The 54,927-nt window shown below is 54.2% G+C and carries 58 protein-coding genes (2 of these 58 running past the window's edge); 25 read left to right on the top strand and 33 right to left on the bottom strand.

Features of this window, described 5'->3' with window-relative positions:
- The 8 genes from ACP7BO_RS20915 to ACP7BO_RS20880 form a co-directional block, all read right to left on the bottom strand.
- Positions 1–201: the 5' portion of a hypothetical protein gene (locus tag ACP7BO_RS20915; RefSeq protein WP_426212509.1), read on the bottom strand. It extends 576 nt beyond the left edge of the window; only the first 201 of its 777 coding nucleotides appear in the window; its start codon is at positions 199–201; its stop codon lies beyond the left edge, outside the window.
- Between the two features lie 36 nt (positions 202–237).
- Positions 238–681 carry a hypothetical protein gene (locus tag ACP7BO_RS20910; RefSeq protein WP_426212508.1) on the bottom strand — a complete coding sequence of 148 codons (444 nt, stop codon included), beginning with the start codon at positions 679–681 and terminating at the stop codon, positions 238–240.
- Positions 678–1,160, bottom strand: a complete 483-nt coding sequence (locus tag ACP7BO_RS20905; protein ID WP_426212506.1) for a phage virion morphogenesis protein — start codon at positions 1,158–1,160, stop codon at positions 678–680. Before ACP7BO_RS20905 ends, ACP7BO_RS20910 begins: the two co-directional genes overlap by 4 nt.
- Before the next feature lie 3 nt (positions 1,161–1,163).
- Complete coding sequence (locus ACP7BO_RS20900; RefSeq protein ID WP_426212576.1) at positions 1,164–1,538, bottom strand: phage protein Gp36 family protein; 375 nt, start codon at positions 1,536–1,538, stop codon at positions 1,164–1,166.
- Between the two features lie 157 nt (positions 1,539–1,695).
- Complete coding sequence (locus tag ACP7BO_RS20895) at positions 1,696–2,652, bottom strand: minor capsid protein (RefSeq protein ID WP_426212504.1); 957 nt, start codon at positions 2,650–2,652, stop codon at positions 1,696–1,698.
- Complete coding sequence (locus ACP7BO_RS20890; protein ID WP_426212502.1) at positions 2,652–3,107, bottom strand: lysis protein; 456 nt, start codon at positions 3,105–3,107, stop codon at positions 2,652–2,654. The genes ACP7BO_RS20895 and ACP7BO_RS20890 overlap by 1 nt, the downstream gene beginning before the upstream one ends.
- Positions 3,104–3,568: a lysozyme gene (locus ACP7BO_RS20885; protein ID WP_426212500.1), complete on the bottom strand. Its 465-nt coding sequence runs from the start codon at positions 3,566–3,568 to the stop codon at positions 3,104–3,106. The genes ACP7BO_RS20890 and ACP7BO_RS20885 overlap by 4 nt, the downstream gene beginning before the upstream one ends.
- The gene (locus ACP7BO_RS20880) at positions 3,558–3,773 is read right to left on the bottom strand and encodes a hypothetical protein (RefSeq protein WP_095021472.1); all 216 of its coding nucleotides are present in this window, start codon (positions 3,771–3,773) and stop codon (positions 3,558–3,560) included. The genes ACP7BO_RS20885 and ACP7BO_RS20880 overlap by 11 nt, the downstream gene beginning before the upstream one ends.
- 64 nt (positions 3,774–3,837) lie before the next feature.
- Between ACP7BO_RS20880 and ACP7BO_RS20875 the strand changes: the two genes are divergently transcribed.
- On the top strand, positions 3,838–4,053 hold the full coding sequence (locus tag ACP7BO_RS20875) for a hypothetical protein (protein ID WP_095021473.1): 216 nt from the start codon (positions 3,838–3,840) through the stop codon (positions 4,051–4,053).
- Positions 4,050–4,280, top strand: coding sequence for a hypothetical protein (locus tag ACP7BO_RS20870; protein WP_426212498.1), 231 nt, complete (start codon positions 4,050–4,052; stop codon positions 4,278–4,280). The genes ACP7BO_RS20875 and ACP7BO_RS20870 overlap by 4 nt, the downstream gene beginning before the upstream one ends.
- A gap of 156 nt (positions 4,281–4,436) precedes the next feature.
- Here the strand turns inward: ACP7BO_RS20870 and ACP7BO_RS20865 are convergent, their stop codons facing one another.
- From ACP7BO_RS20865 to ACP7BO_RS20830, 8 genes are all read right to left on the bottom strand, one after another.
- Entirely contained in the window at positions 4,437–4,823 is a 387-nt protein-coding gene (locus ACP7BO_RS20865) for a phage tail assembly chaperone (protein ID WP_426212496.1), read from the bottom strand.
- Positions 4,810–6,114 (bottom strand): hypothetical protein, encoded by a 1,305-nt coding sequence (locus tag ACP7BO_RS20860; protein WP_426212494.1) that lies wholly within the window; start codon positions 6,112–6,114, stop codon positions 4,810–4,812. Before ACP7BO_RS20860 ends, ACP7BO_RS20865 begins: the two co-directional genes overlap by 14 nt.
- A 40-nt stretch (positions 6,115–6,154) precedes the next feature.
- Positions 6,155–8,137, bottom strand: a complete 1,983-nt coding sequence (locus ACP7BO_RS20855) for a hypothetical protein (protein ID WP_426212492.1) — start codon at positions 8,135–8,137, stop codon at positions 6,155–6,157.
- Complete coding sequence (locus tag ACP7BO_RS20850; RefSeq protein WP_426212490.1) at positions 8,137–8,451, bottom strand: hypothetical protein; 315 nt, start codon at positions 8,449–8,451, stop codon at positions 8,137–8,139. Before ACP7BO_RS20850 ends, ACP7BO_RS20855 begins: the two co-directional genes overlap by 1 nt.
- Positions 8,452–8,503: 52 nt before the next feature.
- The gene (locus tag ACP7BO_RS20845; protein WP_426212488.1) at positions 8,504–9,664 is read right to left on the bottom strand and encodes a P22 phage major capsid protein family protein; all 1,161 of its coding nucleotides are present in this window, start codon (positions 9,662–9,664) and stop codon (positions 8,504–8,506) included.
- Positions 9,665–9,789: 125 nt separating this feature from the next.
- On the bottom strand, positions 9,790–10,584 hold the full coding sequence (locus tag ACP7BO_RS20840) for a hypothetical protein (protein WP_426212486.1): 795 nt from the start codon (positions 10,582–10,584) through the stop codon (positions 9,790–9,792).
- A gap of 80 nt (positions 10,585–10,664) precedes the next feature.
- Entirely contained in the window at positions 10,665–11,312 is a 648-nt protein-coding gene (locus ACP7BO_RS20835; protein WP_426212484.1) for a hypothetical protein, read from the bottom strand.
- Positions 11,313–11,336: 24 nt separating this feature from the next.
- Positions 11,337–11,684 carry a hypothetical protein gene (locus ACP7BO_RS20830; RefSeq protein WP_426212482.1) on the bottom strand — a complete coding sequence of 116 codons (348 nt, stop codon included), beginning with the start codon at positions 11,682–11,684 and terminating at the stop codon, positions 11,337–11,339.
- A 458-nt stretch (positions 11,685–12,142) separates the two neighbouring features.
- On the opposite strand from ACP7BO_RS20830, the gene ACP7BO_RS20825 reads away from it, so the two are divergent.
- Together ACP7BO_RS20825 and ACP7BO_RS20820 are read left to right on the top strand one after the other, a co-directional pair.
- A complete protein-coding gene (locus tag ACP7BO_RS20825; protein ID WP_143518822.1) occupies positions 12,143–12,415 on the top strand; it encodes a hypothetical protein in 273 nt (90 codons plus the stop codon).
- Positions 12,416–12,549: 134 nt separating this feature from the next.
- Positions 12,550–12,852, top strand: coding sequence for a hypothetical protein (locus tag ACP7BO_RS20820; RefSeq protein WP_426212480.1), 303 nt, complete (start codon positions 12,550–12,552; stop codon positions 12,850–12,852).
- Between the two features lies 1 nt (position 12,853).
- Here the strand turns inward: ACP7BO_RS20820 and ACP7BO_RS20815 are convergent, their stop codons facing one another.
- The gene (locus tag ACP7BO_RS20815) at positions 12,854–13,327 is read right to left on the bottom strand and encodes a hypothetical protein (protein ID WP_426212478.1); all 474 of its coding nucleotides are present in this window, start codon (positions 13,325–13,327) and stop codon (positions 12,854–12,856) included.
- A 258-nt stretch (positions 13,328–13,585) separates the two neighbouring features.
- Here ACP7BO_RS20815 and ACP7BO_RS20810 point away from each other — a divergent pair, with 258 nt between their 5' ends.
- The gene (locus ACP7BO_RS20810) at positions 13,586–14,629 is read left to right on the top strand and encodes a DUF5677 domain-containing protein (protein ID WP_426212476.1); all 1,044 of its coding nucleotides are present in this window, start codon (positions 13,586–13,588) and stop codon (positions 14,627–14,629) included.
- A gap of 99 nt (positions 14,630–14,728) precedes the next feature.
- Here the strand turns inward: ACP7BO_RS20810 and ACP7BO_RS20805 are convergent, their stop codons facing one another.
- Together ACP7BO_RS20805 and ACP7BO_RS20800 are read right to left on the bottom strand one after the other, a co-directional pair.
- Positions 14,729–15,373, bottom strand: a complete 645-nt coding sequence (locus ACP7BO_RS20805; protein ID WP_426212474.1) for an exonuclease domain-containing protein — start codon at positions 15,371–15,373, stop codon at positions 14,729–14,731.
- Between the two features lie 61 nt (positions 15,374–15,434).
- Complete coding sequence (locus ACP7BO_RS20800; RefSeq protein WP_426212471.1) at positions 15,435–15,806, bottom strand: histone-like nucleoid-structuring protein, MvaT/MvaU family; 372 nt, start codon at positions 15,804–15,806, stop codon at positions 15,435–15,437.
- 153 nt (positions 15,807–15,959) lie between these two features.
- On the opposite strand from ACP7BO_RS20800, the gene ACP7BO_RS20795 reads away from it, so the two are divergent.
- From ACP7BO_RS20795 to ACP7BO_RS20785, 3 genes are read left to right on the top strand one after another with little or no spacing between them, the layout of a single operon-like run.
- Positions 15,960–16,346, top strand: coding sequence for an outer membrane protein assembly factor BamE (locus tag ACP7BO_RS20795; protein WP_426212469.1), 387 nt, complete (start codon positions 15,960–15,962; stop codon positions 16,344–16,346).
- 20 nt (positions 16,347–16,366) lie between these two features.
- Positions 16,367–16,726, top strand: a complete 360-nt coding sequence (locus ACP7BO_RS20790; RefSeq protein WP_426212467.1) for a hypothetical protein — start codon at positions 16,367–16,369, stop codon at positions 16,724–16,726.
- The gene (locus ACP7BO_RS20785) at positions 16,723–17,367 is read left to right on the top strand and encodes a hypothetical protein (RefSeq protein ID WP_426212465.1); all 645 of its coding nucleotides are present in this window, start codon (positions 16,723–16,725) and stop codon (positions 17,365–17,367) included. The genes ACP7BO_RS20790 and ACP7BO_RS20785 overlap by 4 nt, the downstream gene beginning before the upstream one ends.
- A gap of 56 nt (positions 17,368–17,423) precedes the next feature.
- Here the strand turns inward: ACP7BO_RS20785 and ACP7BO_RS20780 are convergent, their stop codons facing one another.
- The 7 genes from ACP7BO_RS20780 to ACP7BO_RS20750 form a co-directional block, all read right to left on the bottom strand.
- Positions 17,424–18,740 (bottom strand): DUF4055 domain-containing protein, encoded by a 1,317-nt coding sequence (locus ACP7BO_RS20780; protein ID WP_426212463.1) that lies wholly within the window; start codon positions 18,738–18,740, stop codon positions 17,424–17,426.
- 54 nt (positions 18,741–18,794) lie between these two features.
- Complete coding sequence (locus ACP7BO_RS20775; protein ID WP_257012038.1) at positions 18,795–20,228, bottom strand: terminase large subunit domain-containing protein; 1,434 nt, start codon at positions 20,226–20,228, stop codon at positions 18,795–18,797.
- Positions 20,229–20,323: 95 nt separating this feature from the next.
- The gene (locus ACP7BO_RS20770; RefSeq protein ID WP_426212461.1) at positions 20,324–20,821 is read right to left on the bottom strand and encodes a hypothetical protein; all 498 of its coding nucleotides are present in this window, start codon (positions 20,819–20,821) and stop codon (positions 20,324–20,326) included.
- The gene (locus tag ACP7BO_RS20765) at positions 20,821–21,327 is read right to left on the bottom strand and encodes a hypothetical protein (protein ID WP_426212459.1); all 507 of its coding nucleotides are present in this window, start codon (positions 21,325–21,327) and stop codon (positions 20,821–20,823) included. The genes ACP7BO_RS20770 and ACP7BO_RS20765 overlap by 1 nt, the downstream gene beginning before the upstream one ends.
- A gap of 3 nt (positions 21,328–21,330) precedes the next feature.
- Positions 21,331–21,819 (bottom strand): hypothetical protein, encoded by a 489-nt coding sequence (locus tag ACP7BO_RS20760; RefSeq protein WP_426212457.1) that lies wholly within the window; start codon positions 21,817–21,819, stop codon positions 21,331–21,333.
- A 45-nt stretch (positions 21,820–21,864) separates the two neighbouring features.
- Positions 21,865–22,557 carry a hypothetical protein gene (locus tag ACP7BO_RS20755; protein ID WP_426212455.1) on the bottom strand — a complete coding sequence of 231 codons (693 nt, stop codon included), beginning with the start codon at positions 22,555–22,557 and terminating at the stop codon, positions 21,865–21,867.
- Between the two features lie 161 nt (positions 22,558–22,718).
- Positions 22,719–24,986: a DEAD/DEAH box helicase family protein gene (locus ACP7BO_RS20750; RefSeq protein ID WP_426212453.1), complete on the bottom strand. Its 2,268-nt coding sequence runs from the start codon at positions 24,984–24,986 to the stop codon at positions 22,719–22,721.
- A 573-nt stretch (positions 24,987–25,559) separates the two neighbouring features.
- Between ACP7BO_RS20750 and ACP7BO_RS20745 the strand changes: the two genes are divergently transcribed.
- The 3 genes from ACP7BO_RS20745 to ACP7BO_RS20735 all read left to right on the top strand — a co-directional run bounded on the left by ACP7BO_RS20745 (position 25,560) and on the right by ACP7BO_RS20735 (position 27,587).
- Positions 25,560–26,852 (top strand): hypothetical protein, encoded by a 1,293-nt coding sequence (locus ACP7BO_RS20745; protein ID WP_426212451.1) that lies wholly within the window; start codon positions 25,560–25,562, stop codon positions 26,850–26,852.
- A gap of 223 nt (positions 26,853–27,075) precedes the next feature.
- Positions 27,076–27,282 carry a helix-turn-helix domain-containing protein gene (locus ACP7BO_RS20740; protein ID WP_426212449.1) on the top strand — a complete coding sequence of 69 codons (207 nt, stop codon included), beginning with the start codon at positions 27,076–27,078 and terminating at the stop codon, positions 27,280–27,282.
- A 74-nt stretch (positions 27,283–27,356) separates the two neighbouring features.
- Positions 27,357–27,587 carry a hypothetical protein gene (locus tag ACP7BO_RS20735; RefSeq protein WP_426212447.1) on the top strand — a complete coding sequence of 77 codons (231 nt, stop codon included), beginning with the start codon at positions 27,357–27,359 and terminating at the stop codon, positions 27,585–27,587.
- Between the two features lie 59 nt (positions 27,588–27,646).
- On the opposite strand, the gene ACP7BO_RS20730 is transcribed toward ACP7BO_RS20735, so the two are convergent.
- Complete coding sequence (locus ACP7BO_RS20730) at positions 27,647–28,744, bottom strand: tyrosine-type recombinase/integrase (RefSeq protein WP_426212445.1); 1,098 nt, start codon at positions 28,742–28,744, stop codon at positions 27,647–27,649.
- Positions 28,745–28,872: 128 nt separating this feature from the next.
- On the opposite strand from ACP7BO_RS20730, the gene dusA reads away from it, so the two are divergent.
- Complete coding sequence (gene dusA, locus ACP7BO_RS20725; protein ID WP_426212574.1) at positions 28,873–29,853, top strand: tRNA dihydrouridine(20/20a) synthase DusA; 981 nt, start codon at positions 28,873–28,875, stop codon at positions 29,851–29,853.
- Positions 29,854–29,925: 72 nt separating this feature from the next.
- Here the strand turns inward: dusA and rssC are convergent, their stop codons facing one another.
- The 3 genes from rssC to ACP7BO_RS20710 form a co-directional block, all read right to left on the bottom strand.
- Positions 29,926–30,408 (bottom strand): anti-sigma factor antagonist RssC, encoded by a 483-nt coding sequence (gene rssC, locus ACP7BO_RS20720; RefSeq protein ID WP_010657349.1) that lies wholly within the window; start codon positions 30,406–30,408, stop codon positions 29,926–29,928.
- Positions 30,405–31,589, bottom strand: a complete 1,185-nt coding sequence (rssB, locus tag ACP7BO_RS20715; protein WP_060691925.1) for a two-component system response regulator RssB — start codon at positions 31,587–31,589, stop codon at positions 30,405–30,407. The genes rssC and rssB overlap by 4 nt, the downstream gene beginning before the upstream one ends.
- A gap of 343 nt (positions 31,590–31,932) precedes the next feature.
- Positions 31,933–32,622 (bottom strand): MlaA family lipoprotein, encoded by a 690-nt coding sequence (locus ACP7BO_RS20710; RefSeq protein ID WP_426212442.1) that lies wholly within the window; start codon positions 32,620–32,622, stop codon positions 31,933–31,935.
- Positions 32,623–32,927: 305 nt separating this feature from the next.
- On the opposite strand from ACP7BO_RS20710, the gene ACP7BO_RS20705 reads away from it, so the two are divergent.
- Positions 32,928–33,191: a DUF4404 family protein gene (locus ACP7BO_RS20705; RefSeq protein WP_060691921.1), complete on the top strand. Its 264-nt coding sequence runs from the start codon at positions 32,928–32,930 to the stop codon at positions 33,189–33,191.
- A gap of 74 nt (positions 33,192–33,265) precedes the next feature.
- On the opposite strand, the gene ACP7BO_RS20700 is transcribed toward ACP7BO_RS20705, so the two are convergent.
- The gene (locus ACP7BO_RS20700) at positions 33,266–38,122 is read right to left on the bottom strand and encodes an NAD-glutamate dehydrogenase (protein WP_060691919.1); all 4,857 of its coding nucleotides are present in this window, start codon (positions 38,120–38,122) and stop codon (positions 33,266–33,268) included.
- 513 nt (positions 38,123–38,635) lie between these two features.
- On the opposite strand from ACP7BO_RS20700, the gene ACP7BO_RS20695 reads away from it, so the two are divergent.
- From ACP7BO_RS20695 to ACP7BO_RS20640, 12 genes are all read left to right on the top strand, one after another.
- On the top strand, positions 38,636–38,998 hold the full coding sequence (locus ACP7BO_RS20695; RefSeq protein WP_397456561.1) for a hypothetical protein: 363 nt from the start codon (positions 38,636–38,638) through the stop codon (positions 38,996–38,998).
- Positions 38,999–39,041: 43 nt separating this feature from the next.
- Entirely contained in the window at positions 39,042–39,791 is a 750-nt protein-coding gene (locus ACP7BO_RS20690; protein ID WP_397456560.1) for an amidohydrolase family protein, read from the top strand.
- 32 nt (positions 39,792–39,823) lie between these two features.
- Positions 39,824–40,999: an MFS transporter gene (locus ACP7BO_RS20685; RefSeq protein WP_426212439.1), complete on the top strand. Its 1,176-nt coding sequence runs from the start codon at positions 39,824–39,826 to the stop codon at positions 40,997–40,999.
- 280 nt (positions 41,000–41,279) lie between these two features.
- The gene (locus ACP7BO_RS20680; RefSeq protein WP_003444726.1) at positions 41,280–42,239 is read left to right on the top strand and encodes an AAA family ATPase; all 960 of its coding nucleotides are present in this window, start codon (positions 41,280–41,282) and stop codon (positions 42,237–42,239) included.
- Positions 42,240–42,241: 2 nt separating this feature from the next.
- The gene (locus ACP7BO_RS20675) at positions 42,242–43,186 is read left to right on the top strand and encodes a DUF58 domain-containing protein (protein WP_060691911.1); all 945 of its coding nucleotides are present in this window, start codon (positions 42,242–42,244) and stop codon (positions 43,184–43,186) included.
- Positions 43,183–43,677: a DUF4381 domain-containing protein gene (locus ACP7BO_RS20670; RefSeq protein ID WP_397456557.1), complete on the top strand. Its 495-nt coding sequence runs from the start codon at positions 43,183–43,185 to the stop codon at positions 43,675–43,677. The genes ACP7BO_RS20675 and ACP7BO_RS20670 overlap by 4 nt, the downstream gene beginning before the upstream one ends.
- A complete protein-coding gene (locus ACP7BO_RS20665; protein WP_397456556.1) occupies positions 43,670–44,746 on the top strand; it encodes a vWA domain-containing protein in 1,077 nt (358 codons plus the stop codon). The genes ACP7BO_RS20670 and ACP7BO_RS20665 overlap by 8 nt, the downstream gene beginning before the upstream one ends.
- On the top strand, positions 44,743–46,485 hold the full coding sequence (locus ACP7BO_RS20660; RefSeq protein WP_426212435.1) for a tetratricopeptide repeat protein: 1,743 nt from the start codon (positions 44,743–44,745) through the stop codon (positions 46,483–46,485). Before ACP7BO_RS20665 ends, ACP7BO_RS20660 begins: the two co-directional genes overlap by 4 nt.
- Positions 46,482–48,116 carry a BatD family protein gene (locus tag ACP7BO_RS20655; protein ID WP_426212433.1) on the top strand — a complete coding sequence of 545 codons (1,635 nt, stop codon included), beginning with the start codon at positions 46,482–46,484 and terminating at the stop codon, positions 48,114–48,116. Before ACP7BO_RS20660 ends, ACP7BO_RS20655 begins: the two co-directional genes overlap by 4 nt.
- Before the next feature lie 96 nt (positions 48,117–48,212).
- Positions 48,213–49,457, top strand: a complete 1,245-nt coding sequence (locus ACP7BO_RS20650) for an exonuclease SbcCD subunit D C-terminal domain-containing protein (RefSeq protein WP_426212431.1) — start codon at positions 48,213–48,215, stop codon at positions 49,455–49,457.
- On the top strand, positions 49,454–53,095 hold the full coding sequence (locus tag ACP7BO_RS20645; protein WP_426212429.1) for an AAA family ATPase: 3,642 nt from the start codon (positions 49,454–49,456) through the stop codon (positions 53,093–53,095). The genes ACP7BO_RS20650 and ACP7BO_RS20645 overlap by 4 nt, the downstream gene beginning before the upstream one ends.
- Entirely contained in the window at positions 53,092–53,673 is a 582-nt protein-coding gene (locus ACP7BO_RS20640; protein ID WP_426212427.1) for a glutathione S-transferase, read from the top strand. Before ACP7BO_RS20645 ends, ACP7BO_RS20640 begins: the two co-directional genes overlap by 4 nt.
- 98 nt (positions 53,674–53,771) lie before the next feature.
- On the opposite strand, the gene ACP7BO_RS20635 is transcribed toward ACP7BO_RS20640, so the two are convergent.
- On the bottom strand, positions 53,772–54,311 hold the full coding sequence (locus ACP7BO_RS20635; RefSeq protein WP_426212425.1) for a cytochrome b: 540 nt from the start codon (positions 54,309–54,311) through the stop codon (positions 53,772–53,774).
- Positions 54,308–54,927: the 3' portion of a catalase family peroxidase gene (locus tag ACP7BO_RS20630; protein WP_426212423.1), read on the bottom strand. 463 nt of this gene lie beyond the right edge of the window; only the last 620 of its 1,083 coding nucleotides appear in the window; its start codon lies beyond the right edge, outside the window — the gene reads right to left on this strand; the stop codon is at positions 54,308–54,310. The genes ACP7BO_RS20635 and ACP7BO_RS20630 overlap by 4 nt, the downstream gene beginning before the upstream one ends.

The following is a 54,927-nucleotide window of genomic DNA, read 5'->3' as shown; positions in this document are numbered from 1 at the left end:
CTTAGCCACGCCGAGAGTCCCGTAAACCATATCCTGCATCTCGACCTTGTCACTAGACAAAGCAAGGACAGCAGACGAGGCCTGGCCAACGTTAAAATAACCGCCAACCGGGTTATCATTGGCATCAAGCTTAGTAATGAGCAGACCGCCGTTTGCGATCCAGCCGATGGTAGTGTCAGGAGCATTAAATCCAAGTGACATTTTGTAGCCTCTTATTATTATTTTGTTTGAGGTGTTTTACCCAAGGACTATTCTTTGAGTCCAGAGCACACTCCATGCAGAAAAGTTAGTTCCACTCTTCTCGCCAGAAAATAGTTCTTCGATTGATTGTAACTCAGGGAGCTTGCTATTAGTCGCCTGATCTCCTCTATATTTTTCAATCAGGTTAGCGACATCAACAGCTGTATCAGATGCAACCCTCGAAACTCCACGTGTTTCAGGATCCGTTTTGCCAATCACGAACGCACCGAAAACTGCATCAACTTCCAGCTTAACTCGCTTTGATTTTTCCGGTATTGGCCCACCGGCACATGCAAGCAAGATATATGGACGCTGTCCATCGAGCTGAAGATTTTTAAGATCAGTATCTGCGAAGGTGCCAGAGAATAGTTTGATAATTGGATTTGATGGCAAACTCTCAAGCAAAGTCTTGATATTTTCTAGGTGCGACGTAATTTTCACTGCAGTGCCCTTTGTACATGCTCTAGCAGTATTCTCTCATACTCCTGCTGCCATTTGTCTGGAAGTTTTCGATGTGCGTCTGGCAAGTATTGACGCTTTTTAACACGAATACCTTCGTTGTGCAGATAACCGTATCGCATATTACTACCGAGGGCGATCTGCAGTCCGCGAACTTCGGCTTTAATACTATTTCTTAGAGCACCAGTGTCGATTAATGGCTGGCCCTGGCGGTGATGAATTGGATCCCAGGGGTTACCGTAGGGATCTACAGAGCGTCTAAAGTTTGACTTTATGCGGTTGACCCAGTTATTTCCAATTATTGTAAGGCCTTGGCGAACATGAGGATTGTTTGGGCCTAGGCGCTTAACTTTTTCGGCTAGGGCGCGAAGTTGAGCTGTGTTAACAGTTAGCTCTATATCCTGATCGCCAGCACTGTTACGACCAAACGATGCAAGTGCGCGTGCAATAATCGGCAGCATGTGTTAAGCCCTGACTAGTCTTATGTTAGTAAAGCCGTTTTTTACTACTTGTTGACCCTCGACTACCAACTTGATCTTTCCAGTGCTTACCAATTCTAAGAATTTGATGGCATCTTCATATCGCGTGCGAATTTCTTCGGATGGCTGGTCGGGCCAAGAAAAGTACCGCGCTATGTCTAAGACTGGGCCTTTGACGTCACGGAGCGTTACAGGGTCAGCCAGGGGTACTGTAATCCCGGTCGATCGTACGTATGTGTCTACGAGGCGAGAAGCACGCTGCAAGCTCCTGGGAATGCGCGTGGCGCTGTCGGAGTGAACAGTATCACCGCTAAATTCCTGGAGATACTCCTCTTGTGTTGCATAAGCTTCGATGATCATTGTTTTTCTTATCCAAAAAAGGGAAACAAGCTGCATGCTTGGATTCCACCCCCCATGCCCCCCTTACTCTTCTTCTTTATTTATATAAGGGAATGGATAGCATCGGGGGTGGCGTTTTACTACCTAAAGCGGCTCGGCTGGCAGATGTTTTTTCTGGCTAAGAAAGACTATCAATTTCGCGGAGTCTGGAAAGAGGGATGACATTGTCGTTATCGAGATCCACAAAGCTCTCAAGCGCCGCGCCGGCTTTCCACATCTTGTACCTTGCCGTTCCCAGCACCTTGAGCTGAGACGCTTCGCTCTGCTTGCTCAGCCAGGTCTCATACGTATCGCCGAAAGGCTCATCACCATCGAACACTGCGATCATCGTCGTCCGGCACCCAGGATGGAACGGTGGAACTTTTTTAGCCGGGTCAGACATCCTGTAGACCTTCCCATCGAGCGCGGCGCAAAGTTTGGTAGTCCTGGTGTCGAGCACGGCTGACAGCTGGTACGTCTCATACCCGGCCTGCTTAAAAGACCTGATATCCGCTTGCGATGACACATGTGCCGCAGCCGTGCGTACGAGGATCTCAGCGTTGCGCTTAGTTCCTATAAACGGGCTACTCGGATCATTTAGCAGTGCATCGACGATATCCTTCGCCGGCAAGCCGTTAATGACACCTACCCGCACTGCCTGCTTGATCTTTGTCTGCGTCCCGAGCTGCTGCTCCGCGACCCACTCCGAAAGGATTTTGCCATCAAAGGGATCATTCTCGATCAGCGCGCGCACCGTGTTTTCGGTCAGCACTGCATACCCAAAATCAGCACCCAGAAGTTTTGTTGTCCACTCCGACTGGTAGTAAAAAAGGTCGGACAGCTCCTTTTTTAGATCATCGGACATGATGCTGTACTGAGCCTCGACGAGCTTGTCGAGGTTATGCATCGTCTTCCGCAGCTTCGCCGCAGCGTTCCAGTTCTTTGCTTTTGACGCTTCATCTAGCTCAGCTTTGATAAGTCCCTTGAGCGTGCTCAGGTGCGCTACAGCTTGCTTGGCGATCCTTGTGTACTGTCCACGCAACTTAATCTGATGATGGATCGTGTCGTCTGCCAGCCGGTTGGTTTTGCTCGCCATTACTTACGCACCTGGCAAACCTGTCCGACATACTCTTGCAGTCCGGCCAGTTGCTTTTCAGTTGTTATTATTTGGGCCCGGAGATCGAAATAATCTTGTCGAGCATCGGCTGTAAGCTCGGCGCTGGCTCCATCATCCAAGCCGGAGGTGCCGGCAGTGTTTGGCAACTTTGGACAAGTGGCGCGGACGAGCAACCGGCTAGCACCAGCGTTGACAGCAGCGCGCAGGCTGTCATTTTCATTTTTAGCATCTGCGATATCCCTCACGTATTTGCGATCCAAAGCATCCCTCGCGGCCAGGGTCTGGATCGCAAACTCAACATCCGCTTGCAGCTGCATAACCTCCGCGCGCGAGGTACTGAGCTCGTCAGCCAAGCGATCACGGTCGTTAATCAACCAACCACCGAACAGCAGAGCCGCTAGCGCGAACAAGGCGATTACAACGTACTTGCTCATAGCCCCACCTCACACAACGACCTTTCTTCCGCTCGTCGCGCCACTAACCCGTTAAGCTTCACACCGCCCGCATATACCCAGCGATCAAACTCCTCACACGCACCGGCGACGTCGCCATCATTGAGCTTTCGCAGCAGCGTCGAACCAGCCAGCTTCCCTTGCCCGACGTTGTAAACAAACGAAACCAGCGCCGCGCGCCGCTCAACCGTCAGTGGAACCTTGACCAAGGTGTCGACGGCGTTGATGGCAACCGTGAGATCTGCATCAAGGAGCGCTTGGCACTCACCAGTACTTCTTACCTGGCCTACAACAGCAGTCGCGGTATGGCCATAGCAGATAGTTGGAATACCAACAGGATCCAGGTACGTCTTAGATCGCAAGCCTTCAAAGTGCGTAACTACTGCCGAAGCAACACACAACGTGGCGGTAAAAGATGCGGCGACCAGGCGTTTACTTATCATCTGGCTTTACCGGCTTAGCATGTTCTTTTTTTGATTCTTTTTTTGGCTGATTTCGAATAAGAAAAAAAGCTTGGAGACAGACGTAGCACAGGGTTGCAGCAGCAGCCCACTCATTAATCGTCATACCCATGATGATTGCGCTAGTTACAGCAACTGGTGGAGCGGATTTAACAACTTCGTTAGTAACATCTTGAACTATTGACATATGCTATTCTTATTATTATTCTAGCTTGTATATAATTGTATCACTGCTAAAAAGGAGTTTGAGCATGAAACTCGAAAACTTTACCACAGAACACAAAAAATTCGGAATCGATGTCTGTCGTAGAGTTATCTTCGCAGCCATCGAAATACACAAGGACGATTTTAACACCACCACAAAACCCGCAATGGTGTTAGCCGCTATAAATAAAACCGCACAACAAATATTCGGCGATGAGTTACAGATGCGACGCTATCGCTTTGAAGAGGAATTAGGGATATGAACAACCCTGTTCCCTACCGATTTTACACCGAAAACTACATGTTCGAAAAAGAAAGAGATGAGCATGGTGAAGAGTTTTTCAAGGATTTGATAGACAGGATCGTATTTAAACTCGCTGGAGAGCTTGGCGCATACAACCGCGACAAATTAACAGCCGAACTCATCGAATTATACAGCTGCGAGTTACGGATAAGAGCTATTAAATTTGAGTGTGAACTCGGTCTTTAACTCGCCGCTTCGGCTTCACCTTATCTTCAACGCCCTCAGCAACCTCCCCCCTAACTATATATTCCAGCGCCACAAAGTGCTGATGCGCCCTGGAACTAATCTCGACAATAACAAAATCGTCGCCCTTAGCGAGCTCAACGGTCTCAACTACCTTTCTCATATTTGACTCCAAACCGGCCATTTGATATTAAATGGATCTGACTGCAAGGTGATATCCCTGAGTGCTTGTCGATATCCCGCGAGCTCCTGATGCTGCTGACTCACAACACCGCTAATCACTTCGCTATCTCTAATCTTCATAATCTCAACATCAGACTCCGATAGCAGCATGTCGCGAGATTGTCGTATAAAAAGCCACTGTGCTGCCCTGCTCTCTTGAATCTTAAATTCACCATCCAGGTAAATTACGCATCGACCACTGTTCAACGCTTCGATAATCTTTGTGCAGTCTTCCACTTCAACATGCTGCGCTCCAGGGATTTCGCCGAGATCACCGACCCCAATCACAAATCCCTGCCTGTGATAAACCTTATTTTTTGACATAAAACCTGTACCCTTCAGAGATCGTTCGAATTTTGGGTGTTGCGAACTGGTCGCCAGCGCGCACAGTTAGTAAGTTGGTTTGTAGATTGCCAGAAGCCCCCTTAACTGAACCGGTACTACCCAGGCTTCCGACAGTGATAAGCTTAGCTGTATCAACATCCAAGTAAACATACATCAACTTCGGATTAAACTCTGGCGGTGAGCTCCAAGACTTACCACCGTCGAACGAAATATATGATTTACTGCCTACAGTTGTTGGGGTATGGAAGATAAAGTCGTCGCAAGCATAACCTTTTGTCAAAGTAGCACTGTACGAGTTGTGAATATAATTAATTTGAGTTACCACCCCAGACTCCACATCGAGTCTAAACTGCGGATAAGACACACCAAAATACACCGTAGAACTATCTTTACCCCCAAAAATTATGTTGTACGGTGTGTTTGCATACTGCACAAGAGATATACTGATCGAGCCAACTTCTTGATCATACTCAAGTTCGTACAGCCCAGCTGACGCATTTAACGTTCCAGACAGGTAAAATTTTCCACTTTTTGAACCGCATCCGGCTATATAACTCCCTGACGGTGATACACCACCGACCCACGAAACCCCTGCCGTAGCTTTAAGCGCAGGATCGTATAATGTAGAGGGTGCGTTTGTATATAAAAAAAGATCCCATTTATCTGTAATGGCGACGACATTTTTCATATCCACAACAGACTGACCGGTATATCCGGAAGAAAACACGCCATCGGACAGCGTCAAAGCATAAACGCTGTTACTTGTAGACCAATAGACCGCTTTATCAGTGACAAAAAGATCCGTAGAAACAGTTCCGGTTGCTGTATAAACCACAGCTCCAGAGCTATCAGCAACTATCAGCTGCATTCCCGCCGTGCTCGTCCTATAAACGTAATACCCCTTAAACTTCAGGACTTGTAGTACATCTACAGCAGCGCCCAAAGTCGATCTAACCTCGGAATCTGCGTTAAATCCAGAGAATTGTGGCCCTAAAGCTCCAGACTTCAGAACTTGAGCAAGCTCTGGAGCCTCGGAATCAAAGTGTATAGCGCCGTTACACTCGATATAATCAGCGTATATTCCAACTGGCAGCATCAAAGCGGATCCGGTTTCAACACCCGAAGCGGCTTCCGGAAACTTAATAGCTCCAACAATTTGATCGACGCTAATGCCCATTGACTTGCCGGGCTTGTGAATATGCATCTTTGCATTCAAGTCACCATCCCACGGCTCTGGGAGTTCGCTCGGGCGTATTTTATTAGTGCTCATATTTATTGCTCTTGCCGGCAATTTAGAATGAGTTATTATATCACTCTTTCAATAGTAGGTACGTTACGACGCTATCTACACCGTCATCAGTGCTCATAGTCAGCAACAATTCGTCATCTTCGACATCACTAAAAATATGTCTGTCATTTGCCGGATCGAGGAAAAAGCTTTTCCATGTACTCCCTTTATCAGCAGATAAACTTATTTGCGAGCCACCCACCACCGAATCTGTAGAGTAGCTTATTACAGTGTCATCTACTGCAAATGCACCACGCAACCCGAGATTTGCAGGAACATCGGTTACCACGGTTGATTCGTACGATTTAAGATCTACGCGAGTTAATTTATTACCACCCATGCGATAGAGATAACTATCTGTCGCAGCAAGATTATTATAACCAACACCAAGAATACTTTTTGCAACTCCGCCTGAGTCAAACTCTACGACAGTATTACTTACACCCTGAAAAAAAGCACTGCGGATGTTGAAAGCATAACACCCAGCTTCCCCATTGCACGCCATGGAAAACTCATACAAAGGGCCTAGCGTAGTCTCCATTGTCACTGGATCGATTAAAACAGAGATTGAGAAGGTGTTGTTGACCACCCAATCCTTATCTCCCAGGCTGACAATCATCGGCAGATCATTACCACCAAATTCAGAGATATTCACAACAATATCTGAATCCACTCCGTCATACCGGGTGAGGCGGTCAAAATCACCATCTTTCTTCCAGTAATAAGCCGTGTGATTGGTTTTGTGAACGTTACAATCCTTGCCAAAAATGTAGTTCTTTTCGGCCACACGCTCCGTGCCGCTGACTAAATCTTGCGCGGTATAAATGACGTACTTGTAGTCATAAACACTTATGTAAGTCGAACCAATCCTGATGGTCTTTTTGGGGAAGCCGTTGTAGTCGGGTAAAGAGAACTTGGCGATTGGCGCTGTTAGGATTGAAACGAAATTTTTGACAACACCGAAGAACGACTCCCAACTGATGTAGCGACCATCATCCACGCACTCGACCATCCCCCTACCTTCCACATCCGCGTACACAGCATCTGCAGCAGATACGAAACCATCAAGATCCTTGGGACTGACGATAATCTCTACGTCACTGATATCGACATGACGCGTGTACACAATAGTCACAGACCAGGCGTTATCAGTTTCGATTGTCGCTTCAAAAGACTGCTCATCAATAGTGATCGTGATCCTATCGCCTGCTCGCCCGCCACCCCCTGTGATCGTGTACGTACCATCCTGGTTGTTGGTTACAGAAATGATGTACGGAGCAACGTAAGAATCTTCTACTTCAACATCCGGAGGCGTGACCGGCCCGATGTCTTTGACTCCAACAATCGCTGTCCAGCCGTTGTCGCTGCGCACGGTAACCGGATACGAAACGGCGTTGGCAATCACGTTCAGGGTGTCGCCGATCTTGCCGCCACCACCAACAACGGTATATGTGCCGTCACCCACGGGGGTGATGCTGATGACGTATGGAGGCACATAGTCCGAGCCGACTTCACCGTCACCAGGCCCAATATCTGGAGGGATTACTGAGGGAGTGACAGTGAAGTGCCAGGTTTCGGCACCGGCCAAGTGGAGCTCAAAATCTTCAACGGCAATCGTCACGGTCAGTACATCACCAGCTCGACCACCATGGCCATTGATTAGGTAGGAACCGTCAGGCGTGATCTCGATGCTATCGATAACACCTACGGACGTTGGGTCACCAGTGACAATCTCCAGATCCCCGGCTAAAGGGCACGAGTCCAAGATGCCAGAGACCACTTGCCAGGCCCCGGAAGCCCTGACAGTCGTTGAAGCTGTTGAGCCATTTGGGAAAGTGACGGTCAGGTAAGTACCTGGCTCCGCGCCGCTGCCGCCAACCGTGGCTGTACCATCAGCATGGCAAGTGACCCAGGTACCTCCTGGCTCACCCGGAGCAACACCACCCACCTTCTTCAAAGCACGACGCAACTTCAGCGATAGCAGTACGCGCTGGATGATGTTCATCACTTGACCTCGGCGACCCAGACAGTTGCAGGGTCTTCACCCTCCATGAGCTTCACGGAGATCTTTGCTCCACGATTTGAACGCAAATAGATGCCAGAGCGCGCGTCAACAGGAGCATCGGCATCAGTCACTACAGAGCCCTCGGCGACGTGGATCACCGAGTTGCAGTAAATGTATACAGCCTCAGTTCCCGTAGACTCACTTGTAAAGCTTGTGTTTGCAGCCAGTAGCTCACCGCGACCAAGGCTTCTCCCAGGCGCAACGATCTGCAGAGTTTCTCCGTCCCTATCTTTTACAGCGGTAATATCGCTCATATGTATCCCCCGAAAAGTAAAAGAGCCAGGCTCTCGCCCGGCCCCGTTTTACTTAGTGACCACCAACGCGGATGGCACGCTCAGGAGCAACAGCTTTGACGCCAAACAGCGTTTCCAGCTTCCAATGAGTACTTTCGGTTGAGGCGTTGTACCAGCTGAGCAGGCGGAGAGTGATCCCGGTTTCCGGGTCAGTCATGCTGCCGATAGTCACGCCTGGTGCATGACCTGGGGTTTCCAGCTGGCGGAATGCGATCAGGAAAGCGGATTTCGAGAAGGCGAGGTCGACCGGGTGATCACCGACAACGGAGACCGAGGTGTTTGCGGCCAGTGACGCGCCGACAGCAGGGGTTACCTGGACAGCGGCATTCCCGCCTTCGGCAACTACGTCAGCTACTATAGCGAAGACTTGATCCGAACCCGCGACGGTCAGGATGTCACCCTTAACCAGAGTTGCACCGTCGGTAGCTCCTTTAAGCACAAGGAACGTCGAGCCGGCAGAAGCTGGGGCGCTCAGGGTGATACCCGCATCTGCAGAGGCGGTGCCGGAGAAGTGGTACGGGGCCTGCACATCGGAGTAAACGTCAAAGCCAAATCGACGACCGATGTTACCTTCGACTTCAGATTTTTGATCATGTCCGGAAGTGAAGATGCCAAGCAGATCCGCCTCGGTGTCGGAAGTCAAAACGAGTGTTTTGTCGCCGAGAACTTTGGCGTTGTTAAGCACTTTGCGAGCTGCGATAACGTCTTTTTTGTCGCGGTCATTTTCTGAAGTCAATTTGCCGGAGTGATACGGCACCTCACCAGAGAGGTCGAAAATTGCGGTGTTTACCGAGCGCGCCAGTACGTCGACAGCGGCAGCCAGAGCATCAGGGATGACACCAGGTTGCATGCCCGTAAACTCGCGGTCGGACATCTTGAATTCTTTGTAGATGTGTCGATCCAGGATAACCGTAACTTTGTCGACATTCAGATCCGTAGCTACGGAACCATCTTTTCCGTGCTCATCGGCCTTGTCAAACTCGACCGGCTTGTTAACACGGATGCTTTCGCCGACCTGTTTGCTCTCGTCGCTAGTGTTAACCGAGATCAAACGAGGCATTGTCAGCTGGCCACGCAGGCGACTCATCGCAACAGGCAAAATAGTGTCGTTAATGAGCGCGCCAAAATCGTTACCAAAGGCCGACAGGACGACTAATTTATTACCAGTGTTCATGCTTTACCTACTTTTATTTTTATTATTATTTGAGGTGTTCCGCGTCTGCAGCTCACAAAGCTTACAGTTCGCCGGCCCTGCCAGCTATTTAGGAGGCCCTTGCAAGCCTCCATAGAACTTTACATTTAAGCTACAACGATCTCGCCGCGTTCTTTTTTTGCAAAAAGATCAGTCTGCTCTTTACCGGACGCCATCATTACAGCGTTTTGCCAATCTGCTCGACTCATTGTCTTAGCGTTACCACCACTACCCTGCTTACCACCACTGCCAGGCATCGACTTGAAGTAATGCGGGCGGGTGCCGGCAAGATCTTCGATCCATTCCTTTGGCGTCAAGGCTTTACCAGTCTTACCTACTCGGATATTTCCGTGCTGATCTCGGCTTACAAGCTCTCCGGATTCGCTAAGATCCCAAGAATTACCAGCTAGATTGATCAAATCTTCTACAGCGGTAGGCTGGAAGAACTCATTCTTGAGCGCCTCATTACCAATGAGCTGTTTGATTTGAAAAGACTTGAGGCGGGTTTTCTCACCTTCGACTGCCTTGCGCAGCTCTTCTTTCTCGGCGACCTCAGTAGCCAGGCGCTCTTGCCAAGTTGCATTGGCCGCATTAACCCGCTTATCCATCAAAGCTTGGAAGTCAATCTTGCCAGACTTCAAAGCCGCTTGATCTTCTGCATCCTCAGCTTGCGCGAGAATGGCATTGAGCTGATCTTGGACTTTCTTCTTCTCTGCCAAGATTTCAGCGTTCTTAGACTTTAATCCCCCAGTTTCGGCAGCAAGAGCTTTTGCCAGTTCGGTTTTAAGAGTCTCTTGGAATTCCGGAGTAGAAGTGATGTTAGGCGTTTCGATAGGATCGGTTACCGGATCATCTTCGCCAAAAGCTTTGAATACAACCAGGTTTTGCACTTGCTGTTGCATGGATCCCCCAAGGATCTTCTTATTGTTATGGCTCCATTATAACAACTAAAAGATCAAAGTGGGCTTGACAGGGGATATTTTTAGATTCTTTGAGGTCTTTTTCTGAAGACTGCGGTTAGTACCTGGAGCTTTTCCAGATCGTTCAGTGCATCGACATTATCTAGTAGGGTTGGGAGGACACCTATCTTTCCCCTAAGCGCAGCGTTTAGCACTGTAACTAATAGTCCGGTTTCGTACATGCGCCTGAAAATCCAAGGATCACTACTGGACTCGTAAATTTGGTAGATGTCTTCTGCAAGATCCTTTTTACCAAGATTTTCTATCATCCAGTCGACGATAGCGTGCACTACCTCAGTTTGGCTACCAACAGCTGCGGAGATTGCGAGGCTTTTGAGGTCAGGGGTGGAAAACTTGGTAAATCCGCCATTACTAAGGAAGTACTCAACAAGTGCTTTGTCGTTTGGTAGCGGGAAGTTGCTCACACCCTTTAAGACTTGCACGGTGCCGAAAACCCTGGCCAACTCGATCATGGTTTTGCGATGTGCGTCAGTGTATGCGTAGTCAAGTGTGTCACGCCTCAGCATCGTCTCCGCAGCACGCAGGTCGCGAGAGAGCGACATATAAATGCAGGCCAGGACATCGCCTCCCTGAGTCTTGAGACTAGCCAGCGCGTTGTAGTCGGACTGGACAACGCAATCGACGATAAAATCTTTGATAACCTTGCTCATCTCTCTCACCCTTTATTATTGTTTTTATTGTGTGTTGACTTGAGCCATGACTTCATTCATCAGAAAAGACAAGGCATCGATATCAAATGAGTTGATATTAAATGTGTATTCTTTGTTGTCAAACCGGAACCACTTTGCGCGCTGGAGCTCTATTTTGATCACATTGTGCAGTGCGCTGATAGCTTTTGAGTCACCAGCTTCCGCGTCTGCACACATCGTTACAAGCGGGCTCAGGTATTGAGTGCGGAAGATGTCGATAGGCTTTGTGTAACGTCTTGTGCCTATCTCCCTACGTCCGCTCCACCCCCCTACAAGGTAAGTTGCACAGATATCAACGTTCAGGGTTGTAACAGTGGTGATTTCGGTGTTCATCTTGATGCCTTATATGACATTCTTTTTATTATGTTTTCATTGTATCCATCGCACCTTATCCAAGTCCACAACTTTCGCACGCATACTTGAAACTATTAATCCGTCAACCCGCACTGAAATTAACCAACCTTGTTAAGTTAGTGTTTCTTAGCCAAACAGGATACGACAACAGCCCTCATCAGCGTAGTTCGGTATAGCTATCCCCTTTTTGGCTAAGAAGAACGCCCTTGACCCCGCGCGTAGCAACACAAACTTCGCGCGCCGACCGAATATATTCTCCGCGCGCCAGCATCCATAAATTCGATTGAGCCAGCACCCGCAAGGGTTTAATTATAGTTTGCTGATTACATAGTAAAATGCCATACAACAAAGCTTAGCGAAAGTTCTTGATTTATCCAAAACCACACCGGTAACATTTAATTAGTCGAGTTAAAGACAACAGTCATATGGGAATACAAATGTCCAAGTTCAATACGTTCTACGAACCTTTTTGCGCATATGGTGGTCACGAGTACTTTGCTACGACCGATGGCGTGACTGTACATATCAACGAGCGCAAGCCCGCATCCATTCACTTTTATATCGTTCAGCGCCTCACTAAGTCAGCTTGGGATCGCTTTGCGGATGATTATGATCTGTACGACGGCAACCGGACTAACCCTGCACTTATCTCTGGCTTAGCAAGTGCAACTGCTGACAACGATAGTCCTTACTACGATTACATCGCTTAACCTCATTCGATACCGCAGCCACATGAACTCCAGGCCCCACGGGGCCTTTTGCGCACAAACCTTTTGACGACAAACAACCGCAAAGCTATAAACACCGTCGCCCACCCGATTTGACAACAACCTACGAGCCACACATGTTTGACTCACCCGAATACAAGGCTTGGCTTTACAGCGGGACGGTTAAATTTTCGCTGCGGGAGCACTTGTGCCACGTATTGTTGAGCCATGAACCAGGCATCAGCTTCGACGAGTGCGTGCACGACTTCACGGATGACGAACTGGCCCAGGTAATCAATGTCGACGAGCTCGGCTACTCACTAAATCTCAACGATAAACTGGTTCACACAAAGCATCTCTGGTCGCCCATGCGCGTCTACGTTGTGTGCGATGACGACGGCAGGTGCCACGTCCAGTCTGCTCCTCGAAACCCTGGCTGATTCACTGGTAACGCAGCCAGCACTCGACCTTCTCACGCTTTCCAATCTCCTGCAGCCTGGTACTCCCTGTAGCCAGGAGATCAAGGAACCTCTCACGATCAGGCTCAGCCGGAAACCAGTTCGCAATCTCAACGTTGCAGTGCTTCGAATTGCTCAAGGCCCACTTGGCCACCATATCCGCCGCTGCCCGGTAGTGATCGGCCATAAACACTGCGCGCCCACCAGTCGACCATCCTCGTCTTTCCAGCTCTGGGCTCATGTCGCATATCCCGGCACCACTAAAGAACACAGTGGTATCTGGGTAGTGAATACCCGCTAGCGACAGCTTCATCACTCCGGAGTCACGATCAAAATAGGCAAGTGAGTGCCATCCGCCAGTCGCCCCCATCGAAGGGAAATTTATGGCTGACTTTCCGGTTATGTAGTGCTCACGGCTTACGCGCAAAAAATCATGATCGAACGCTGGCTTTTTCATCATCGCACGCTATCACCGCCCGCCATTCACTCGCAACGCCGTCTGGCTACGCAAAGGTTTGACGGCAAACACCCCGACAGCTATAAGGAGGCCAATCGCCATCAAAAGTAATAGGGATTGGTATGAGTCGTGGGATGAAAATGATGGTAATAGGATTTGCAATAATGGTTATTGGCGCAGGACTGACTCTCCTTGCCAAATCCGTTTCAGATACCACCCAAATAGCCTCTCATACACTTGAAAAAAATTAGGTAATCCATGCAAATTCTTCAGGACGAGTTTAATAAATCGATCGCAGAACTTGCCGCATCTGCTAAAACTGAGGCTGAACTTGAAGCTATAGCAGCATCAGTACCAGAAATGCTTAATGAAATCCTAAACCGCCTTCCAAAAACCATTCTTGAGTCTATTAAACGTGATGCTTATCAGGGTGGGCTTGACGAGATAAGGCAGAGCCACCTTGACTTTAAAGCACGAAATTACCAACGGTGGAAAGATGGATTCGACGCCCTGGAATTGTTTATCGGTATCTGTACCGAAGCAGGTGATAACTTTAATAAAAGGTTACGCCCGACTGCAACCAAAAATGGGGACATTCTATTCGATACAATAACCAGACTACACGCCAAGGGATGTTTAGTCGCCAAAGAAATAGCCTGCTTGTTGACCAATGGTTTTGCAGATGGCGCTCACTCTCGATGGCGAGCACTGCATGAGATAACTGTAACCTCAAAGTTCCTAACAGAAAAAGGAACTGACACAGTTGAAAGATATCTTGCCCATGAGTATGTAGATTCATACAAAGGTGCTTGCCAACACAAAAAATATGAAGAACGATTGCAAGCTGCCCCACTAAGTGATAACGCCATTGCTAGCTTGAAAGTCAAATATGATGAGGCAATTTCTCGCTACGGAAATGATTTTTCAAATTCATACGGATGGGCAGAAGATGCCCTGGGGAAAAAAAGAGCGAACTTCGCCGATCTCGAAAAATCGGTCGACCTTGATCACTGGAGGCCTTACTACAAGTGGTCGAGCCAAAATATCCATGCGAGCGCAAAAACTATTAGATCTTCGTTAGGCATGACAGAGACCAGCGCTGATCTTCTGCTCGTTGGCTCTAGTGACTCTGGGATGACAGACCCAGCACACTCGATGGCAATTTCGCTTTCTCAGGTCACCGTAAACCTATTGCAACTATCACCAAACTTAGACAACGCCGTTGCGATGAAAATAATATTAGAGATGACGAATGAGATTGGAGATTTGTTTTTAAAAGTACACAAACAAAAGTCTACATAAGACGCTTTGATCTTCATACTCTCCCACATGACAGCAAAAGGGCCACGCAGGGCCCTTAGTTTGCACTCAAACCGCCATCATACTGCCGTCTCACCAGACTCATCCAGCATGCAGGATCTCACTAACCAATGAGCCAAGGTTGCGAGCGTCATCGATCCCACGGTGGTACTGACCTCTCCATTCTAACCCGGCTTCTTCCACGGCGGGCCTCAAGCTCATCGCCCGGCAATCAAGCACCTTCCAGTGCCACCTCTTCAAGTTCGTGTGAACGACATCAGCGAGCATGGGAACACATGAGTTCCTGACAGCGTCAGCCTCGAGTTGCTTTGCGTCGTAGCCACCCCAGGAGCACCACATGAGCCCGTCCGCTTTGAACGGAGCAAGGTACTCATCAAGCCTTTGACGAACCAGGTCATACGTCCCGGCGCTGTCGACATCGACCTGGTCGATTGTGGTCAAGCGCTTGCAGAAAAGGGTCAGAACCGGATTCAACACAGGCCGCACAAAACAGCAGAACTCACTAACAATGGTCGCCCCCTGATGCAGATCAAGAACTACCGCGCCTACCTCGATGGTTTCCATCTCGTCACGTTGCACTAAAAGCCTATGCTCAAGCTTTTGCTCATCAGTAAGCCCATCTGGGTATTCATCACAGGTCGCTTCGAGATCGACGCACAAGAGATACCTCGTATTTCCCAAGAGCTCCCGGAACGCCTGAAGGTGCTGAGGCTTGTTGATCTGCATACTCTCCTCCATGACAGCAAAAAGGGCCCTGCGTGGGCCCTTTGTTTGTACTCAAACAGTCTTACTTAGCCAGCCAGGACTCAACTACATCGGATCCGTACTCAGCTTTCCACTCTTTCAGCGTCTTGTGGTTGCCGCCCTTAGTCTCAACGACTTCGCCGCTGTGCGGGTTTTTGTAGATCTTTACCTGTCGTGGCTTACGGGTTCCAAGTTTAGATTCGGTAGCGGTGGCTGGAGCTCGGCGTGCGGCTTGCGGGTCAAGCAGCGCGATGATGTTGCTGAGGCTGTAGCCGTACTCGTCCAGCAAAGCGCGAAGTTTGGTCTCAAACTCGATTTCCTTCTTCAGGCCTGAATCGTTTTTCAGTGCCTCGAGTTCGGCCATCTGTGCGGCAAGCTGTTGTTCAAGTTGACGGAATTCCGCGAGTTTCGACATTTGTATTTCTCCATTTTGGTTTAGATTAGTATAGATAAAAAGGCTCTAGCTCGCACTTCCTAGGTGACATCCACTTAAAAAGTCTTTACGATCCTCAGACGAAGGTATCATTTCGCCACTATGGAATGACCAGTAACCGAAGGGAACTCAGTTTTGAACAAAGTACGTATTTTTGCAGTAGCAGCCTTGTCAGTAGCACTATTGAGCGGCTGTGCTGCAGCCAAAAAAGTAACTTCAGGATTAGATTACAGTACCGGAACGTATGTTACGCAGCAACAGATCGATGCGTTCAAAAAAGGGAAAACGCGTCAAGCTGATGTCATCGCGGTCATTGGAAATCCACCCCAAAAAGCAGAAATCATGGGTAAAGAAGTGTGGACTTATACATACACTTTGATACCGGCTCTGCCCTTCCAGCCGAACAAATTTGAGAACACCGTCGTTGAGTTTAACAAAAACGGCGTGCTTGTTAACGCTTACAAAACCGGTGGGACGCCAGGTCAGACAGGCAACCCACTGTTAAACGCGGCTGGAATGTAAGCTAAGACCAGGAGGTCAAAATGGGCATTCTCTACCGCATTGTATGGTTCCTGGCGATGGTTTTGGTGATGGCTCCAGCCTTCATCTTTGCTTCGAATGTCGAAGGGATCAGTTACCGAGAAGCAACTGCAGTCGTTCTCGGTTATCTGCAGTCTGTAATCCACCTGCCTTATGCAGTAGCCCTACCTCTAAGCCCTGTGGTGGCCTTCGTTGGCCAACTTCTTCCAGCGTCCAGCTCCATGGTCGTGATGGCTGGTGAGATGCTTTGGGAGCACATCGGAGTGATCCTTACATTCCTTTTCTTCGCTTTTGTCAGCCCGCCATTTGTCGACAAAGTGGATGCTCGCTCCAACCGCCAGGCAAGGACTCAGACCCAATGATTAAAAAACGAACCTTCACACAGGCCGCTTCAGCAGTGGTAGTTTTTTGGGTCATTGCGGAAGTTGTGATGGGATTCGTCCGCAATCCGCTAGACGACCAATTCAAGGGTAGTGTTGCGATCATTAATGGTGCGAAAGCCAACCACATCGACGCGACCATGACCCTCGATATGCTGGATTCTGGTTTTCTAATCAACAAGCGACCTGGAATCGCCGAAACAGGTGTCCGCTTAACTTTTGACGGCAAAGACGTTCCTACTCTGAATGCTCTTGGCCTGCCTGATAATTTTGTCGAAACTGAAAAACGCTGGCAGTATAAAAGCGGTTTTTGTCAGTTGACTGGAGTTAGAACCGACCCCATGTCTAATGGACTTAACCCTGAAAATCTGCATACTCAAAGGGCTAAACTCACTTTTGTGAGCAAAGGCGATGGCTGCATGGCTTTTAACGTCGCTATCTCCGACTTTGATCATGTTGAATTCACGATTTACAAGCCTGGGCTTTACCCAAATGGTGTGATCTACGCCAGTCTTGACCGTGATAGCCGATTGAGTTTAATTCAACGGACGATCATGCGCATGAGGTTCAACTCCTGGGCAAGTGAAAGGCCCGTGTTCGGGGAATTAGCACCAAGGACTTGATATCTAGTACGGATTGAAGAACCCCGGCATGGTGGCCGGGGGTTTCTTTGGTTAAGTTAAACCATTTCTGTAGCGATCCTATCCTCGTTGTCGGCAAGGCTGAATTCATTACGCAAGATTCCACGACGCTTCATTTCTTGAAGATAATCTTCCCTAGAAAGGTCACCCATAGTGCGCGCACTGGCCAACGCCGTGAGTTCCTCAGGATTACTCGTGATGCCGTAGTCGGTATTGATATCAACAATGAAGTCCGGGTTCGCAATCTTCAAAAAGTAAGCATATGCAGCCAACGCTGGCTCCAACGCTGCCGCCTCGTTCGTGGCGATGATGGCGACCTTGTTGTTTGTTTGCCCGGCTTCAAGTGCTCTGCCAGTTGCAGTCTCTGTAGCACCTGTATTCTCCAAGAAGCCCGCGCCTCGGCTTTTCATCTTACGTTCCAGATCCTGGATAGCTTCGCGGCCAGCGCCAGTTGCTGATCCATTGGACTCAACGTAGGCCATCGTTGCTCCGACCTGCCCTATAACAGCCGCAGAAGCCCCGATTACGATCTGCTGATCAGACTCGATACCAGTGATAAAAATGGACGGGCAGCTAGTCAAATGCAGGATGTTTGAGTAGTCGGAAAGCTTGCGATAGTGCTCTAGGTTTTCTCGCACCAGATCCCTCACTGGTGATGGAACGAACAGCTCGCCGCTTGGCACAACCGCTGACGAGTGGACGGGGAAGACAGGAATCACTTTGAGAGCAAACGGCTGGTCAGCTACGACCTGACGATACCCTGAGTCACCGTTCTCCCAGAGTGACCAGGTAACAATATCGCCAGTACGTTTGAATACCCTCACGCGACCGACTTCTTTTTCCCCCCACTCACCGTCAGGGACAATGGCAGTCTCGGCGATCCGGATCTCTGTGAGTCTGTCGTCTTCGTCTAGCTTGAACCCAAGGATCTTGTCAGCGCTGAGGTGGTAAATGTAAGGAAGGCCACCATTTACCGCGCAATCGACCGCGAAAAAGGAAGTGCCATTCCAGACAGCATCCTCAAAGACTGCCGAACAAAGCCCAGCCAGACTCGTACCCCGGCCATCAACACGCTTCACAATGTCGTCCGCTATTGATTGATGCAGCTTGCTACGGATAACGATGGGACGAACAAAGGGTTTTGCCGATAAGTCTTTAACCATGTCCTCAGTGAAGTTTATGAAGAGAGAACGTGCTAAGCGCCTTTTGTAATCTTCTGGATGTTCGCGAGGTTCAAGTGGAAGGTATTTCACACCAAGGCTTCTAACAACATCCGCCCCACCCCGCACGTCCCTGATTGTTTCGCGATCAGAATAAAACTTCTGACAACGAGGTGTTTTAATATCTACTGACATGCATGGCCTGTTATTGTTATTGTTGGCTGATCACATTATATATGTATTACGAAGCTAGTTTCCGCCCAATCCATATTGAACTGAAGACACAGGCCGCTTCCACGTCAATCTGTAAGCCAAAGCATCCCACGCGTGGTCATCCCCGCACTTAGATACGCTATCCAACTGGTCTTCATCACGCTGGAGTTCAGGCAGTGACGAGTTCAGGAAGCGACAGTTAGTGAAGAAGTAGATGTGTGGCTTGCCAGAATCTTGCTCTATTGTTGCTTGCAAACGCCCAAACATTAACTGGGCGCTTGTTACCCTTGACCCAGGGGACTTGTCTGAGTGAACGAAAGTCATGCCTTCAGCGGCCATGTCTTTTGCAACAGTTGGAGCGCTCCCTTGGTCAACCTTCGACCCGTTATAAATCTGGTTGTCCGCTGGCCCTGGTGTTACTTTCTGGTGATTTTTGAGGATCGTCTCCTGCAGCCTCACTTCTCTAGCCTTCAGGCGCTTGCCGATGTTGCCGGCACTCAGGAACAACCCCAGGTCGCGCTTCTGTTGAGTTCCATCTGCATTCAACGGTGTACCGTAGTCTTCACCAACAACAATGATCGATCCTTTCGGTGGGCAAAAAAGCCTGCCATTGATTAAGACAGACTCGCCGTTCGCTTCCGCAGTCCAGAGGCAGCAAAAAGGAGTCGACTGACCATAGTCAAACGACCGCTCCACCTTCCAGCGCGCCGGAATCTCAAACGGTGCCATTAGCAGTAGGTCTTTTTTCCAGAGCGGCGCAAACATCGCAGTGTCATCAACGGCCTCCCAGTCGCCCAAGAGCCAGCTAGCACGCTTCGCAGGATCGGAAATCGTCTTGAGCCATTGCTTGTATTCGTCATTCAGGTGCGGATTTTCGAAAACAGTGCCGAAGATTGCGCACTTATCCCGCTGGCCGTTTTTATACTCAATCTGGCCGCTGATTTTGCCGTCAATGAACCGCGCCTTTACCCAGCGTTTCCCTACGCCCCACGGGTTGGTGGTACTCCTGACCTGTAAGGGCGGCATGAGTGGCTGAGCTTTAGTCGGCTGATACGACGTCCTGAGTGTCGACATCATCGATTCATAGATGTCATCCGTCGCCCACGTGGTCAGTTCGTCCCATCCGATGAAGCTGTATTCCTGACCGTGGAATTTAGCTTCGTATTGTTCCTTTTTTTCGATGTAGTCGAAGATCAGGACTTCACCCGTGGGGAATGTCCACTCGCGCATGCTCTTGTTGTACGTGGCGCCAGGGAACAGTCTTGGGAAAAGACGATGGCTCTTAACGATCAAGTCTTTAAGCGACGAAAACTGGCGCCTGAGGATCACCCCGCGCCAATAACTGCCCCACCCCTTTCCAATGTGTTGTCCAAACGCCATCAGCAGGCACTCGGACTTGCCGTTGCCCCTGGAGCCGTGGAACAGCACCTCTTTTACAAGGTTGCGAGGTTGGCCGGTGATAAGGAGCATGCCTTGCGAGCTCAGCCCACCGCCTGCACCTGGGATCGGCTCCCATACGACATTCCTTACGGCCTTTGTAATCGCTCTCAGATTCCCAGCGGAGCTCATACGCCACCGTCCATGAAACGTATATGACTCACTGGAGCCTTATATGGCTCGTAAATGCTCCAAGAGTCTTTTTTGCGCACAAGCGCCTGGCCTTGTTTGATCACAAACAAAGCGTCCACGCATTGGTAGTCGCTGAGTGTCCGAGGGACAGTCACAGAGGAGGCCGGATCAAGGATGTTTTTGCCGTCAAAAAGTACCTGGTGGACGAGTCCAGATGCAGTCAGTACCTGGAGGATTGCGGGGTGGCCGAAGATTTCGAGGATTTCTGGGCTTGCTGTGCCCATGGTGATTCCGCTGGCCTTGCTGAATCCTGGGAATGGGATATACACAGGGGCATAGCCAAGGCTGAACAGGATCGATGCGGTCTGCTGAATGCTCACGCCATTGCGTTGTTTGTCAGCTCCGTAGAGATCCAGAGCTTGCTCGTAGCTGATCGCCAATGTGTTGGCCAAAGTAGCGACACCACAGTCGAATGAAGTGCGTTGTTTGATCATCAGCTGAGCTCGCTTGTTTTTGTTTTTGCGAGCAACAAAGCGTCGGATTGCTGCTGTTGGAGCATTAAATCGAGGTCGGAATCGCCGACCATCGATGGTATGAGTGCAATACCGGTGCTGGTTTCTTCTGTCACTTCCTGGCGGATGGTGACTTCCTTGCGATTCCAGTCGCCAAATTCTTCTGGCATGCGTCTGCTGAGTAAGCGTGCTGCTTGGTTTGCATCACCCATTTTGATTGCTTTCATGACCGTATCGATTGCGGGTTTACATGACTTCGCCTTAGCCAGGTCTACGCGCTCCAAAAATTCCAACAGCAAGAGATCATCTTTGGTTAAGTCAGACTCGTCTTTTCCTTCTTCCTCGATCTCTTTAGCGGCCTTTTGCCACACATAAAAAGTGGACGACGGCACACCTGCGCATCCGCATGCGATCTTCAGGCTGGTTGTCTGAGTGATGTACTTTTCAAGATCCGTGATGATCTTTTTCGTTAGTGCCTTAGCCGCCATCAGTTACTCCAAAAGCCGCGCGCCACTCTTGGCAATCATCAGTGAGTCAGATATACCGTCCTTAACGGCCCGCGCGCCGGTCTTAGTTTTGCGACCATAAATGGCTTCGGCCTGGAACACCTCGAAAGCAACTTCGGCGATTTGCTCTTTGGATAGCCCTGTGAGCCCCTGACAGCCCCGCCACTCCTGCGGCCTGGTAAACCTGACTTCTTTTGCAACAAGCGCAGCAACAGCACGGATCACACCGTAGGAGTCGCCAAAGTTAAACATCGACACCACGCCCTGCCCTGGCCGCGCGCCAACTTTCTCGACCACGGCCAAATCAATGTCGTAAATTGATAGCAGATTGAAAGCAGCAACAGGATCAACTTTGCGCTTGCCGTCCTCGCCTACAGTAGTCGGCATTGGATAACAGGCTACAAGGTTAAATCGCTCATCAATTACAGATAGTCCTCCTGAGAGGCCAGGATCGATACCTAGGATTTTTCGCATTGCAGTTTTCTTATTATTATTTTTATGCGTATATTGTAACAGTTATTACTTGTTGTTTGTGCGCAAAGCATCTTCTAAACTTGGCAGGCCTTTACCTACGTTTTCAACAAGCCACTTATATCGAGTGGACTTCATGAACTCCTTTTCTTCCCCCTGATAGCAGTAGTCAAAGCCTTCCTTTTTGATCCACTCTTCCTGCGTCATTCTAGAGCCATCCTTGCGAGGCCTTGAGAACGGGCAGATGATATTCTTGTCCTGTAGGATAAAAATGATGTGGACGTCGTTAAGCTTTGCCACAGCGCGATATTTAGCAGCGTCTACGAGCGTCGGGATAATGCCTTTGGCTTCGTAAAAAATCCTGTCGTTCAGGGTGTCTACCCAATCCGGCTGATAAGTATGCTCGATGACGTATTTGACCTTGTGAGACTTAGGTTCGTACTCAAGGCCCTTGAGACCGCCAAACTTAGAGATGTGAACTTCTGGCCATGACCGATAAGGTTTAGGGACTGGCGGCAGTGATGGTAGGAAAATTACATCTTTGATCGAAACCGGTTTTCTCCCGTACCTCTGTTCATTGTAAGAGTTCCAATCCACCTTTTTAAGTGCGGCGAGGCAAGTGTCGGTGATAAGTTCCAGCGTTGCGTCATCAACCCCCTCCAAGCCCTGCATCAAGTTCCTGCGGAGACCATCAACTTCGGCCATGTCGATAAGCGGAGGACAATCAACTTGCATGTTCATATAAGGCCTTTCTTATTATTATTTTCGCTCTTATATATACATCATAAAGATGAGCCTGCAGCGTTACAACAGTACAATGGAGAATAAATCGAACTTTGACAAACAAAATTTGTTTGGCATATAAACTTGGAAGGGATGGCCATCCATGGCCATTTGATAACTTAAAGTGGCGCGCCGATTTTTAAGTAGCTGGCCATTTGATTAATCGAGTCGTTGTCGATGATGTAGTAGTCGGAGTCCGTACCAGCAACTTTCTTGGTCTTAAGGCCGAAACACTTCAAAATGTTGGTTACAGCAGCTTGCTTGGCCTTCTGAGTGTTAGCTCTCGCCATATTGATGCCCAGTCCGATTACCCGTGAGCGCATGACGTTTAGGCTGTCGAATAGTGCTGCTGAGTCGCTCGATCTCCACTCTTTAGTCAGCGACATTTCGGAGATGGCTGGCAGGATCTGTGAGAACACCTCCAGTTCGTCGTCAGGGCTTGCGCTAGTGACGCTGTAGAGACTTTTGAAGAGTTTGATCTTGGCCTCACCCTCGCCTTCGCCCCATAGCTTCGTGTCGTCCATGGAGAGCTGCGCGCGCCCCATCACTTCCTGGGCCCTAGCTCGGATGACTGACAGGTACTCAACCTCATCATTCGATCCGGCATCCTTAACCGCGTGGACGACCTGGGTGCTTGCTGGAGCTGACCTGAGCAGCTTTGCAGCAGTCTCGCTTTTAACAGCTTTTCGGCCCTGGGAGTCAGCGACAAAACCGGACTTCGACATCTCGTCATCGCGCTCAAGGACTTCGACTTTAAAGCCCTGCATCATCAACAGCGCTGGCAGAGTGAGCGAGATATTGTCTTTAAGCCAGGCTTCACTTGAGCAGTGATCGTATCTGAGAGCTTCAAAAGCGCTTGGCGCGTTGTAGGCTGCAATTCTCTCGCGGATCTTGTTCTTCGCCTCGACGCTGATCGCCAGCCCCTTGAGCAGCTCCTCGGTCGCTACCATCTCCTTTCTAAAGGCGACCTCAACGATCTCAGACTTGCGATAGTCGGGATTTTTAAGGCCGACCGTGAAGCTGCTTGCAGTCCGATCCCGGCGAAGCATCTGAATCGCATCGGAAGGTACTACCTGACCGCCGAAAAGGCCGAAGTGGCATTCAAAGTGGCTTGAGGTGATTGACAGTGCGCTCGTGATCACGGGGCTATATATGACGATCTCGTGTAGGGTCGAATTCGGGTTAGCGATAAAAGCCGCTTGCTCTGACCATTTCGCGTTTTCGGCGGTGATGACCAATGCAGGTCGCTTAGCCTTTTTCTCGATGTACCTGCCAAGAGCCGCTGCTTCCCGCGCGCCGTCGCAAGCAACCAGGATCTTCTTGCCATCTTTCGCGGCTTTGACTACGAGACCTCGAACGGTGCTCGAATCAGACGTCTTGACGGTGATTCCGGAGTGATCCTGGGCGATCCTGAAGAGCTTCGCTGGACGGTCATCCAGGATCTCAACGCAGCGGGTGTTGATGTCCGCGTCAGCGAAGATGACTTTTTTTGCATTTTTGACGACAAAGCACAGTGCTTCCCAGACTGCCTCGCGGTTTTTCACTTCGCCGCCTAGTACGTGTGCGATTACTTGAGAGGCTTCGTCGATGACAACCACATCAGCGTCTTCAATCTGTTTTTTGAACTTTGGATTGGCAATCGAATTGACGACCATTTTCAGGCCTCGGGCGTTTTCCAAGATGTCCGGGGTGTCGCACTCGTCGTAGCTCACAATGCCTGGGATGTTAGCGATGTTGCGGTTGATAGAGCGGCGATGGCAGAGCACTAGCACATTGCTGCCACGTGCCATTTCTTCGCTGAGTACGGGCTCGATAATTTTGCTGGTTTTGCCGTAGGCGGTGGGAAGAGCCAGGAGCGTGGCGCCGTCGTTTGCAAGTACGTAGTCGAGGACTTCAGCTGGGTCGCGGGGAGCCTGGCCGACGTCCATCAGGGCTTTGAGGTGCGATACGAGCTCGGCTTTCTTGCGAGACAACTTCGAGCGAATGAGTTTAAGGCAGGCTTCTTGTGAGCGACCTGACGCGTCAGCGAGCGCCTTGGCTTTGCTATCGAGGTCGCCCGAGATAAAAGCGACTCGGCTGATCTCATATGCTGCGCGGTCAAATGCACCATCGCTGCTGTCGTTCGACGCGATCAGGACTGCGAGCTCGAGTTTAGAGAGGTTGTGAATGTTAGTTGCGATAATGCCTTTGTCGACCGATGCGATGCCTGATGCAGTTTTAAGTGCTGCCTTGATCGCCGGGATCACATTGCTATCAATGCCAATAATGCGAGCAACTTTGGGATAGTCAGTACGCAGAGTCTCAGCAGCTTGCATGACGTCAATGGTGGTAAGGGTTTTGTAGCCGTCGATGGCGAAGTTGATTGCGTAAGCCTTGGTGTTTTGCATTTTGCTAACTCACTTGCTCTTTTAAGACGTCTCTCTTGCGTCTTGCAATCATTATTAAATTTGTCGATACACACTAGCAAGCAATAAATCAAAAGTTGTCAAAATTAATTATTTGGGTATGTTTTTATGACCCTGATTGATTTCACTTTGCTACTAACTCGAATTACAAAAAAGCGTTTTACTTAGCCAAAAAGGGAAACCCACCCCCCATGCCTCCCACCCCTCTTCTTTTCTTTATATAAAGAGAGAGAGATAGCATCGGGGGTGGCGTATTGATATTTTTTAGGGGCTGGAGTGTTGATTGTTATCCCTTCTGGTTAAGTAATACTGCTTTTATAACTATCGCGATGCTATATATCTATGCGCAGCCGACCTCAGCGCTATAAAGCTTATGCATATACTCATAAGCCGCACACCTCCTAGCCGAGCTCATTTACCCCGTATTTACTGCATTACAGCTTTGCGCATTCAATTATTTTCGAATAACTTTAAAAAATTATTGCATTAACTAAAACTCATCTTGATACTGGTTATACCAGCGCAAAAGAACGCCGGACAAAAGAGAGATAAAAGATGGCCATTAAGTACTCTTCGCAAACTACCGCCAAGACTAACGTAGTCACTCCACAAGTCGCTCAGTCTTTTAAGTCGCTTTTTGAGACATCTTTTCAATTTCCGCTGATATCGTCAGATAAAACAAAGGCGTCTACATTTATCCCGGCTTCTTTTCGCGTGCAAACGCGCGAGGACAGGAGCGTCGACACCTCCACCATGATCGTTTTTGACGTCGACCAGGAGCTCGGCAAAGGCTATGACGACGATATGATAGCCCTCGAGGATGCTGAGGACGCACTTCTCGACTTGGGACTTGAGCACTTTATATACACAAGCCACAAACACACCCTTGCGGCCCCGCGCTTCCGTATAGTCATTTCAGCCTCTCGGCCATGCTACCCTGCGGAGCACCTCAGCGTACGCGCCGCAGTCCTGGAGCAGCTTGACGAGTTCCTGTGCGGTAGACTGCTGAGGGTGGCGGACGAATGCTGGAAGACACTAAGCCAATGCTACTACGTGTACACCGCCCACCCAGACCGCAAGCAATTCGCCATCAGCTTTTACAACCCTGGCGCGCCAGCGGATATCGACGACTACAAACTTCATCAGTCAACTTACGGCGTCGAAACCGAGTACAAACCCGGCGCGCCACGCAAAGCCACTGGCTTAACTGGAACACGTGGACGGAGTTACGAACTAAATCGCATCCTGGGTGGAATGATAACTTCCTCAGCCGAGGAAGAAATCGCCAAGCGCTTATTCGGAATCGACAACACCATGCACGCCGGAAACGAATACTTCCGCGACCAACAATACCCTCGTAACCGCCCGCGCGCGGGCGAAAGTAACGAGGCCGCAGCCTGGAGATCCTGCCAACTCTTTACTAAGTCCCACATCAATAGCCTCAAGCGCAAAGCCAAAAATCCAGTCGACACTACTATTGTCGTCAAACAATCAGCGTCCAGGGAGGCAATGCCTACACACGACGCGATGATCAAAATCAAGTCTGCCAAAGCCGGAAAAACTAAGACCGGCGCCGAAACGGTTTTGATGGAGTTGCAGGTAATGTCCGGCGAGCACGCCGGTCGTCATCTTTGGCACCGACTGTACGGCGCCGGAAGTCACGAAGTTGCGATCAAAATTTCGGACTCGATAAAAACTAAGATTGCTAAAGCCACGAAACTCGAAATCCCTGCGATCAGCGACGTCGCTAAAGCATACGACATGCCGATGCTTGCGCGAATTAAGCACAAACCGGGGACGAATGGATATCCAGCACAAAACGAAATCGGAGACATTCACATCAATTAAAACAAACCAGCCCTGGCTCTCTCTCGTTGTCGGGGCTTCTTTTTCCGATGCTTTTGGGGGTATTGGTATAGCTTTCCTATACTCTCAAACCCTGAAAATTGACAAGCTGTCAATACTTTATTTGGATTTTTTGTTGACAGCGACTCCCCAAACGATCAGCATAAATTGACATCGCGACGCAACCAGATGCGATGCAAGACACTGAACTGAAAGGGAAATTTTGATGCGAATGCCCGCAGACGTCGACTACATCACAGCAAAAGAGACTGCTTCAATCCTTGGCGTCTCGGTCGACACGCTACGATTCTGGCGGTACACCGGCAAGCACACTAAAGCTCTTACGCCATACGCCAACATCAGTCGACGCGTTTTTTACAAGCGTGATGATGTCCAGCGATTTTTTGACTCGAGCATGACCGCAATCGCCTGATCGCCATCACTTTCAATACTCATTCGGCGCTACGACCAGGAGGGTACGCGCGCTCACGGATCACGAGCAATCAAATGCATGACCGCAACGAACTAGCCGTGTCCCTTGGCTTTTTGACCGAGGAACAGATGATCGAAATCACTAAAGTTAAAAAAGAGACCCTGGAGCACTGGCGCAAGCACTACAAAGGCCCACTACCAATGCTGTTCGGTAACGCTTTTTTTTACGCCATTGATGACGTCAAAGACTACATGCATTCTCTTCGCAAAACACGTAGTCGAGAGTCTATTTTGCGATCAATTTAGACTCATAAATACCACTTGGAACTCGCTGGCTGCGCGGTTCCAAGGGATTGTTTTGAATACTAAGTGATAATTTCAAGCGTTTCTTCGCGTTTTTTACGTCGCTGCATATTTTCCTCGTACGACGCATGCACATTTTTGGCTTTAATATGCGTGTATCGCTTTAGCATTTTCCAGTCTTTGTGACCCGTGAGCACAGCAACTTGCTCTATGTGCAGCCCGATTTCGAACAAAAGACCGGCTGCTGTATGACGCAGATCGTGGAAACGGAGATCATGAATCTCGCACTCTTGGCAAACTCTCGTAAAAGATGCGCTAACAGACCCGCTATTGTAAGGAAATATCCTTCCGGACTTGCGATCACCGATGTATTTTTCTGCAAGCTCCCATGCTCTACCGAGTAGCGGCACAAGCATGTCGTTACCGCTCTTTTGCTTCGGATCTTTGCGGTTTTTTATAACTATAGATTTTTCGTCAAAATCAACATCACTGATTTCCAGGGAACAAATCTCCTCTTGGCGCATCGCAGACGCTAATGCAAACGTAATAATATCTTCCATTGGAATTTTTTGACGCAGCTTTTTTTGATATGCAGCGAAGATAGTTATTAACTCATCCTTTGATGCTTCTCTTTTTCGCTCGTTGCTTTTTGTACTTAGCCCCATGGGCTCGAGCATTTCTCTCGCTCTCTGCACAATGCTTACATCAACATCGTAGTGTTTGACGACTCTCGCCCATTTTAATACGACTGATATGTATGACAAATCGATTGCGATTGTCACTCCAGAGACGCTAACTCCAGCTTGCGTCTTTTCTTTCACACGTCTTTCAACAAAATCCCTGAGATGCAGGATCGAAAAATCGGACATCAGTACGCCTTTGAACTCATTTTTTAGGCGCTTTAGAGTCGATTTTTTATTTTTCCCGTGCTTTTTGACGGGCTCTGTCTCTTCAACATACTTATCAATGAAATCAGCGAAAGTAGAGCCCTTTGGTGTTGATGCTGTCCCCACGGCTCTGATGCTCTCAAGCTTGCTCTCTTGATCTGCAGCCCATTTTTTAGCATCAGCATGCTTTTTAAAAGTCATGCCGTGCCTAACTCCACCGCGCATAACCTGTGCGCGCCAACTGCCGCTTGGAAGCTTTACAATACTCGCCATCGTGTGCATTCCATGTGCAGTTTTATGTACCCGGATAATACACTGCACACACACGTCATGTGCACTCCGTGTGCACAAAAGCTACACACGAAGGTATTTTTGTGAATCTAGACAACGATAAACCCCTTATAAATCAAGGCGTTACCAGCAGACGATTCAGTGTGGCCCCTATGATGGATTGGACAGATCGTCACTGCCGTTACTTCCTGCGCCTGTTATCGAAAAACGCTCTGCTTTACACCGAGATGGTGACCACTGGCGCTCTGATTAATGGTGATGCCGAACGTTTTTTGCGCCACGACGACGCTGAGCATCCGCTGGCCTTGCAGTTAGGCGGCAGTGTGCCCGCTGATTTGGCAGCTTGCGCGCGCATGGCCCAGGCCGCAGGTTATGAAGAAGTGAATCTGAATGTCGGCTGCCCGAGTGACCGGGTGCAGAACAATATGATTGGCGCTTGCTTGATGGCGCACCCGGCGCTGGTTGCAGACTGTGTCAAGGCGATGCGCGACGCCGTTTCGATTCCGGTCACGGTCAAGCACCGTATTGGCATCAACGGTCGCGATAGCTATGAGCAGCTGCGTGACTTTGTCGGTACCGTTCGGGATGCAGGTTGCGAAAGTTTTACTGTGCATGCACGAATAGCGATTCTCGAAGGACTGTCACCCAAAGAAAACCGCGATATACCACCTCTGCGATATGACATCGCCGCGCAGCTGAAAACTGATTTCCCGGAGCTGGAGATTATTCTCAACGGCGGGATCAAGACGCTTGAGCAATGTCAGGAACATTTACAGGTATTTGACGGGGTGATGCTCGGTCGCGAGGCTTACCACAACCCGTACATTCTGGCTGAAGTCGATCAGTTGCTTTTTGGCAGTGCCGAGCCGGTGGTTTCACGGGCTCAGGCGCTGGCTTTATTGCGGCCTTATATCGCGGCGCATATTGCTGCTGGCGGGGCGATGCACCACATCACACGGCATGTTCTGGGGTTGGGACAGGGCTTCCCTGGCGCACGGCGTTTCCGTCAGTTGCTGTCGGTGGACATCCATAAAGCCAAGGACCCGCTGGCGTTGCTGGATCAAGCCGCAGAGTTGCTGGAAGGCCGCTGAATCGCGCGCAATTGAAAAGGGGCCGTTCCTTGCACAGGACGGCCCCTTTTTTGATCGGCTATCGCTCAAGGGTCAATGACGCTCAAGTGCATTCACCAGATCATGGAAAGCCTCACGATTGGAGTCGTTCAGGCCCATCAGGATCTTGTGGGCTTCAAGCACTTTCACTCGCACCACTTCTTCGGACTGGTCCTGGGAGGGAAGGTCTGTCAGGCACTCAGGGCATGGGATCGGCTTGCCGATGATGTTGAACACCTGATCAAAACCCATGGACTGCAGCAGCCGCGTAATGTCTTCATGGGTGGTGACTACGGTCGGCAACAGACCGATTTTTTGGCGCGACAGAATCGACAGTTTCGCCAGCAAACCCAGGGTGGTGCTGTCGATACTGCGGGTTTCGGTGAGGTCAATCACGATGGCGTTAAAGTTCAGCGCCGTGAAAATCCTCTCGATTGTCGCATCCAGAGCCGAACACAGTGTCAGACGCACTTCACCCACAAACTTCAGGACGAAGGTGCCGTCCTGTTCGGCGAACTGAATTCTACCGGTACTCATTTAAGATTCCTGCTTAACACCAACAAGGCGATATCATCCGGCATCTCCCCTAGCGTAGCTAATCCGAACTCTCGGCGCAGACCATCCAGGCTGCCGCCTGCAGCTTTTACCAGTTGTGGCAAAGCTGCCTCTTTCTCTTTGAGCGTCTGCTCGGTCAAAAGGTCCAAAATTCCATCCGACATCAGAGTAAGACTGAAGGCTTCCGGCAATTTCAGGACATGGTCTTCATACGTGGCTTCGTTAAACAGGCCAACGGGTAACCCTCGCCCTTCCAGGTAACCCACGCTGTCAGGCGTGTAAAGCACCGGCAATGGCAGGTGCCCGCCAATGCTGTAAGTCAGCACGCCGGTTTCTTCATCAATGACACCGCCCACCATGGTCACGTGCTTGCCCAGCTTGCAATTGATCAGGCCACGGTTGATGTGGCCAAGCACCTCTGAAGGCTTGAACTCTGGCAGGGTGCCGTTGCGCTTGGACTCAAACAACAAGCGCGTGGTCATGAATTTGAGCAGCACCGTTACAAACGCGGATGACGCACCGTGACCGGAAACATCAGCCAGATAGAACGCAACCCGTCGCTCATCGACTCGGAAGTAATCCACGAAATCGCCGGACAAATACAGGGAAGGAATGATCTGGTGAGCAAAGTGAAAATCATCAATGGACCAGGGGCTGATCGGCAACATGTTCATCTGAACCTGCCGACCCGCATTCTGGTCTTCCTGCAATAAATGCAAACTCGCTTCAAGTTCGCGGTTGGCAGACTCCAGCTTGTCGCGGTAGCGCTGGTTCTCTACCAAAAGCCGGGCACGATCCAGAGCCCGGTGAACGGAGTGCTCCAGAACGGCGAGATCTTCGAGCGGCTTGATCAGGTAGTCGGCAGCACCCAGACGCAGCGCCTCGACCACATCGCTCATCACGCCAGCCCCCGAGATTACGATTACGGGGGTTTGTGAGGAGCGTTGCGATACCTGGCGAATCAACTCCAGGCCACTCATTTGTGGCATGCGCAAGTCACAGATCACTAAATCTGGCTGCTCTTGCTCGAACACCTGAAGACCCTGGATGCCATTGCTGGCCTGCAGGACGCTGAAGCCGCTGTCTTCCAAGTAGGCAGCCAGACTGGCGCGTACTACTTCGTCGTCGTCAATGATCAGCAGCGTGGCACTGGTTTTTTGCATGTGGGCAAATGGCGCCAGAATTAGGTTGGCGTAGGAGCTCGAACGGGTCGGGCTCAACGACTGAATTGGCTTATGAACATCCCTGATTCAAATCGATGTTATCGCTCGATCCTACAAAGGTGCCCGTGTAAGGCGCAGACGGTACTCCCATCCGCGGGGGGTTTCAAGCTCAGGCCGATGGTGGCCGCAGGTCTTCGTCAAGTTAAATTCCTGCGGGTTATAAGAACCAAGGGAACGGCAACTAAAACCAAGGTCTGAGGCATGATGAAAGCTATCTTTATCCGATCCCGATAATGCAAAAAACGGCCCCGAGGGCCGTTTTTCCGGATCAAAATCGCAAGGGTTAAAAGTCGTCTTCAACCTGACCGTCTTTGATCTTGAACTCGCGGTTTTGCAGATACGCATTGCGGATAAAGACGTATTTGTCACCCGTAATGAGCTTTTCAGCAGACAGCAAGCTGGCGCGGGTATCAATAATGTCCATGCCGATCGCCATGTTACGGGCCGGGATGTCATTCATGTAGCGGTACGGTTCGGCGTAGCCATCCGGATAAATCGCGACCGCATCACGTACGGTGCTCGGCCCCAAGAGCGGCAGCATCACGTAAGGACCGCTAGGCACACCCCAGTAACCGAGCGTTTGACCGAAGTCTTCACTGTTGCGCTGCAGGCCCATCTTAGTGCCCAGATCAAAGAAACCCGCCACACCCAGGGTGGTGTTCATCAACAGGCGGGCTGTATCCACGCCCGCTGCATGCGGCTTGGCCTGCAATACATCGTTGGCCAGGTTACGCACGTCGCCGATATTTCGATACATGTTGTGGATGCCATCCTCCAGAAATTGCGGAGTGATGAACTGGTAGCCCTGGGCAAGTGGCTTCAAGGCATAGGTGTCGAGTTTTTCGTTAAATTTGAAAATGACACGGTTTACCCCTTCCCACGGGTCATCTTCGGTGGCGGCATTGGCGGTGAATGGGACCATTGCAACACCGGCACAAACACATATGTGAGCAAGACGATCAGTCCAGCGCATAGCAAAGCTCCTAAAAAATACTTAATTCTTGGGCGCTACGCCCCGGGTCAGGCGCAGAGTATAACGGCAATTGGATTTCAGGCACCCATAGAAACGCCCTCAACTGACTGGAGTTTGTACCAGGCGTTCCGCAAATATTTACATTTGTTATGAAATGCGCCCCCCCCTCCTCCCGAAAACCCGTAATAGGGATTTTGATCGAGATCATGCATGCTTGAACCGAGTGGATTAATCTAGAGCCCAGTTACAGACCTTTTGTGCACTGCGAAGGTCTATACAGAGCCTATCAATAAAGGATGAATGCTATGCCTGCCAGCGATCTGCAAAAACAACTCGACTCCCTGCGCGAGCAGCTCGATAAAACCCCGCCGCTTTCATTTGATGATCGAGCCGAACTCAACAAGCTCGCCGAACAGATTGATGCCCAGATCAAAGTAGAAACGGCAACCCAAGACGCCAGCCTTGTCGACAACGTTAATCTGGCGGTAGAACGCTTCGAGGTTGAACACCCTGCCCTGGCCGGTACCCTGCGCAATATCGTTCAAACCCTGGGCAATATCGGGATCTGACTTCCCCGCCCCACCCCGGACACAAAAAAGCCCTGACTCATCCGAGCCGGGGCTTTGTTTTATTGCTCAGGCTGTCAGAGCCCTGATTGACCACTCAACGCCAGGTCAAGCAGCTCACGGTTGGCTACTGCATACATCGCGTAGTCATTGCCCGTGGCGGCTCGCAGATCCACCAGCATCGAGCGCCAGCGCTCAACCATCGAATTGTTCTGCTCAAGCCACAACGCCAGCCGCTCTTCGATTTCGGCAGGGGCATCAGCCATTTGCAGTACCGAAACGGTGATTGCACGCTGCTGCCAGTCGATATCATCGCGGAACGCTTCACGGGCCAGCGCCTGCCAGTTGTTCTCCACCGGCAGGTTGCTGATCTGCTGCAGGTACCAGGTGAGGTCCAGCGCACTGCCGACGGCAAAGTACGCCTTGGCCACATCCGCGGCATTCTGACCGGTTACATCCGAAGCCTCGATAATCGGCAGCAAGGTGTACAGGTGCGTCGTACCGGCCACCATCCGTGCCAGCAACTCCGGGACACCGGCTTCGACATAAGCCTGGTAGCGGGTCTGCCAGCCTTCACGGGTTGCGCCTTCCAGCAGCTCGTCGAGCTTAAGACCCAGCGCCGCCAGATGCGGACCGAAATGCGCCACATCGCGTGCAGCATCCAGTTCATTGCGACGGCTGCGCAGGAACCAGCGGGTAGCGCGACGACCCAGACGCATCAACTCGTCCATCAGCGCCAGCTGGATTTCGGCCGGGACCTGATAGTCCAGCGCCTCGATCTGACGGAACCAGTGCGGGAGGTGGAAAATGTCGCGCACGATCACATAAGCACCCGCCACATTGGCTGCACTCATGCCGGTCGACTCTTTCAGGCGCTCCACAAAGGTGATGCCCATGTGGTTGACCAGATCGTTGGCAATCTGGGTGCTGACGATTTCACGCTTCAGACGGTGACGACGCATGGCCGCAGCAAACTTGCTGACCAGCATCGGCGGGAACGCGGTTTCCATGTCGCGGGTCAGGTAGTCGTCATCCGGCACCTGAGAGTTGAGCAAGGATTCCTTGAGGTCGATCTTGCTGTACGAGATCAACACCGACAGCTCGGCACGGGTCAAGCCATGGCCAGCCGCTACGCGCTCGTTGAGTTGCTCTTCGGACGGCAGGAACTCAATGGCGCGGTCCAGCTTGCCACGGGCTTCCAGATCGCTCATCAGGCGCTTGTATTCAGCAATGCGCTCGTATGCACGGCGCGCCGCCAGGGAAATGGCCTGTGTCTGCTTGTAGTTGTTGCCTAACACCAGGCCGCCGACTTCATCAGTCATGCTGCCCAACAGCTGGTTACGCTGCTTCTCGGTCATATCGCCAGCCTGCACCACTTCATTGAGCAGGATCTTGATATTCACTTCGTGGTCAGAGCAGTCCACACCACCGGCGTTGTCGATGAAGTCGGTATTGGAGCCGCCGCCATTGAGGTTGAATTCGACACGACCCAATTGAGTCATGCCCAGGTTACCGCCCTCGCCCACAACCTTGCAGCGCAACTCATTGCCGTTTACACGCAACGCATCGTTGGCCTTGTCGCCTACATCGGCGTGGCTTTCGCTGCTGGCCTTGACGTAAGTACCGATACCGCCGTTCCACAACAGGTCTACCGGCGCCTTGAGCAAGGCATTCAGCAATTCGGTAGGTGTCAGTTTGTCGGCAGTGATCGCAAAACGCTCTTTCATCTCGGGCGAGATAGCGATGCTTTTCGCACTGCGCGAGAAAATACCGCCGCCCGCCGACATGATGCTGGTGTCGTAGTCCGACCAGGCCGAACGCGGCAAGTCGAACAGACGCTGACGCTCGACGAAGCTGTTGGCCGGTTCAGGGTTCGGATCGATGAAAATGTGCAGGTGGTTGAATGCCGCGACCAGTTGCAACTTGTCAGACATCAACAAGCCGTTGCCGAATACGTCACCGGCCATATCGCCGACGCCTACCACACTGATGCTGTCTTGCTGAACGTTGATGCCGCGCTCTTTAAAGTGGCGCTGCACACCCACCCAGGCGCCCTTGGCGGTAATGCCCATTTTTTTATGGTCATAACCGGCCGAACCGCCCGAAGCAAACGCATCACCCAGCCAGAAGCCGTAATCAATGGCAATGCCGTTGGCAATGTCAGAGAAGGTCGCAGTACCTTTGTCGGCTGCTACTACCAGGTACGGGTCGTCGCCGTCGTGACGGACCACGTTCAGCGGCGGCACCAGCGCGCCGTCCTTGAGGTTGTCGGTGATATCCAGCAGCCCGGAAATAAAGATCCGGTAGCACGCAATCGCCTCGGCCTGAATCTCGTCACGCCCACCGCCCAATGGCAAGCGACGCGGCACGAAACCGCCTTTGGCACCAACGGGCACGATGACCGAGTTCTTCACTTGCTGGGCTTTTACCAGGCCCAGCACTTCAGTACGGAAGTCTTCCTCGCGGTCCGACCAGCGCAAACCGCCGCGGGCAACGTTACCGAAGCGCAGGTGAACGCCTTCAACCCGTGGCGAGTAGACGAAGATTTCAAACTTCGGCACCGGCTTTGGCAGCTCTGGAATCAGATGCGGGTTGAACTTGAAGCTGAAGTACGAACGGTTCTGGCCATTGGCATCCGGCTGGTAGAAGTTGGTCCGCAGAGTGGCTTTGATCAGGTCCAGATAACGACGCAGGATGCGGTCTTCGTTAAGCACCTGAACATCGTCCAGTGCCGTCAGGATCGCCTGTTCCAGACGCAGTTGCTTGTCTTCCAGATCTTCTGCCGTCAGCTTGCGCGCCAGATAGAAACGGGTTTTGAACAACCGAGTCAGCTCGCGGGCGATGTCGGTGTGGTTGTTCAGAGTGCTGGCGATATAGCCCAGGTCGAAGCCCAGGCGGATCTGCTTCAGGTAACGGGCATAAGCGCGCAGCAGCGCCACGTCACGCCAAGGCAAACCGGCAGTCAGCACCAGTCGGTTGAACGCATCGTTCTCGGCGTCGCCGCGCACGATATGCACGAATGCATCCTGCAGGGTGTCGTTGAGTTGCTGGATATCCAGGTTCAAGCCTTCGCCCGCAGTAAAGGCAAAATCATGGATCCAGAACTCACGGCCATTGGCATGACGCAGGCGATACGGGAATTCGCCCAGTACACGCAAGCCAAGGTTTTCCAGAATCGGCAGCACGTCGGACAACGCCAGTGGCGTATCGGCGTGATACAGCTTGCAATGCAGCTCCTGACCGGCGCTCTGACCCAGCGGCTGGTAGAAGCTCATCACCAGCGGGTTTTTCTCGCTCAGGCTCATCAAGTGCTGCATGTCGACCACGGCCGAGTGCGCGGCGAAGCGCTCGCGGTAGCCGGCCGGGAAGCCTTTCGGGAAGTCCGACAGCACCTTGGTGCCATTGGCTTCGCCGAAGCTTTCTACCACCAGGCTTGCGTAATCGTCCTGCCAGCTGCGGCAGGCCTGGACCACTTCTTTTTCCAGCAACAGCGGGTCGATATCGATCCGGTTTTTTGGATCGACCCGCAAAATCAGCTGCACGCGAGCCAGTACCGACTCGGAGAAGAAAGTCCAGAACTCGCAATCCGACGCTTGCAGGCGCTCCATCAGCACCTGCTGGATTTTCTGCCGCACTTCGGTCGAATACACGTCACGCGGCACGTATGCCAGGCAGTAGCAGAAACGGCCATACGGGTCTTTGCGCAGGAACACGCGAATCTTGTTGCGCTCCTGGATTTGCACAATCGACATCACCGTGGTGAACAGCTCATCGACCGGGGTCTGGAACAGATCGTCGCGGGGCAGGACTTCGACCACCTGAGCCAGTTCCTTGCCAAGGTGGGCCTTGGGCTGGAAGCCGGAGCGGCGTTCGATCTCTGCAACTTTACGGCGAATATAAGGAATCACCCGCACGCTCTCGCCGTATACCGAAGAGGTATACAGGCCCATGAAGCGGCATTCCTTGATCACCTTGCCGTCTGCATCGATTTGACGAATCGAGACATAGTCAGGGTAAGCCGGGCGATGCACACGGCTCGGGTGCGCAGCCTTGGCAAACGACAACAGGGTCGGTTCGCGCAGGTAGCTGACAGCGTAATCTTCAATGCGAAGGTCTTCGGCAGTCAGGCCGGCCCGCAACAGCTTGGTCAGACCGAGGAACGATTGCGGGTCATATTCGATATGACCGCCATCCGCCTCGTCACGTACCACAAACTCTTCATAGCCAAGGAAAGTGAAGTGGTTACCCACCAGCCACTCCAGGAAGCTCTTGATCTCGGCTTTTTCATCGGCATCGACGACGTACTGGCAGTTGTCGATACCTGCCAGCAACTCCTGGACCTTGGCTTTCATCGGCTCGAAGTCAGCCACGGCGACGCGCACTTCACCCAGAACCTGTTCCAGTTCCTTGCTCAGTACATTCAATTCAGCGGCATTGGAGCAACGATCGATTTCCAGGTACATCAGCGACTCTTGCGAGACGCCTTCGCCACTGGTGCCCTTGGGCAGAATTTCCAGCAGCTCGCCCTTGCTGCCGCGGCGAACGCTCAACACCGTGGTCTGCAGGGTGTGAATGCTGTAACCGCGACGGTTCAGTTCGGTACGGACCGAATCCACCAGAAACGGCAAATCGTGATGCAGTACTTCTACAGCGGTGTGGGTCGATTGCCAGCCATGACGCTCGTAATCGGGGTTATAGACCCGTACCTGAGGCTGCACCGGATCGAAACGTTCAAGCAGACGCCAGGCTGACAGCGTACAGCCGGCCAGGTCTGACATACGACGTTGCGTGAGTTCGTCCAGGGAAATGATGCCGAAGAATTGCTCGGCAAACAGGGCTACTTGTGGCAATGCCTGTTCACTGATGTGCTGGGCCAGAGCTGCTTGCAGTTGATGCTGGAAGTCGGCTTTGCTGGCTGCGGTGAAGAACGCCATCTGTGGTACTCCGCTTGGGCTTGTTATTGAGAGACGCGTCGCGTGCTATTCCCGCGTGGGAAGCTGCCAATACTGTGCAAGGGCATATCTTGGCAGTTTACCTTGAAAGCACAGCATGACAGGGAGGTGAAGCTGGCCGCGACCGGGGGGTCACATTCACGTTCCAGGATGGGTATCTACAAAAACGACTGCCGAATGATCAGGCTGTGCCTTTAGAGATAGCTATCACCCGCGCAGCTTAACGATTGAGCGGTCCGGCCTGCTTGCGATGCTGCGACATATTCGGTCATGGGGACGCATCCATATGACCTGATAACGAACAACCCTAGCATTGGCACAGGATAAATATTCCAAAAAGCACCTGAGTTTCCTTAACCCGCCTCAAAAATGACCGGCGGGATGCAATCTGAACTCTTTGACACATATTCAATGAGGCCAGCATAAATCTGTTCAGGCTGGCAAAATCAGCTTTTATCCAGCAGATACATGCGCCCAGAGCGCCAGGAATTCCCCATGCAAATCACCACCCCACTCCTCATGGCCAACCCGTGTGACGACGAAGAAGACAACATGGCCATGCTGTGTTGCCACAGCGAACAGGGCGAAATGTTCCTGATGACCCGCTATCCGGACGAAGACGAACTGGAAATCACCTTCGGCGACGTTGACGAACCTTCGGTTCTTGAAGGGGTTAAGGTCACCCTGAGCCCTACCCGCCTGCTGATTGAAGTCAGTGCGTCTGACGTTGATGCCCTCAATGGCGCCGATCATCTTGAGATTCTTCACACCGCAGACCCAAGCGACCTGGCCGAAATCGAAGAAACCCTGAAAAACATCCTTAAAGGCACCGGCACGTACGTCAGCGAACTGGGCTGAACAAGCCCCCCCACAACAACTGCTTACCCCAGGTACTGTCGCCATGCGCCCGATCTTCGATGCTCACTGCCATATCATTGACAGTGCCTATCCGCTGATTCCGAATAACGGCTATACGCCCGAGTTTTTCAGTGTCGATGATTACCAAAAACGTACCCACCCCTTGGGCATCATCGGCGGGGCGGTGGTTTCGGGCTCTTTTCAGGGCTTCGATCAGACTTACCTGATTGCTGCACTCAAACGCCTTGGACCGGGGTTCGTGGGGGTCACGCAACTGCCTGCCAGCGTCACCGACTCCGAGCTTGAAACCCTGCACCAGCAAGGTATTCGCGCCTTGCGTTTCAATCTCAAGCGCGGCGGCTCCGAGCAGCTCGACCAGCTCGAATCAATGGCCAGACGGGTGCACGACTGCGTGGGCTGGCATTGCGAGTTGTATATCGACTCTCGAGAACTGCCAGCCCTTGAAACCCGGCTGCTGCGCTTGCCGGCCCTGAGCATCGATCACCTGGGCCTGAGCCATGAAGGCTTGCCCAGCCTGCTGCGCCTGGCCGGGCACGGTGTTCGGGTCAAGGCCTGCGGTTTTGGCCGGGTGGATTTTGCGGTTCCCGGCATACTGCAACAGATTCACAGCGCCAACCCCCATGCACTGATGTTTGGCACAGACTTGCCGTCAACCCGCGCGCCCCGCCCGTTTGAAGATACCGATATCGTTCTGCTGATTGACGCCCTGGGCGAGGACGGCGCAGGCCGCGCTCTGTGGCAGAACGCCCGGGAGTTTTATCGCTTGAGCTAAACAGGGTGTTCAGCCACTGACACGAGAACAGCATGCGTAAGGATTACCTGGCTTTTTTCATTTCACTGTTTGTTTCGCGGCTTGCCGACCAGATTCTGTTATTTATCGTGCCGTTGATTGTGTTCCAGACCACCCACAGCGTGTCGTGGGCCGGGCTGGCGTTTTTTGTCGAGTCGTTGCCGCGCTATCTGTCATTCCCGGTGTGCGGGGCACTGTGTGACAAATACCCCCCGGTCCGCATCCTGCACATCAGCCAGATCTATCGCGCCGTGGCCTGCGCCATTGCCGTAGCGCTTTACGCTGTGTTCGACGGGATTTACTGGGTAGTCATCCTTTCAGCACTGTGCGGGGTACTGACCACCCAGGGCGTCATGGCCCGGGAGGTTCTGATGCCGCATATCTTCAAGCACTACACCTACGGCAAGACCCTGTCCTACTCACAAATCGCCGACCAGAGCGGGCTGGTACTGGGGCCACTGGTTGCGGCATTGCTGCTCGAGTTCTGGGCATGGCACTGGGTAGTCATCGCGGTGGCCGGATTATTTGTCCTGGCCGATCTGGCGATGCTCTTCTGGCAACGCACTACCAACGTCAACCTGCAAACCTTCGAACAGCATCAGGACGTCTGGCTACAGCCTCTGCGCATCGCCTTCAGGCATATCCGCCAATTGGCAGAGTTGAAAAAGATCATCGCTCTGGCAGTCGGCGTCAACCTGATCATCGGCGTCACCCTGGCCACCTCGGCGGCCATGGTCATCGGCCAATATGCGACCGGCAAGCAGAGCTATGCCGGGCTGCAGGCCGCAGGCGCGCTGGTGACCATTGCCATTTTGTTTTATCTCGCGCGCTCGACACTGCCCCTCAAAGTACTGGGCAGCCTGTCCTACTGCATGATCGCCTGCGGCGCACTGATCACCGCCCTGAGCCCGAATATCTGGGTGTATACCCTGGGCTTTTTGCTGATTACCGGCTTCGACAAGATGTTCAACATCTACTTTCGCAGCGTTCGTCAGAAGGTCATTCCACCACAGGATTTTGGCAAAACCGTCGGCGTGGTGAGCCTGCTCAACAACCTGTCCCAACCGGTGGCCGGGCTACTGATTGCCCTGCTGGCAGCGCCGCTGGGCACGCAGACGGTAATCCTGGTGTTGAGCGGCCTGACCGCCTTGATTGGCGTCGCCGTGGTGGCGCTGGCCAGACGCCTGTAAACCCGAGGCGCAGAGGACTTTGAATCCGCCTCCAGAGTCTGTTGCAGGGGCCAGGCGCACTCATGAGGGTCCAGTTGTAGAAATGGATGTTTATAAACCCGCGCAGATGAGCACCATTCTCAACAACCCGGCGGATTTCGGATTTTTCCTTAATTTTCAGATTTTTCCTTAAAAAGCTCCCCCTGCGATTAGTCCCCGACCCCTGCAATGGATTAAAGTAACGGCCCCAGCCCCGGCGTAACTCTTGCGCCGTCGGTGTCCTTTTCAGGAACAGTCAACGATGGAACATCGTGAAGCGCTGCTTGCGCTGCGAACCTTTCTCTCAACGCAGATCCTCGGTCAGGAAAAACTCATTGACCGCCTGCTGATCGCGTTGCTGGCTGACGGCCACATGCTGGTCGAAGGTGCGCCCGGCCTTGCAAAAACCAAGGCCATCAAGGAGTTGGCTGAAGGCATTGAAGCGCAGTTCCATCGAATTCAGTTCACCCCCGACCTGCTGCCCGCCGATATCACCGGCACCGAGATCTATCGCCCCGAAACCGGCAGCTTCGTATTCCAGCAAGGTCCGATCTTTCACAACCTGGTGCTGGCGGACGAAATCAACCGCGCCCCGGCCAAGGTCCAGTCGGCCTTGCTTGAAGCCATGGCTGAGCGTCAGGTCAGCGTCGGGCGCAGTACATACGAACTGTCGCCGTTGTTTCTGGTGATGGCCACGCAAAACCCGATCGAGCAGGAAGGCACCTATCCGTTGCCCGAAGCCCAGCTCGACCGCTTCCTGATGCATGTCAAAATCGGCTTCCCCGACGCGGCCGTAGAACGCCGCATCCTGCAGCAGGCTCGCGGCGAAGCACTCAACGGTGAAACCAAGCCGGAGCGCCGGGTCAGCCAGCAAGCCATTTTCGCGGCACGCAAGGAAATCCTCGGCCTGTACATGGCCGATGCGGTAGAGGAATACCTGGTGCAACTGGTCATGGCCACCCGGACGCCGGGCAAGTTCGACCCGGAAATGGCCGACTGGATCGCCTATGGTGCAAGCCCGCGCGGTTCGATTGCCCTGGACCGTTGTGCCCGGGCACACGCCTGGCTGGCCGGGCGCGACTTTGTCAGCCCTGAAGACATTCAGGCGGTGCTGTTTGACGTACTGCGCCATCGCATCATCCTGTCGTTCGAGGCTGAAGCCGCCGGCATCGACCAGGACCGCGTCGTGCAGCGCATCCTCGATGTCGTTGCCGTTGCCTGACGATGAACAACCCTCTGCCCGCCGAACCCGGCATTCGCGTCACCCTTGCCGAACTGATCGAGATGCGGCATCGGGTGCGCGAAGTGCAACTGTTCTCTTCCCCCGGCCAGCGCAGCCCGATGGCGGGCTTGCATCACTCGAAATTGCGCGGGCGCGGGGTGGATTTCGACCAGGTGCGGGTGTATCAGGCCGGTGACGATGTACGCACCATCGACTGGCGCGTCACGGCCCGTACCCAGGAGCCGCACACCAAAATGTTCCATGAAGAGCGCGAACGGCCGATTTTCATCCTCGCGGAACAAAGCCGTCGACTGTTCTTTGGTTCGGGCCTGATGTTCAAGTCGGTGCTTGCGGCCCAGGCCGCCAGCCTTATCGGCTGGGCTGCACTGGGCCACAACGACCGGGTGGGCGGGCTGGTGTTCGGCGATCACGAACATTACGAAATCAAACCCCGGCGCAGTAAACAGAGCCTGCTGCAACTGCTTAACCGGCTGGTACGGGTCAACCAGTCACTGCACACCGAAGTGCAGTCTGACCGTGACGCCCTGGGCATGGCGCTGATCCGTGCACGGGAGGTCCTTCGCCCCGGCAGTCTGGTGATTGTGATTTGCGATGAGCGCGCACTCACCGACGCCGCCGAACAGCAACTGAGCCTGCTGGCGCGTCATTGCGACTTGATGCTGCTGCCGCTGTCCGACCCGCTGGACCACGCCCTGCCCGCTGCCGGACTGCTGCGCTTTGCCGAGCGCGGCGCACAACTGGAGCTGGACACCCTCAATTACGACTTGCGTCAGGCCTATCGCGCCCAGGGCGAAGCACGCATTGCGCGCTGGGAGCTACTGGCGCAAAAATTGCGCGTGATGCTGATGCCGCTGAGCACGCAAAGTGAAATGATCGAGCAACTGCGTGAATACCTGAACGCCAAACGCCCCGGCAAACCGTTATGAAAGACCTTGAACAGCTGCAGCCCTTGATCCCGCCACCGGTGATCGGCTTTTGGCCGCCCGCGCCGGGCTGGTGGCTGTTGCTGATCCTGCTTGCGGCCCTGGGCTGGGGCCTGTGGTGGTTGCGCCGTTATCTGCCGGTCAAACGCCTGCCCCGCAGGGCCGAGCAACCTCTGGACCCGGTACGTCTGGCGGCGCTTGAAGAGCTTGCCGCTTTCCCCAAGCCCTACGATGGCGCCCCCGCCGGGGCCTGGCTGCAACAACTCAACGGCCTGCTCAAACGCCTGTGCCGCAACCACTACCCCTACAGCCAGAGCCACACCCTCAATGGCCGCAAATGGCTGGCGTTCCTCGACAACCGTTGCCCGGCTGCCGGCCTGACCCGCTGGATGGTATTGGTTGAAGGGGCCTACAAGCCCGAATGCAAGCTTGATGACAAGGCGATTGCCGGCCTCAATCAAGCGGTTGAAACCTGGATTCGCAAACATGTTTGAGTTCGCCTGGCCATGGCTCTTTGTCTTGCTGCCGCTGCCCTGGCTGATGCGCCTTGTGCTGCCCGCTGCCGACAGTGGCGAGGCCGCCCTCAAGGTCAGTTTTCTGGCGGACCTGGAAGAACTGGCCCGGCGCAAGGCCCGGGCGACGATGCCGTCATGGCGCCAGCAAATTCCTTATGTGCTCCTGTGGCTGTTGCTGCTGACCGCAGCTGCGCGCCCGCAATGGCTGGGCGAGCCACTGCCGATTGCTGCCAGCGGGCGGGATCTGCTGGTGGCGGTGGATGTATCCGGGTCGATGGATTTCCCGGACATGCAATGGCACGACGAAGACATCAGTCGCCTGGACCTGGTCAAAAGCCTGCTCGGCGACTTCCTCGAAAACCGCGAAGGCGACCGGGTCGGCCTGATCCTGTTCGGCAGTCAGGCCTATCTGCAAGCGCCATTGACCTTCGACCGCCACACCGTTCGCACCTGGCTCGATGAAGCGCGAATCGGCATCGCCGGTAAAAACACCGCCATCGGCGACGCCATTGGCCTTGCCCTGAAACGCTTGCGCCAGCGCCCGGCACAGAGTCGAGTGCTGATCCTGGTCACCGACGGGGCCAACAACGGCGGCCAGATCGACCCGCTGACCGCCGCACGCCTTGCCGCCGAGGAAGGCGTCAGAATCTACCCGATCGGGATTGGCGCCGACCCGGCTGAAAGCAGCGCCAAAGGCATGTTCAGCATCAACCCCGGGGTGGACCTGGACGAGCCCGCCCTGGAAGAAATCGCCAAAGTCACCGGAGGCCAATATTTCCGTGCCCGCGACGGCAAGGAGCTGGCTGCGATCAAAGACACCCTTGACCGGCTGGAGCCCGTCGCCCAGCAACCTACCCAGGCCCGCCCGGCACACGCGCTTTACAGCTGGCCACTGGCTGGCGCCCTCTTGCTCAGCGTGCTGTTGGTGATCCATGAACTGTGGCCCGGCAATCCGCTGCAGCGCTGGCTGAGCAAAAAACACTTTCTGCTACAGCATCCTGACTGGCGTTCACGGCTCAAACGCCTGCGCTTGCGGAGGCGCCGATGAGTACGCTCTGGCCCCACTGGTTCCGTCCCGAATGGCTGCTGCTGTTGCCACTGCTCGGCTGGCTGCTGTGGAAACTCTGGCATCGGCAAAAGCGCGCCGGACGCTGGCAGATGATCCTGCCAGTGGCCTTCCATCGCGTGCTGCTCAGCGGCGGCAACGGCCGCAACAGCAAGCTGCCCTGGGTCGCCCTTGGCCTGGCGTGGCTGCTGGCCCTGCTGGCACTGCTCGGTCCAAGCTGGGAGCGGGTTGAACAGTCCACCCGCAAACCTGCCGACCCGCTGGTGGTGATGCTGCAACTGACGCCCGAAATGCTCGCCACCGACAAATCTCCGAATCGGCTGGAGCAGGCACGCCGCAAGCTCTACGACCTGCTGCAAAGCCGCAGCGATGCGCAAACCGCAATCATTGTCTACGCCGGCAGCGCCCATACCCTGGTGCCGCTGTCCGATGACCTGGCCACCAGCCGCAACCTGATCGAAGCGCTCAAGCCCTCAATCATGCCGCAACCGGGCCATCGCGCCGACCTGGCGGTGGACAAGGCCCTCAAGCTGCTGGATCAGGGGTCTCTGGGGCAAGGCCGTCTGCTGCTCATCACCTCCTCACTGAGCGAGCAAGAACAGCTGGGGATTGCCCAGCGATTAAACAGCCATACACCGCAGTTGCTGATCCTCGGCATCGGCAGCCGTGATGGCGCGCCTGTGGTTGACGAAAACGGCCAGTTCCTCAAGGACGACCAGGGCGCCATCCTCTTGCCGCGTCTCGACAGCCAGGGCTTGCGGGCATTCGCCCTCGAAGTTGACGGCAGCTACCGCCAGGCACGACTGGATGACAATGACCTGCGTGGCCTGGGCCTGCTCGATGGCCCCCGGCATGTGCGCAATAACGGCCAGACCCTGCGCCTGGACACCTGGGCCGATCAGGGTTACTGGCTGTTGCTGCCACTGTTGTTACTGGCCGCCTGTGCAGGCCGTCGTGGCTGGCTGCTGTGTTTACCGCTGCTTTTCATGTTGCCCCAGCCCGGCTACGCCATGAGCTTCACCGACCTGTGGCTGCGCCCGGACCAGCAGGGCCAGCGCTTGCTGGAGCAGAAAAAACCGCTGCAAGCTGTCGAACACTTCGAAGACTCGCAGTGGCAAGGCTTCGCGCTGTATCAGGCGGGAGACTACGCGGCTGCGGCGCGGCGCTTTGCCGAGGCCAACACCGCCAGTGCTCACTTTAACCGCGGCAACGCGCTGGCCATGAGCGGCGAACTGGAAGCGGCTATCGACGCCTACGAGCAAGCCCTGGAGTTGCAACCGGACTTGCAGGCGGCGGCACAGAACAAAACCCTGGTCGAGCAAGTGCTTGAACAAAAACGCGCCGCAGCCACGCCGCCGGACGACAAGACACCCGAGACCGCATCCCAGCCGCCCCCCACTCCCCCTGTCAGCACCAGCAACAGCAGTGCCACGGGCGATGCGGCGCAGCAACAGGAAAACAGCTCGGCCACCGAGCCGGATGCTGCGGCCAACAATAACGACTCGCTCGAACCGCCTCCCGCAGCCGATAATGCACAACCTGGCAACGAACCCGCGGACGGCCCCGCCACCACGCCGCCAGCCCCGACTTCAGATCATCTGGACGAGGAGCATCGCCAGGCACTGGAACAATGGCTCAGACAGATCCCCGATAACCCCAGCGAATTGTTGCGCAGAAAATTTTGGTACGAACAGCAGCAACATCAGGACTCGCCTCAATGAACCGCATTTGCGCCCTGCTTCTTTTGCTCTGCTGCTGGACCTTGCCAGCCCACGCGCTCGGGCTGGTTGCCAGTGTTGACCGCAACCAGCTCAACTCCGGCGAAACCGTCGAGCTGACGCTTGAGTCAAACGACGCCACCCTGTTCGGCAAGCCGGACCTGACGCCGCTCCAGGCACTGTTCGAAGTACGGGGGACGCGCCAGGTCAACCAACTGACCAACCTCAGCGACGACAACAAGGCCAATACCCGCTGGATCATCACCTTGCAGCCCAGACAAACCGGCACCGTGATCATTCCGCCCCTGCAAGTCGGCGCCTATCACAGCCTGCCCATCAGCCTGACGGTGACGCAAAGCACCAGCAGCGACAACGAACTGGCCCCGGTATTTATCGAAACCAGCCTCGACCAGCCAGACGTTTACGTACAGGCCCAGGCGATATTGACCTTGCGCATTTATCACTCGGTCGCGCTGTACGACGACAGCAGCCTGACCCCCTTGCACCTGACTGACGCCATTGTCGAGCAACTGGGCGAATCGCGGACCTACGAGAAGTTGATCAACGGTGTTCGCCACGGCGTGATTGAACTGCGCTACGGCATTTACCCGCAAAAAAGCGGCGAGCTGGTCATCCCGGCCCAGACCTTCAGCGCCACCCTGGTGGACAGCCAGCAAGCCACGGCCCCTGCCCCGCTGGGCCCCAAGCCCGGCAAACTGGTACACGTGACGTCCACGGACATCCCGCTGACGGTCAAACCCAAGCCTGCCGACTACCCGGCCAGCTCCCCCTGGCTCCCGGCGCGCAGCCTGAGTGTCAGCGAGTCCTGGAACCCCGAGCCGGACCACTGCCAGGTCGGCGACTCACTGACCCGAACCCTCACCCTCAAGGCTGAAGGTCTGTCCAGCGCCCAGATTCCCCCGCTGCCCGCCACGGATGTCAGCGGATTGCGCCGTTACCCCGACCTGCCGCAGCTGAGCAACCAGATCACCGAAAACGGCCTGGTGGGCAGCCGCGAAGAACGCGAGGCGCTGGTTCCGGCCCGGGTTGGCCAGGTTGAATTGCCTGCGGTCGAAGTGGTCTGGTGGAATACCCATGAAGACCGCCTGGAGCGCAGCTACCTGCCGGCCCGCACCCTGCAGGTGGCCGCCAACCCGAACATGACGGTCGACACCCCCGTGGGTAACGTCCCCGCGACTTTGAATACCGACTCGACGTTGTGGCTGTGGCAACTGAGCACCTTGATCCTCGCCTGCTCGACCCTGGCCGGTTTCGGCCTGTGGTGGCGCGCGCGCTGGCAGCCAGCCATTTTGCGGGCCGCGCAAACCGGCCCCAGCCCCCGCACCCTGCTCGATGACCTCAAGCGTGCCTGCCTGGCCAACGACCCGCAGGCCACCCGCCAGGCACTGGATGCCTGGGCCCGGCAACAACCGGAAACCCTGGCCGAGATGGCTGCGCGCTTTGTATTGCTGTCCGATGCCCTGGATGGCCTCAACGGCGCGCTTTACAGCGAAACCGGCCAGCACTGGCAAGGCGAAGAGCTGTGGAAAGCCATTCGCAGCATCCCTGCCGCCGAGCGCGAGCAAGATGCAGGCAGCGAACCCAGCAGCCTGCCACCGCTGTATCCCAAATAATTTCAAGGCAACCCCGCGCGCACAAAAAAACAGGCGCCCGGGTTGCTGTCGCGTCCGGCCCGTGCTGGACGAAGCCCATTTTTTACGGATTCTGTCATGCGCCTGTTTCACACTTCCGACTGGCACCTGGGGCAAAACCTCCATGGCCAGGAACGCGACTTCGAACACGCTTGCTTTCTGAGCTGGCTATTGGACCGACTGGGTGAGCAGCAGCCGGACGTGCTGCTGATTGCCGGTGACATCTTCGACACCGTCAACCCGCCGGTCAAAGCCCAGGAACGGCTCTACGACTTTATCGTCAGCGCCCACGAGCAACAGCCCAAGCTGACAATCGTCATGATTGCCGGCAACCACGACTCCGGTTCGCGGATCGAGTTGCCGGCACCCTTGATGCGCCGCCTGCGTACCCACGCGCTGGGCCGGGTGCTGTGGCTCGATGACGGCCAGCTGGATGCAGAACGCCTGCTGATCCCCTTGCCCGACGCTAGCGGCGAAGTGGCCGCCTGGTGCCTGGCGTTACCGTTTCTGCGGCCCGCCGAAGTCACCGGCGCGCAGTTGGGCGACGACTACCTGCGCGGCATCGGCCAGGTCCATGAATGGCTGATCGCTGCGGCCAATGCCAGACGCAAGCCCGGCCAGGCCCTGATCGCCATCAGCCACGCGCACATGGCCGGCGGTTCAGTCTCGGAAGACTCCGAGCGCAGCCTGATCATCGGCAACGCCGAAGCCCTGCCCGCCAGCCTGTTTGGTCCAAGCATCAGCTATGTGGCGCTGGGGCACTTGCACAAGCCACAGCGCGTCAACAGTGAAGAGCGCATTCGTTACTGCGGTTCACCGATCCCGCTGTCGTTCTCGGAAATCGGCTACCAGCATCAGATCCTCGATGTGCAGCTCGATGGCGAAACCCTGGTCAGCGTTAAACCGCTACTGATCCCGCGCGCGGTCAACCTGCAACGCGTCGGCCCGGCACCGTTGGCACAAATCCTCAGCCAGCTGGCCGAACTGCCCGACATCGACTTGCTGGCCGACGCCCTGCGCCAGCCCTGGCTCGAAGTGCGGGTAACGCTCGACGAGCCGCAGCCTGACTTGCGCCAGCAGATTGAAACTGCACTACAGGGCAAATCGGTGCGCCTGGTGCGCATCGCGGCCGAATACGCCGGCAGTGGCAAGCGCTCCGGGGAGGATGACTGCGCCAGCCTGATCGAACTCGACCAACTGACCCCTCGGGAGCTGTTCAGCCGTGCCTGGCAAGAGACCTACGCCAGTGAAGCCGACGAGCAAACCCTCAAGGACTTTGCCCAGTTGCTGCAAGAAGTACAGCTGGAAGGTGAACAGCCATGAAAATCCTCGCCATCCGCCTGAAAAACCTCGCCTCGCTGGCCGGTCCTTTTGAACTGGACTTCACCGCCGAGCCCCTGGCCAGTGCCGGGCTGTTTGCGATAACCGGCCCCACCGGAGCCGGTAAAAGCACCCTGCTCGACGCCTTGTGCCTGGCGCTGTTTGGTGCCGTACCGCGCCTGAGCAACACCGGGCGCGATGCCAAGGTCCCGGATGCCGATGGCGAAGTGGCCACCGGCGACCCTCGTACCCTGCTGCGTCGGGGTACCGGCGAAGGCTATGCCGAAGTTGACTTTGTCGGCATCGACGGCCGCCGTTACCGGGCCCGCTGGGAAGCCAATCGCGCCCGTGAGAAAGCCACCGGCAAGCTGCAGGCCAGCCGCCAAAGCCTGCGCGACCTGGACAGCGACCAATTGCTGGCCAGCCAGAAAGGCGATTACAAAGTGCAGCTGGAAGCGCGCCTGGGGCTCAACTTCGAGCAGTTCACCCGCGCCGTGATGCTGGCCCAGAGCGAATTCAGTGCCTTTCTCAAAGCCGACGACAACGAGCGCAGCGAGCTGCTGGAAAAACTCACCGACACCGCTCTATATACCCGCCTGGGCAAGCGAGCCTTCGACAAGGCTAAAGAAGCCCGCGACATCCACAAGCAACTTCAGGATCAGGCGGTGGGCGTTACCCCGCTTGCGCCGCAACAACGCGCCGAGCTGGACCAGCACTACAACGAGGCCCGGCAACAGCTGACTAATCGCCAAAGCCAGCTCAAACAGCTGGAGCAACAACACACCTGGCTTAAAACCCTGCGCGAGCTGCAAGAGCAACAGCTCAGCGCCGCCGAGCAACTGCAACAGGCCCAAACCCGGTGGGACAGCCAGGCCGACCAGCGCCACACCCTCAACCTGCTGGAGCAATTGGCGCCCCAACGCCATCAATTTGCCCGCTTGGCCGAACTGGATGCCCAGTCAAGCCCGCTGGCCGAACAGATCAGTGCCCATCTTCGCCAGCAAAGCGTGCTCGGCGAACAACAAACCCGGCTGCAGCAGGCCCTGCAAACCGCCCGACTGGCGGCCACCCAAGCCCAGACCGGGCAACGTGAATCCGCGCCACTGGTACAGCAGGCGCACCTGGCCCATGCCAACCTGGACCGCCTGACCAAGACCCTCAGTGACCAGCAAGCGCTGGCCCGGCAGGCTCAACAGACCTGTGCCGAGGGTCAGCAAGCCCTGAACCAGATGAATGAGCGCCAGCAACAAGGCGCAGAACGCCTTGAGCTCATAGCCCGCCAACTGGAGCAAAGCACTGACCAGGCCCCCCTGGCCAATGCCTGGGACGCCTATCGCCCACGGTTGCAGCAACTGGTTCGACTGAGCAACACCCTGAGCACCGGACACAAGGAACTACCCGCCCTCGAACAACGGGCCGAACTGGCTGCCCGGGAACTGAACGAGCTGCGCAACACCCTGGAAATACTGTTCCAGGAGGCCGAAGCAGAGCCACAGGCGGTCAGCGAGCAAATCCAGACCCTGGGCAGCCTGCTCACTGATAACCGTCAGCAACAGCGCGCGTTTGAAGACTTGCAGCGCCTGTGCAGCAGCCAGCTCGCACTGGATACCCGCCTGCAGGCGGTACAACTCAAGCTGCAGACTCTGCAGACCGAACGCGAACAGTTGATCGCACAAGGCACCGCGACCAAAAAACAATTCGAGTCTGCCGAGCAAGCCCTGCTGGTCACCCAACAGCTGCTCGAACGTCAGCGACTGGCCCGCAGCGCCAGCGTCGAAGAGCTGCGCGCCCAGCTGCAAGACGATCAGCCGTGCCCGGTCTGCGGCAGCCATGAACACCCCTATCACCAGCCAGAAGCGCTGTTGCAGAGCCTCTCGCGCTTTGACGAGGAAGAAGAGGCCAACGCCCGCAAGGTGGTCGACGGCCTCAAGGAAACCTTGATTCAGTTGCGTGAAAAAGTGGGCGGGGTCAATGCCCAGCACCGCGAGTTTATGCAGCAACACCAGCAAATTCTCGATGAACAACAGAGCCTGGCTCCGAGCCTTGAGGCCCATGCACTGTATCCACAATGGCTGGCCCAAGACCCGGCCAGGCGCGAACAGTGGCTGAGCCAGCGCCTGAGCGGGCTGCAACACAGCATCAATCAAGATCAACAGCGCCAGAACACCCTGCTCGCCCTGCAAAAAGAAGCGGCGCAGTTACAGGGGCAGGTGCAGCGCAGTCACGAAGCCAGTCAGGTTGCCGCGCAACAACTGGCCGAGCAACGCCTGCACCTTAATGCCGATAACCAGCGGCTGGCAGATGAGCTGGCGCAATTCGCCAACCTGCTGCCAGCGGTGACTCTCGCGGCGCTGCGTGATAACGCATCAGCCTGTTTTATGGCGCTTGACCAACAAGTGGCGGATCGCCTGGCGCAGCTCGATCAACAGCGCGATGAACAATCGGAACAGACTGAACGGGCGAGCAAAATCGAGCGGGCGCAGTATCAGCAAGCCAACATCACTAAAGAGCTCGAAACCCTGCAACGCAGCGTGCTCGAACTGACCGCGCAACAGCAGGCGGGTCAGCAGGCCCTCACCGACTTGCTCGGCGATTACGCCAGCGCGCAGCTGTGGCAGCACAGTCTGGAACAGGCAGTGGAACAGGCCCGCGTGGCCCAGACCGAAGCCGAACAGGCCTTGCAAGCCAGTGCCAACCAGTTGCTGCAACTGGCAGCCGAACTCAAGGCACAGCAGGAGCGCCAGCACGGGCTGCAACAGGAACACGCCAGCCTCAGCGCTCAGGTTGCGCAATGGCGCGCGCAGCACAGCGAACTGGATGACAGCCGTTTGCAGCAGTTGCTGAGCATTGACGAAGCACAACTGCGCGAATTGCGCGTGCAATTGCAAAACAGCGAAAAAGCAGTCGAGCAAGCCCGCGTCCTGCTGCAGGAGCGCGAGCAACGCCTGAACCAGCATCAGGCCCAGGCCAATGGCAACCTTGACGCCCAGGCGCTGGACAGCGCCTTGAATGAACTGCACAGCCTGATAAACGCCAGCGAGCAGCAATCTGCCGAATTGCGCGCCCGGCAAGCCGAAGATCAACGCCGCCAGGAAGCCAATCAGGCACTGGCACAACATATCAGCCAGGCCTACGACGAATGGCAGCGCTGGGCGCGGCTCAATGCGCTGATCGGCTCAGCCACCGGCGACACCTTCCGCAAAATCGCCCAGGCCTACAACCTCGACCTGCTGGTGCATCACGCCAATGCGCAACTGCGCCAACTGGTGCGCCGTTACCGCCTCAAACGCGGCGGCAGCATGCTCGGCCTGTTGGTGATGGACACCGAAATGGGCGACGAACTGCGCTCAGTGCATTCCCTGTCCGGCGGTGAAACCTTCCTCGTATCGCTGGCCCTGGCATTGGGTCTGGCGTCGATGGCCTCCAGCACGCTGAAAATCGAATCGCTGTTTATCGACGAAGGCTTCGGCAGCCTCGACCCCGAGTCACTGCAACTGGCGATGGATGCACTGGATGGCCTGCAGGCCCAGGGCCGCAAAGTCGGGGTGATCTCCCATGTCCAGGAAATGCACGAGCGCATACCGGTACAGATCCAGGTACGTCGTCAAGGCAACGGCCTGAGTACCGTGGAGGTCAAATGACCCTGCTCTATTCCTTCCGCCGCTGCCCCTATGCCATGCGGGCACGCATGGCATTGCACTACAGCGGCGTGCCGGTTTCGATTGTGGAAGTCAGCCTCAAGGCCAAACCGGCCGGGTTGCTGGCAGCGTCGCCAAAAGGCACGGTGCCGGTGCTGGTGTGTAGCGATGGCCGGGTGATCGAACAAAGCCTGGACATCATGCACTGGGCGCTGGAGCAGCATGACCCGGACCATTGGCGGCAAGGGGTCAGCGGGCCGTTGATTGAAGAAAACGACACCCGCTTCAAGGCCAGTCTGGATCGCTACAAATACGCCAACCGTTATCCCGAGTACCCGATGGAGCATTATCGGGCCATGGGGCAGACGTTCTTGCAGCGTCTGGAAGATGTGCTGGAACAGACACCCTACCTGGCAGGGCCAAACCTGAGCCTGGCCGACGTGGCCCTGGCGCCATTTGTGCGCCAGTTCGCCCACGTCGACCGCGATTGGTTCGAGCAGGCACCCTACCCGCGCCTGAGAGCGTGGCTGGAGCGGTTTTTGGCAAGCGAGTTATTCACATCAATCATGACCAAATCCTGAACCCCAAACCTGTAGGAGCGAGCTTGCCTCGCGAGCTTTTCCCGGCAAAGCTGAAGAGCTCGCGAGGCAAGCTCGCTCCTACAGGGGCCCCACTGTGCTCAGTCCTTAGCGCGCACCATGCTTTGCAGCACCCCGTCCCGGCGTATCCAGCCATGGAACAGCGCCGCCGCCAAATGCAGCAACACGGTAAAAAACAACAAATAGGCCAGGTACGTGTGCGCCTTGCGCAAAAAGGCAAAGGTGCCGGGGCTCGCCGGCAATATCCCGGGCAGCTGTAATGAACTGCTCAGCATTACCGGGTCGCCCGCCGCCGAAATCATTGCCCAGCCCACAATCGGCAAGCAGAACATCAACCCGTACAGCAGCACATGAGACAGCCTGGCCGCCAATACCTGGACCGCCGGCAAATCCGCCGGTAACGCTGGCTGGCGGGTGCTAAGGCGCACAAACAGGCGCACGACCACCAGCAGCAATATCGCAATGCCCAGAGGCTTGTGCAGATTCAACAGCCACTCATGGCGCTCGGACACCGATGCCGCCATGCCCGCCCCGATAAACAACATGGCGATAATCATCACCGCCATCAGCCAGTGCAGCCAACGCGCCACGGGAGCGAAGTGTGAGGTAGGGGCGCTCATGGCCGTTTCTCCTGAGATAGCTGATCGACTTCACTGGTGCGCCGCAGATACGAACTGGCATAGGCCGCCGAACGCGCCGCCAGCAACGGGTCATCCGAGCCTTCAATCCCGCTGGGCAGTATCAGCGGGTCATAGTTGATGTCGCGGCACTCACCCGAGTTCTGTTGCTCGGCCTGTAGCAACACCAGCGTGCCGGCGTTGATCACTTTGCGCCCGGCAGGCCAGGCCTTGCTGGCGTCATTGACCGGGTCACCGACCTCGGCCAGGGTCAGGTTGAGCTGCCATTTCAGTGGCCCCGCGGCCAGGCGCCGGGTCAGGTCCTGCTCCAGATAGTCCGCATCATCGGGCGCAGTGGCACCCGGGGCGTCCTGGCCTTGCGGCACCACGCCCCAGCGCACGGCCTGACGTTGCCCGGCCCCATCGACCAAATAAAAGGCGTTGATGCCGTTGTAGCTTTCAGTGGCGAAGCTGGCAGAAGGCTTCGCGGTTTTGACCCACTGCAGGAACGGTGCGGTTTCAGGGTGCGCCGCAAAAAACCCAGGCATGGCACCCGGCTTGGGCTTGCCCGTTGCCGGATCCGGCGCGCCGGCTTGCAGCATCTGATAGAACGCCTCGG

It is taken from the genome of Pseudomonas sp. TWR2-1-1 (assembly GCF_049897045.1).
In the GTDB taxonomy this organism is placed as follows: Bacteria; Pseudomonadota; Gammaproteobacteria; order Pseudomonadales; family Pseudomonadaceae; genus Aquipseudomonas; species Aquipseudomonas versuta.
The sequence above is the reverse complement of the archived record's forward strand: the minus strand, read 5'-3'. Positions and strand labels throughout refer to the sequence as shown.

What these genes read in the sequence shown, in the direction of transcription:
- ACP7BO_RS20640 (WP_426212427.1), top strand. Translation starts at nt 53,092, where the DNA reads ATGACCCTGCTCTATTCCTTCCGCCGCTGCCCCTATGCCATGCGGGCA.
- ACP7BO_RS20710 (WP_426212442.1), bottom strand. Translation starts at nt 32,622, where the DNA reads ATGCGCTGGACTGATCGTCTTGCTCACATATGTGTTTGTGCCGGTGTT.
- ACP7BO_RS20830 (WP_426212482.1), bottom strand. Translation starts at nt 11,684, where the DNA reads ATGAACACCGAAATCACCACTGTTACAACCCTGAACGTTGATATCTGT.
- ACP7BO_RS20790 (WP_426212467.1), top strand. Translation starts at nt 16,367, where the DNA reads ATGGGCATTCTCTACCGCATTGTATGGTTCCTGGCGATGGTTTTGGTG.
- ACP7BO_RS20890 (WP_426212502.1), bottom strand. Translation starts at nt 3,107, where the DNA reads ATGAGCAAGTACGTTGTAATCGCCTTGTTCGCGCTAGCGGCTCTGCTG.
- ACP7BO_RS20680 (WP_003444726.1), top strand. Translation starts at nt 41,280, where the DNA reads ATGGAACATCGTGAAGCGCTGCTTGCGCTGCGAACCTTTCTCTCAACG.
- ACP7BO_RS20675 (WP_060691911.1), top strand. Translation starts at nt 42,242, where the DNA reads ATGAACAACCCTCTGCCCGCCGAACCCGGCATTCGCGTCACCCTTGCC.
- ACP7BO_RS20895 (WP_426212504.1), bottom strand. Translation starts at nt 2,652, where the DNA reads ATGGCGAGCAAAACCAACCGGCTGGCAGACGACACGATCCATCATCAG.
- ACP7BO_RS20735 (WP_426212447.1), top strand. Translation starts at nt 27,357, where the DNA reads ATGCATGACCGCAACGAACTAGCCGTGTCCCTTGGCTTTTTGACCGAG.
- ACP7BO_RS20815 (WP_426212478.1), bottom strand. Translation starts at nt 13,327, where the DNA reads ATGAAAAAGCCAGCGTTCGATCATGATTTTTTGCGCGTAAGCCGTGAG.
- ACP7BO_RS20855 (WP_426212492.1), bottom strand. Translation starts at nt 8,137, where the DNA reads ATGAACATCATCCAGCGCGTACTGCTATCGCTGAAGTTGCGTCGTGCT.
- ACP7BO_RS20730 (WP_426212445.1), bottom strand. Translation starts at nt 28,744, where the DNA reads ATGGCGAGTATTGTAAAGCTTCCAAGCGGCAGTTGGCGCGCACAGGTT.
- ACP7BO_RS20885 (WP_426212500.1), bottom strand. Translation starts at nt 3,568, where the DNA reads ATGATAAGTAAACGCCTGGTCGCCGCATCTTTTACCGCCACGTTGTGT.
- ACP7BO_RS20740 (WP_426212449.1), top strand. Translation starts at nt 27,076, where the DNA reads ATGCGAATGCCCGCAGACGTCGACTACATCACAGCAAAAGAGACTGCT.
- ACP7BO_RS20645 (WP_426212429.1), top strand. Translation starts at nt 49,454, where the DNA reads ATGAAAATCCTCGCCATCCGCCTGAAAAACCTCGCCTCGCTGGCCGGT.
- ACP7BO_RS20840 (WP_426212486.1), bottom strand. Translation starts at nt 10,584, where the DNA reads ATGCAACAGCAAGTGCAAAACCTGGTTGTATTCAAAGCTTTTGGCGAA.
- ACP7BO_RS20755 (WP_426212455.1), bottom strand. Translation starts at nt 22,557, where the DNA reads ATGAACATGCAAGTTGATTGTCCTCCGCTTATCGACATGGCCGAAGTT.
- ACP7BO_RS20765 (WP_426212459.1), bottom strand. Translation starts at nt 21,327, where the DNA reads ATGGCGGCTAAGGCACTAACGAAAAAGATCATCACGGATCTTGAAAAG.
- ACP7BO_RS20695 (WP_397456561.1), top strand. Translation starts at nt 38,636, where the DNA reads ATGCAAATCACCACCCCACTCCTCATGGCCAACCCGTGTGACGACGAA.
- ACP7BO_RS20865 (WP_426212496.1), bottom strand. Translation starts at nt 4,823, where the DNA reads ATGTCAAAAAATAAGGTTTATCACAGGCAGGGATTTGTGATTGGGGTC.
- ACP7BO_RS20650 (WP_426212431.1), top strand. Translation starts at nt 48,213, where the DNA reads ATGCGCCTGTTTCACACTTCCGACTGGCACCTGGGGCAAAACCTCCAT.
- ACP7BO_RS20875 (WP_095021473.1), top strand. Translation starts at nt 3,838, where the DNA reads ATGAAACTCGAAAACTTTACCACAGAACACAAAAAATTCGGAATCGAT.
- ACP7BO_RS20770 (WP_426212461.1), bottom strand. Translation starts at nt 20,821, where the DNA reads ATGATCAAACAACGCACTTCATTCGACTGTGGTGTCGCTACTTTGGCC.
- ACP7BO_RS20870 (WP_426212498.1), top strand. Translation starts at nt 4,050, where the DNA reads ATGAACAACCCTGTTCCCTACCGATTTTACACCGAAAACTACATGTTC.
- ACP7BO_RS20810 (WP_426212476.1), top strand. Translation starts at nt 13,586, where the DNA reads ATGCAAATTCTTCAGGACGAGTTTAATAAATCGATCGCAGAACTTGCC.
- ACP7BO_RS20635 (WP_426212425.1), bottom strand. Translation starts at nt 54,311, where the DNA reads ATGAGCGCCCCTACCTCACACTTCGCTCCCGTGGCGCGTTGGCTGCAC.
- ACP7BO_RS20655 (WP_426212433.1), top strand. Translation starts at nt 46,482, where the DNA reads ATGAACCGCATTTGCGCCCTGCTTCTTTTGCTCTGCTGCTGGACCTTG.
- ACP7BO_RS20805 (WP_426212474.1), bottom strand. Translation starts at nt 15,373, where the DNA reads ATGCAGATCAACAAGCCTCAGCACCTTCAGGCGTTCCGGGAGCTCTTG.
- ACP7BO_RS20700 (WP_060691919.1), bottom strand. Translation starts at nt 38,122, where the DNA reads ATGGCGTTCTTCACCGCAGCCAGCAAAGCCGACTTCCAGCATCAACTG.
- ACP7BO_RS20660 (WP_426212435.1), top strand. Translation starts at nt 44,743, where the DNA reads ATGAGTACGCTCTGGCCCCACTGGTTCCGTCCCGAATGGCTGCTGCTG.
- ACP7BO_RS20780 (WP_426212463.1), bottom strand. Translation starts at nt 18,740, where the DNA reads ATGTCAGTAGATATTAAAACACCTCGTTGTCAGAAGTTTTATTCTGAT.
- ACP7BO_RS20880 (WP_095021472.1), bottom strand. Translation starts at nt 3,773, where the DNA reads ATGTCAATAGTTCAAGATGTTACTAACGAAGTTGTTAAATCCGCTCCA.
- ACP7BO_RS20775 (WP_257012038.1), bottom strand. Translation starts at nt 20,228, where the DNA reads ATGCTCCTTATCACCGGCCAACCTCGCAACCTTGTAAAAGAGGTGCTG.
- ACP7BO_RS20685 (WP_426212439.1), top strand. Translation starts at nt 39,824, where the DNA reads ATGCGTAAGGATTACCTGGCTTTTTTCATTTCACTGTTTGTTTCGCGG.
- ACP7BO_RS20905 (WP_426212506.1), bottom strand. Translation starts at nt 1,160, where the DNA reads ATGCTGCCGATTATTGCACGCGCACTTGCATCGTTTGGTCGTAACAGT.
- ACP7BO_RS20900 (WP_426212576.1), bottom strand. Translation starts at nt 1,538, where the DNA reads ATGATCATCGAAGCTTATGCAACACAAGAGGAGTATCTCCAGGAATTT.
- ACP7BO_RS20750 (WP_426212453.1), bottom strand. Translation starts at nt 24,986, where the DNA reads ATGCAAAACACCAAGGCTTACGCAATCAACTTCGCCATCGACGGCTAC.
- ACP7BO_RS20785 (WP_426212465.1), top strand. Translation starts at nt 16,723, where the DNA reads ATGATTAAAAAACGAACCTTCACACAGGCCGCTTCAGCAGTGGTAGTT.
- ACP7BO_RS20835 (WP_426212484.1), bottom strand. Translation starts at nt 11,312, where the DNA reads ATGAGCAAGGTTATCAAAGATTTTATCGTCGATTGCGTTGTCCAGTCC.
- ACP7BO_RS20760 (WP_426212457.1), bottom strand. Translation starts at nt 21,819, where the DNA reads ATGCGAAAAATCCTAGGTATCGATCCTGGCCTCTCAGGAGGACTATCT.
- ACP7BO_RS20825 (WP_143518822.1), top strand. Translation starts at nt 12,143, where the DNA reads ATGTCCAAGTTCAATACGTTCTACGAACCTTTTTGCGCATATGGTGGT.
- ACP7BO_RS20745 (WP_426212451.1), top strand. Translation starts at nt 25,560, where the DNA reads ATGGCCATTAAGTACTCTTCGCAAACTACCGCCAAGACTAACGTAGTC.
- ACP7BO_RS20670 (WP_397456557.1), top strand. Translation starts at nt 43,183, where the DNA reads ATGAAAGACCTTGAACAGCTGCAGCCCTTGATCCCGCCACCGGTGATC.
- ACP7BO_RS20690 (WP_397456560.1), top strand. Translation starts at nt 39,042, where the DNA reads ATGCGCCCGATCTTCGATGCTCACTGCCATATCATTGACAGTGCCTAT.
- ACP7BO_RS20800 (WP_426212471.1), bottom strand. Translation starts at nt 15,806, where the DNA reads ATGTCGAAACTCGCGGAATTCCGTCAACTTGAACAACAGCTTGCCGCA.
- ACP7BO_RS20860 (WP_426212494.1), bottom strand. Translation starts at nt 6,114, where the DNA reads ATGAGCACTAATAAAATACGCCCGAGCGAACTCCCAGAGCCGTGGGAT.
- rssB (WP_060691925.1), bottom strand. Translation starts at nt 31,589, where the DNA reads ATGCAAAAAACCAGTGCCACGCTGCTGATCATTGACGACGACGAAGTA.
- ACP7BO_RS20665 (WP_397456556.1), top strand. Translation starts at nt 43,670, where the DNA reads ATGTTTGAGTTCGCCTGGCCATGGCTCTTTGTCTTGCTGCCGCTGCCC.
- ACP7BO_RS20845 (WP_426212488.1), bottom strand. Translation starts at nt 9,664, where the DNA reads ATGAACACTGGTAATAAATTAGTCGTCCTGTCGGCCTTTGGTAACGAT.
- ACP7BO_RS20705 (WP_060691921.1), top strand. Translation starts at nt 32,928, where the DNA reads ATGCCTGCCAGCGATCTGCAAAAACAACTCGACTCCCTGCGCGAGCAG.
- rssC (WP_010657349.1), bottom strand. Translation starts at nt 30,408, where the DNA reads ATGAGTACCGGTAGAATTCAGTTCGCCGAACAGGACGGCACCTTCGTC.
- ACP7BO_RS20820 (WP_426212480.1), top strand. Translation starts at nt 12,550, where the DNA reads ATGTTTGACTCACCCGAATACAAGGCTTGGCTTTACAGCGGGACGGTT.
- ACP7BO_RS20850 (WP_426212490.1), bottom strand. Translation starts at nt 8,451, where the DNA reads ATGAGCGATATTACCGCTGTAAAAGATAGGGACGGAGAAACTCTGCAG.